The following is a 55,760-nucleotide window of genomic DNA, read 5'->3' on the forward strand; positions in this document are numbered from 1 at the left end:
GGTGGCGTTCGCGCGGATGCGGGCGATCTGGCGGTCGGTGGCCCGGCGGGTCTCGCGCAGGGAGCCGAGGGTGTCGGAGCCCCGCCCCCTTCCGTGTCCCGCCACGGGCCCGTCGTCCCCCTACAGGCGCGCCAGCGTGTTCTCCAGGAGACGGACCACCGACGTGTCCGCCACGCCCGCCACCTCCTCGTACGCGAACCAGCGCAGGTCCAGGGACTCCTCGCTGATCTGCTCCACCGCACCGGCCGGAGCCAGCGCCGCGTACTGCACGTCCAGGTGCCAGTGACAGGGCGCCGGGATCGGATGCCGGTCGAGCCGCACCGGACCGCCCGGCAGCAGGGTCAGCCCCGTGACCCCCGACTCCTCCGTCGCCTCCCGCAGCGCGGCCGCCTCGACCGTCGCGTCGCCCGGCTCGCAGTGACCGCCCATCTGCAGCCACATGCCCAGCTTCTTGTGCAGCGTCAGCAGCACCCGCCCGCGCGCGGGGTCGACCACCAGCGCGCTGGAGGTCAGATGCCCGGCCCCGCAGGGCTTGTACATGCCGTCCGGATGCGCCGCCAGGTGATCCAGGTACAGGTCACGCAGTTCCGCCTGGTCCCCGTACTCCTTGAGCACGAGGACCGCGTCGTCGTACAGGGTCACTTGGCGCCGTCGTCCTTGCCGTCGTTCTCGTCCTCGCCCTTGCCCTTGCCCTCGGAGCGGCCCTCGGCCGCCTCGCCGAGCATCTTGTCCAGCTCGGAGAAGTCGAGGTGCTCGCGGTGCACGAAGCCGTCCGGGTCGTCCAGGTCGGTCGCCGTCGGCAGCATGTCCGGGTGCTCCCACAGACCGTCCCGGCCGTCGACCCCGCGCGCGTCCGTGAGCGAGGCCCACAGGCGCGCCGCGTCCCGCAGCCGCCGCGGACGCAGCTCCAGGCCGATCAGCGTCGCGAAGGTCTGCTCGGCGGGACCGCCCGAGGCCCGGCGCCTGCGCAGCGTCTCGCGCAGCGCGTCCGCCGAGGTCAGACGGGACTTGGCGGCCTCGTGGACCACCGCGTCCACCCACCCCTCGACGAGCGCCAGCGCCGTCTCCAGACGGGCCAGGGCCGCCTTCTGCTCCGGAGTGTCCTCCGGCTGGAACATGCCCTGCTGGAGCGCCTCCTGCAGCTGCTCGGGGTGCGTGGGGTCGAGCTGGCCCACCGCCTCCTCCAGCTTCGAGGTGTCGACCTTGATGCCCCGCGCGTACCCCTCGACCGCGCCGAACAGGTGCGCGCGCAGCCACGGCACGTGCGCGAAGAGCCGCTGGTGGGCGGCCTCGCGCAGGGCCAGGTAGAGCCGCACCTCGTCGGAGGGCACGCCCAGGTCCTTGCCGAAGGCCTCGATGTTCAGCGGCAGCAGCGCGGCCCGCCCGGCGGGGCCGAGCGGCAGACCGACGTCGGTCGAGCCGACGACCTCGCCGGCGAGCGCGCCGACGGCCTGCCCGATCTGCTGGCCGAACATGGCGCCGCCCATGGAGCGCATCATGCCGATCAGCGGGCCGGCCATGGCCTGCATCTCCTCCGGCAGGACGTCGCCCATCGCGGCGCCGACCCGCTCGGCGACCGGGTCCACGAGCTGCTGCCACGCCGGGAGCGTCGCCTCGACCCACTCCGCGCGGCTCCACGCCACCGCCGTGCTCGCACCCGAGGGCAGCGAGGTCACGCCGTCCAGCCACAGGTCGGCCAGGCGCACGGCCTCCTGGACGGCGGCCTTCTCGGCCGGGCCCACGCTGGCGTCCTTCGTGCCGTCGGCGGTGCCCTGGGCCACCACCTGGCGCGCGATCTGCTTGGCCATGTCCCAATTCACGGGACCGCCCTCGTAGCTCAGCATCTGCCCGAGCTGCTGGAAGGCCGCACCGAGGTCGTTGGGGTTCAGCGAGCCGAACATCGCCGCGAACGGGTTGTCCGCGCCGCCGGGGCCGCCCATGCCGGGGATCCCGCCGAAGCCGAACGGGTTCGCCCCGAAGGGGTTGCCGCCCTGGCCACCGGACCCCTGGCCACCTCCGGCGGGGTCCTTCTTCTTGCCCTCGTCGCCGTTCTCCGGCTCCTCCGGCGGAAGGCCGAATCCGAATGGGGTGTCACTCACAGGTTTCCTCGGCTCGTAGGGCCGCCGGCCTCCTGCCGACGGCGACTGCCCGACCAGGGCCTGATCCGACAGGCCCCGCACACCACCAGCGTAGACATCCGGGCCGGAAATGGGCTCGGTGCTCCGCCGGGCCGTGCCCTGCGGCAGGATGGACGCCACCTGGTCCGTACGCGTCATCCGTGTACGTACTGAAGACAACCGCTGGAGACGCCCGGTGAGTTCCCCAGATCCACAGGTTCGCGGAGCGCGAAACCACTCAACCCGGTCCGCCGCGCGCGGCCCCGTCGTCGCGGTCACCGGCGCCGCTTCCGGCGTCGGTGACCTGCTGACCAGGCGCCTCGCCGCGTCCGACGAGATCAAGAAGGTCGTCGCCATCGACGAGCGCCGGGGCGAGGTCCCCGAGGCGCAGTGGCACATCCTCGACGTGCGCGATCCGGCCATCGCAGAGAAGCTGCGCGGCGCGGACGTCGTCGTGCACCTCGCCGTCGATCTCGACCTGGAGACCGACCCCGCCGCCCGGACGGCCTACAACGTGCGCGGCACGCAGACCGTGCTGACCGCGGCGGCCGCCGCCGGTGTGCACCGGGTGGTGCTCTGCACCTCCGCGATGGTCTACGGAGCCCTGCCCGACAACGACATCCCGCTCTCCGAGGACGCCGAGCTCCGGGCCACGGCCGAGGCCACCGGCGTGGGCGACATGCTGGAGATCGAGCGCCTCGGCCGCCGCGCCCCCCGCGCGCACCCCGGCCTCCAGGTGACCGTCGTCCGCCCGGCCGTCCTCGTCGGCGGTACGGACACGGCGCTGACCCGCTACTTCGAGTCGCCCCGGCTGCTCGTCGTCGCCGGTTCCCGGCCCACCTGGCAGTTCTGCCACGTCGACGACCTGGTGAGCGCCCTGGAGTACGCGGCCCTGGAGAAGGTCGAGGGGGAGTTCGCCGTCGGCTGCGAGGGGTGGCTGGAGCAGGAGGAGGTCGAGGAGCTCTCCGGCATCCGGCGCATGGAGCTGCCCTCCGCCGTCGCCCTCGGAGCCGCCGCCCGCCTCCACCGGATCGGGCTGACCCCGTCCCCGGCCGGCGACCTCGCGTACACCATGCACCCGTGGGTGGTGAGTGTCGGACGCCTGCACGACGCCGGCTGGCGGCCGAAGTGGACGAACGAGGAGGTCCTCACGGCGCTCCTGGAGGAGGTCGAGGGCCGTCACACGGTCGCCGGCCGCCGTCTGGGCCGCAAGGACGCCACCGCGGCCGGCGCGGCCGGTGCGACGGTGGCGCTGCTCGGTACGGCGGCGCTCGTCCGGCAGATGCGGAAGCGGCGCGGGATCTGACCCGGGCGGTCGCGGGGGTTCCCGGGGCCCCGCCGGGCGGCGGTCTGTAGGACCCTCCTACGGGCGGTTCCGACCGCCGGTCGAAACCGCTATTCCGGGATGCCGCGCGCGTGCGGCACGATGGGTCCATGGCACCGACGTTTGACCACCCGGGCGAGCAGGCCGCCGCCGACCCGATCAAGCTCCTCGCGATCCGGGAGACCCCGCTCTCCGTCGACGAGGTCTTCCGGGCGGTCGGCGACGACGCCTCCGGCGGTACGACGCTCTTCGTCGGCACCGTGCGCGACCACGACGGCGGCGCGGACGTCGAGGGCCTCGGCTACTCCTGCCACCCCAGCGCCGGCGCGGAGCTGCGGAGGGTCGCGGAGAAGGTCGTCGCCAACCACCCGGTCCGCGCGCTGGCCGCCGTGCACCGCGTGGGCGACCTGCGGGTGGGCGACATCGCGGTCGTCGTGGCGGTCTCCTGCGCGCACCGCGCGGAGGCCTTCGAGGCCTGCCGCAAGCTGATCGACGACCTCAAGCACGAGGTCCCCATCTGGAAGCACCAGACCTTCTCGGACGGCACCGAGGAGTGGGTAGGGGCCTGCTGAGCCCTCGCCCCCTGCTGGGGGTCCCCCCGGCCGGAGGCCGGGGGAGGGCAGGGGCCTGCTGAGCCCCCGCCGGGCGTCCCCCCGGCCGGTGGCCGGGGGTGTCCGGCGCGCAAGTCGGCGCGCCGACGCCGTGTAGCCGAACGCCCGATTTGCGTAACCGCCCCCCAAGCGCGAGCGTTGATCCCACAGATGACAGAGTCTGCTGATCAACTCACTGGGGATGGGAGGTCGGGATGGCAGCGCTGGCCTGGTTGCTGATTCCGCTTTTCGCAGTCGTCGGCGCGGCGATATGGGGAAGCTGGGCTTCGAGGAACAAGACCATAGGTGACGTGGCCGAACTCGCCGGCTACGCCCGTTTCCGGGACGCGATGGAACGCTCCCACCCCACGGCCCCCGATTCCGCCCGTCCGGAGCGCGAACCGGCCGCCGCCGGTGGTGTCACCACCTCGCCGTCGAGCTGACGCGGCCCGCCCCGTACGGCCCCGCCCCACAGGTGCACCCACAGACGAGTCCCGTACTGTCGTTCCATGCCACGCCGCACCGCGACGATGCTCGCCTCCACCCTGGTCCTGATCTGTCTGCTCATCGCGGGCGTCCTGATCCCGGTGCCGTACGCGGAGATGAGCCCCGGCCCCACGGTCAACACCCTAGGCGAGGCCCGTGGAGAGCCCGTCCTGCACATCGAGGGACGCAAGACCTACCCGACCGACGGGCACCTCAACATGACGACGGTCCGCGTCACGAGCGCGGACTACAAGATGAACGCCGTCGAGGCCGTGTACGGCTGGCTGGCCCACGACAACGTGGTGGTGCCGCACGACACGCTCTACCCGGACGGCAAGACCGAGGAGCAGTCGAGCCAGGAGAACGCCGAGGAGTTCAGCCAGTCCCAGGAGAGCGCCAAGGTGGCCGCCCTGGAGGAGCTGAACATCCCGGTCGTCTCCCGGGTCGTCGTCGGCACGGTGATCAAGGGCTCCCCCTCCGAGGGCAGGCTGCACGCCGGTGACGTGATCAAGGCCGTCGACGGCGTGCCGATCACCGCGCAGGCCGAGGTGGCCAAGCAGGTCGTGAAGCGCAAGCCCGGCCAGGACGTCGAGTTCACGATCGTCCCCGCCAAGGAGGCGGCCGCCGCCGAGAAGGCGCGCAGGGAGCCGACCGTCACCAAGAAGGTGGTCATCACGACCACCACCTCCGAGGAGGGCGACCGGGCCGTCGTCGGCATCCAGGCCGGCACCGACCACGTCTTCCCGTTCACGATCGACATCAACCTGGCCGACGTCGGCGGCCCCAGCGCCGGTCTCATGTTCGCCCTCGGCATCGTCGACAAGCTCACCCCGGAGAGCCTCACCGGCGGCAGGTTCGTCGCCGGTACCGGCACCATCGACGACGAGGGCAAGGTCGGCCCGATCGGCGGCATCGAGATGAAGCTGGTCGGCGCGCGCAACGCCGGCGCCCAGTACTTCCTCACCCCGGCCGACAACTGCGAGACCGCCGCCGCGGACACGCCCGACGGGCTCACCCTCATCAAGGTGGACACCATCGACGACGCGACGAAGTCCCTGGAGAAGCTCCGCAAGGGCGACACGAAGTCCCTCCCGAGCTGCTCGAAGAGCTGACGCCCGACGCCGCCCGCAGGGGCGGCGGCGCGGAGACGCCGAAGGGGCGCCCGGTCGACCTGACCGCGCGCCCCTTTTCCGTACCCGGGTCCCGGTGTCCGGGGCCCGGGGAGACTTCCGTACCGCCGGGGCTCAGACCTCGAAGGTCGCCGCCAGTGCCTCGGCGAGGCCCGGCACCAGGTCGGGGCCGGTCAGGACCTCGGTGGCGGTGTCCTTCTCGCGCAGCCGGATCGCCGCCTCGCGGGCACCGCCCCGCAGCACCGCCACGGTCATCCGCACCTCCTGCCGGTCCGGGTGGGCGGCCACCCACTTGGCGAGCTGCTTCTCGTTCAGGCCCTGCGGGACCTGGGCCTCCGCCGACGGGGGCAGCATCAGCCGCTCCACCGTCATGGCGCAGCCGGCCACGGCGTCGGGCCAGGCGACGGTGCCGAGGAACTCGTCGAGGGGCTTCCCGCGCGGCAGCTTCTCCTGCTCGATCGGGGTGTAGGCGGTGGCGTCGTCACCCAGGCCCAGCTGGGAGGCGAGCGCGGGTTCCTTGGCGCGCAGCCGTGCGGTGTCGACCAGGGCGAAGAGGCGGGCCGGCTGGTCCCAGCCGAGGCCCGCCGCGTACTCGTCGATCTCGAGCACGGTGCGGGTGAGGGGGCTCGCGGCCATCGCCGGGCCGGAGGGGGAAACGTTGGACATGACCAACATCCTGCCTCCTCTTCCCCTGAACACGGGAACTAGGTAAAGCCTCAGTAAGTTGCATCAGTGGGCTCTACGATCGCGGGGCCTGCTTTCAGACGCATCAACATCGAGGGGCGCACGTTGGCTTTCCAGATGCCGGACCGCGGCGGTAGCCCGTCCGGGCCAAGGATGAGAGTCGGCCGGCCGTCCCGGCGGGCCCGAACCCTGCTCATGACACTCGGGGTGCTGGCCGTGCTGGCCATGGCGTTCGTGATGTTCGCCGGGTTCTGGACGGACTGGCTCTGGTACCGCTCGGTCAAGTACTCGTCCGTGTTCACGACGACGCTGTGGACCAAGGTCGGGCTCTTCGCGGTCTTCGGCCTGCTGATGGGGCTCGCCGTGGGCCTGAACATCTGGCTGGCGTACCGGCTGCGGCCGCCGCTCAGCGCGATGTCGCTGGAGCAGCAGAGCCTCGACCGGTACCGGATGGGCCTGGCCCCGTTCAAGAAGTGGGTGCTGCTCGCGGTCACCGCCCTGGTGGCGCTGATCGCCGGCGCCTCCGCCTCCGGCCAGTGGCGGACCTGGCTGATGTGGGTCAACGGCGTGAAGTTCGGCCAGAAGGACCCGCAGTTCGGGCTCGACGTGTCGTTCTACGCCTTCGACCTGCCCTGGTACCGCTTCCTGCTCGCCTTCGGCTTCGCCGCCGCCATCCTGTCGCTGATCGCCGCCGCGCTCACGCACTACCTGTACGGCGGACTGCGGATCACCAGCCCGGGCGCGCGTGCCACCGCCGCGGCCACCGGTCACCTCTCGGTGCTCCTCGGTGTCTTCGTGTCGCTGAAGGCCGTGGCGTACTGGCTCGACCGGTACGGCCTGGCCGTGAAGTCCAGCGACTTCAAGGCCACCGGCAACTGGACGGGTCTGCGGTACGTCGACGCCAACGCGTACCTTCCGGCGAAGACCATCCTGTTCTGCATCGCCGCGATCTGCGCCGTGCTGTTCTTCGCCACGCTCTGGCGCCGCACCTGGCAGCTGCCGGTGATCGGCTTCGGTCTGATGGTGCTCTCCGCGATCCTGATCGGCGGCCTGTACCCGGCCATCGTGCAGAAGTTCCAGGTCCAGCCGAACGAGCAGGCCAAGGAAGCGCCGTACATCCAGAAGAACATCGACGCGACCCGCAAGGCGTACGCGATCGACGGGACGAAGCCGGAGAACTACTCGGGCAAGTCGACGGTGAAGGCCAAGGACAAGCTGCGCACGGACGCCGACTCGGCGGCCAGCTACCGCGTCCTCGACCCGAACATCGTCTCGCCGACGTTCCAGCAGCTGGAGCAGAAGCGGAAGTACTACCAGTTCCCGACGACCCTGGACGTGGACCGCTACGCGGGCAAGGACACCGTCGTCGGTCTGCGTGAGCTCAACATCAAGGGCATCCCGAAGCGCAACTGGATCAACGACCACTTCACGTACACCCACGGCTACGGCGCGATCATGGCCTCGGGTACGCAGACGGACGCCAACGGCTCCCCGATCTTCACCGAGGCCGGCCTGCCGACCACGGGGACGCTCGGCCCGTACCAGCAGCGGATCTACTACGGCGAGAAGACCGACCAGTACTCGATCGTGGGCGGCCCGCAGAAGGAGCTGGACTACGAGGAGAACGGCGAGAAGACCACCAGCTACCAGGGCAAGAGCGGGGTCAACCTCTCCAACACGTTCAACCGCGCCGCGTACGCGGTGGCCTTCAGCGAGCCGCAGATCCTCTACTCGGGGGCCATCGGCGAAGGCTCGCGGATCCTCTACAACCGCACGCCCAAGGAGCGCGTCGAGGCGGTCGCCCCCTGGCTGACCATCGACGGCGACGCCTACCCGGCGGTCGTGAACGGCAAGATCCAGTGGATCATCGACGCCTACACGACCACCAACGGCTACCCGTACGCCTCGCGCACCACGCTCGGCGACACCACGGCCGACTCGCTGACCGTCGGCAACCAGCAGCGCGCGGTCGTCGCCCAGCAGAACCAGGTCAACTACATCCGCAACTCGGTGAAGGCCACCGTCGACGCCTACGACGGCACGGTGACCCTCTACCAGTGGGACACCCAGGACCCGGTCCTGAAGACCTGGATGAAGGCCTTCCCGGGCACGGTCAAGGCGAAGACCGACATCAACGCCGACCTGATGCAGCACCTGCGCTACCCGCAGGACATGTTCAAGGTCCAGCGCGAGCTGCTGACCCGCTACCACGTCACCGACCCCGCGCAGTTCTACAGCGGCTCGGACGCCTGGCAGGTGCCGGACGACCCGACCAACAAGGACGGCAACGCGGTCCCGCCGTACTACCTGAGCATGAAGATGCCCGGGGACACGGCGCAGCGCTTCTCGCTGACGACGACGTTCACGCCGAGCGGGCGGCCCAACCTGGGCGGCTTCATGGCGGTCGACGCCGACGCCACCAGCAAGGAGTACGGCCGGCTGAGACTGCTCCGGGTCACCGAGGACGTGCCCGGTCCGGCCCAGGTGCAGAGCAAGCTGAACGGTCTGCCCTCCGTGGCCACCTTCGTCCGGGACATGAAGGGCGCCGACTCCGACATCCAGTACGGCAACCTGCTGACCGTCCCGCTCGACGGCGGCTTCCTGTACGTGGAGCCGGTGTACGCCCAGGGACGCAACGCGCTCTACCCGCTCCTGAAGAAGGTCGCGGTGTCGTACGTGGACGCGGACCAGCCGGACGGTGACACAACCAAGGACACCACGGTGTTCGAGGACAACCTCACCAAGGCGCTCAACGCGGTCTTCGGGGTGGAGGCGCCCACCACACCGCCGCCCACCTCGCCGACGACCCCGCCGGGCACCACCAACCCGCCGCCGGCCACCAACGACGCCGCGCTGAAGCAGGCGATCGCCGACGCGCAGAAGGCGTACGACGAGGGCGAGGCGGCCCTGGCGAAGGGCGACTGGACCGCGTACGGCAAGGCGCAGGAGGACCTGCAGGCGGCCCTCCAGCGGGCGGCCGAGGCCGGAGCGAAGCTCAAGACGACGGGATCAAGCGGCTGACCTGAGGTTTTCCACCCCGCGACCGTGGTACTGTTGGTTCACCGACGCGGGGTGGAGCAGCTCGGTAGCTCGCTGGGCTCATAACCCAGAGGTCGCAGGTTCAAATCCTGTCCCCGCTACTCAGAGGACGAGGGCCCGGATCCATAAGGATCCGGGCCCTCGTCGTGTGTCGGCGTGCGAGGGGGGTCCGAAGCACGGTAGGGAAGGGGCGAGTTGGCGTGAGTCGTGTTTGACTTGTCTCTCTGTGGGCATGTCGACAAAACGCTGAGTGACCTCACTGGCTGCGGTATACCAGGTGTGCTCGGGTTGCGGGTGGTGCGACGATGGTATTTATGGGGGACAGGGCAACTCTGTTGGAGACAGGGCGGTTTGTGCAGCGGCACGCCAGGAACGCCGCAGACGAGATCATCGAGGCAGCGGGGGCCGTCGATGCGGCCGTCGACACCACCGCCGAGACCGATGCCGACACCGAGAACGAGACCGAGACCGAGGCCCGCCACCGGCGCGCCGCCGAGCGCGGTGACCTCGCCTCGATGAGCGCCCTCGGCGCCCTCCTCCTGCGCCGCGGCGACCTCGACGGAGCCGAGCCCTACCTGCGCGGCGCGACCGCCGAGGGCGACCGGGCCGCGGCCAACAACCTCGGGGTCCTGCTGCACCAGCGCGGCTACGCCGAAGAGGCCGCCGGCTGGTGGCGGGTCGCCGCCGTCGCCGGCTCCGCGCCCGCCGCCCACGCCCTCGGCCGCCACCACCGCGAGCGCGGCGACGAGCCCGCCGCCGAGTACTGGCTGCGCCAGGCCGCCGAGCAGGGCCACGCCCTCGGCGCGTACGCCCTCGCCGACCTCCTGGAGCACCGCAGCGACGTCGGCGCCGAGCGCTGGCTCCGCGCCGCCGCCGAGCAGGGCCACCGCGAGGCCGCCTACCGGCTCGCCGTCGCCCTGGAGCGCCGCGCCACCGAGACGACCCGGGGCCCGCACGACACCGGCACCCGGCTGCCCGTGCCCGGCGCCGGCGCGGTCCTGCCCACCGGCGCGCCCGCGACCGGCGCGGGGGCCGCCGCGGGGCGCGCCGCAGGCGAGCCCGGGGGAGAGCCGACCGAGGCCGAGCAGTGGTTCCGGCAGGCCGCCGCGCGCGGCCACCGGCGGGCCGCGCTCCACCTCGGCGCGATCCTGGAGCACCGCGGCGAGCTCAAGGAGGCCGGCCGCTGGTACCTCAGCTCCGCCAAGGAGGGCGAGGCCAAGGCCGCCTGCGCGCTCGGCTTCCTGCTCCGCGACGCGGGCGACGAGGAGAGCGCCGCCGTGTGGTGGCTGCGCGCCGCCCAGGACGGCGACGGCAACGCCGCCAACGCGCTCGGAGCGCTGCACGCGGCCCGGGGCGAGCAGCAGACCGCCGAGCGCTGGTACCGGGCCGCCATGGACGCGGGCGACGTCAACGGCGCCTACAACCTCGGGCTGCTCTGCGCCGCCCAGGACCGCATCCCGCAGGCCGAGCAGTGGTACCGCAGGGCCGCCTACGCGGGCCACCGCGAGGCCGCCAACGCGCTCGCCGTGCTGCTCCTCCAGGCCGGCGACGCCAACGGCGCCGAGCCCTGGTTCTCCAAGGCCGCCGAGGCCGGCAGCGTGGACGCCGCCTTCAACCTGGGCATCCTCCACGCCGGCCGCGACGACGACCGCACGGCCCTCGTCTGGTACGAGCGGGCCGCGGCGGCCGGACACACCGAGGCCGCCCTCCAGGTCGGCATCGCGGCGCTCCGGGACGGCGACGAGCGGACCGCCGAGCGGCACCTGCGCTGCGCGGCGGGCGGCGGCAGCGCGGAGGCCGCCTTCCGGCTGGCCTCGGTGCTCGACGCGCGCCGGCCCGACCCCGGCCCCGCCGTCCTCGGCGCGCCCCGGGAGGAGAAGACGGAGTGCGAGGAGTGGTACGAGCGGGCCGCCCAGCAGGGGCACCGGCGCGCCCAGGTGCGGGTCGGCATGCTCGCCGCCGGGCGCGGCGACCTGGCCGAGGCCGACCGCTGGTACCGCGAGGCGGCGGAGGCGGGCAGCCGCAACGGCGCCTTCAACCTCGGGCTGCTCCTCGCCCGTGAGGGCAGCGAGCGCGAGGCGGCCCTCTGGTGGACCCGGGCGGCCCGGGCCGGGCACGGCCGCGCCGCCCTGCGGCTCGCGCTGCTCGCGGCGCGCCGCGGGGAGCTCACCGAGGGGCGCCACTGGTGCGCCCGCGCGGTGGAGCTGGGCCCGGCGGAGGTCGCCGAGCGGGCGGCCCGGCTGAGCGAGGCGCTGCACCAGGAGCTCACCGCCTAACTGATTTGCGCTGGTCGCGGGCGGTCCCGTAGAGTCGGGTCTACCGACGCGGGGTGGAGCAGCTCGGTAGCTCGCTGGGCTCATAACCCAGAGGTCGCAGGTTCAAATCCTGTCCCCGCTACTCAGTAGCAACGAAGGCCCGGATCCGATCACATCGGATCCGGGCCTTCGTCGTGTGGGCGTTCGCCGGAGGGACGGCGGACACGCGGAAGGCCCCCGCCACGGCGGGGGCCTTCCGCGTGTCCGGTCAGGCGGTGGTGGCGCAGCTCGGGCAGATGCCGCGGTAGGTGACCTCGACGTTGGAGATCGTGAAGCCGAAGCGCTCGGTGTCCGGCAGGTCGGCCAGCGGGTCGCCGCCCGGGTGGACGTCACGGATCGCGCCGCAGCGGCCGCAGACCAGGTGCTGGTGCGGCCGGTGGGCGTTGGGGTCGTACCGCTTGGCGCGTCCGTCGGTCGCGACCTCGAGGACCTCGCCGAGGGTGACCATCTCGCCCAGCGTGTTGTAGACGGTCGCGCGGGAGATCTCGGGCAGGCGCGTCACCGCGCGCGCGTGGACCTCGTCGGCGGTCAGGTGTACGTGGTCCCCGTCGAGGACCTCGGCCACGACACGCCGCTGCGCGGTCATTCGCCAGCCGCGTCCGCGCAGTCGTTCCAACAGGTCACTCATGGGGGTCAGCGTAACAGTCGCGGGGCCCGGTTCCGAATAGGTGTGACTTTAGAGCTCTGCTTGACTTGGACAATGTCTATTGTAGGATTTCGTCAGGCATCGGCCGGGAGTCTGTACGCGGGCCGGCCGAAGGACAGGACACGCAGGACATGACGCAGGAGGCGCTCGTGACGCAGGGACCGCTCACCACGGCGACCGGGGCTCCGGTCGCCGACAACCAGAACAGCGAGACCGCGGGCGCCGGCGGGCCGGTCCTCCTCCAGGACCAGCTGCTCCTGGAGAAGCTCGCCCACTTCAACCGCGAGCGCATCCCGGAGCGCGTGGTCCACGCGCGCGGAGCCGGCGCGTACGGCACCTTCACGCTCACCCGTGACGTCTCGCGGTGGACGCGCGCCGCGTTCCTCTCCGAGGTCGGCAAGGAGACCGAGACCTTCCTGCGCCTCTCCACCGTCGCGGGGAACCTCGGCGCGGCCGACGCGGTGCGCGACCCGCGCGGCTGGGCGCTGAAGTTCTACACCGAGGAGGGCAACTACGACCTCGTCGGCAACAACACCCCGGTGTTCTTCATCAGGGACGCCATCAAGTTCCCCGACTTCATCCACACCCAGAAGCGCGACCCGTACTCGGGCTCGCAGGAGGCGGACAACGTCTGGGACTTCTGGGGCCTCTCCCCGGAATCGACCCACCAGGTCACCTGGCTTTTCGGCGACCGCGGCATCCCCGCCTCGTACCGCCACATGAACGGCTACGGCTCGCACACGTTCCAGTGGAACAACGAGGCCGGCGAGGTCTTCTGGGTCAAGTACCACTTCAAGACCGACCAGGGCATCAAGAACCTCACCCAGGACGAGGCCAACCGCCTCGCCGGCGAGGACCCGGACTCGCACCAGCGCGACCTGCGCGAGGCCATCGAGCGCGGCGACTTCCCGACCTGGACCGTGCAGGTCCAGATCATGCCCGCGGCCGACGCGGCGACGTACCGCTTCAACCCGTTCGACCTCACCAAGGTGTGGCCGCACGAGGACTACCCGCCGATCGAGATCGGCAGGCTGGAGCTCAACCGCAACCCGGAGAACATCTTCGCCGAGGTCGAGCAGTCGGTCTTCAGCCCGGCGCACTTCGTGCCCGGCATCGGTCCGTCCCCGGACAAGATGCTCCAGGGCCGGCTCTTCGCCTACGGCGACGCCCACCGCTACCGCGTCGGCGTCAACGCCGACCACCTGCCGGTGAACCGCCCGCACGCCACCGAGGCGCGCACCCACTCCCGTGACGGCCTCCTCTACGACGGCCGCCACAAGGGCGCGAAGAACTACGAGCCGAACAGCTTCGGCGGCCCGTTCCAGACGGACCGTCCGCTGTGGGGGTCGACCCCGGTCACCGGCGGCACCGGCCACCACACCGCCCCGGTCCACTCCGAGGACGACGACTTCGCGCAGGCGGGCACCCTGTACCGCCTGATGTCCGAGGCCGAGAAGGGCCGGCTCGTCGGGAACCTGGCGGGCTTCATCGCCAAGGTCTCGCGCGACGACATCGCCGAGCGGGCGATCGACAACTTCCGCACCGCGGACGCTGACTTCGGCAAGCGGCTGGAGGCCGCGGTCCAGGCCCTGCGCGGCTGAGGGCGCTTGCCGTCGGGAGGGCGGGCCGGACCCCGGGAGGGGTCCGGCCCGCTTTCGCGTGCCGGGGCGGCTCAGCCCGCCACGCTGTGCACCGGGATCCAGCAGCGGATGATGTCGCGCACGGAGACGATGCCGACGGGACCCCGGTCGTCGAGGACCACGAGATGGCGGAAGCCGCCCCGGGTCATCGCCTCGGCCGCCTCCGCCAGGGTCCAGGCGGGCGCGGCGAAGACGACGTCGCGGGTGGTGTGGGAGCCGGCCGTCTCCAGGTCGGGGTCCTGGTCCCGGGCGAGGGAGTTGAGGACGTCGCGCTCGGTGAGGATGCCGAGGCCGCCGGCGTCGGTGTCGAGGACGACGGCCGCGCCGACGCGGCGCGCCGCCATCAGCCGGGCCGCCTGTCGGAGGGTGTGTGCGGGGCCGATGGTGAGGACCACGGTGCTCATGGCGTCACGGACGAGCATGGGCGGAGCCACCTCCTTGGTGAATCGTTCCCGCCTTCGACGAGAAGGGATTCACAAGTTCACAAGTGGGGGGACCCTCAGAGTGACACCGGGGGAGGAGGCCGACAAGGGGGCGCGCGAGGCGCCCACGGGGAGCGACGAGGGCGCTCGGACCGGGGCGTCGTCACCTCACCGGCGGGACGCTCAGGCCCGCGCCGGCTCCTGGTTGAGGTAGCTCAGCAGCTCGCCGTGGAGCAGACCGTTCGACGCCGCCGCGTTCCCGCTGTGCGGACCGTGCCGACCGTCCAGGCCCGTGTACGTCCCGCCCGCCTCCTGGACCACGACCGCCACGGCGGCCATGTCCCACAGGGACAGCTCGGGCTCCGCGCAGATGTCCACGGAACCCTCGGCGACCATCATGTACGGCCAGAAGTCGCCGTACGCCCGGGTCCGCCAGCACGCGCGCGTGAGGTCCAGGAAACCGTCGAGACGGCCCTGCTCCTCCCAGCCGCTCAGCGAGGAGTACGCGAAGGAGGCGTCCTCCAGGGTGGCCACCTTCGAGACCCCGATCCGGGTCGCCGAGGCCAGACTCCGGCCGGTGTACGCACCGAGGCCCTTCGCCGCCCACCAGCGCCGGCCGAGCGCCGGGGCCGACACCACGCCCACCACCGGCTGGAAGCCGGTCTTCCCGGCCTCCATCAGTGCGATCAGGGTCGCCCAGACGGGCACCCCGCGCACGTAGTTCTTCGTGCCGTCGATCGGGTCGATCACCCAGCGGCGCGGGCCCGAGCCCTCCACGCCGTACTCCTCGCCCAGGATCGCGTCGCGCGGCCTGGCGCGCTGGAGCTGCCCGCGGATCAGCTCCTCGGCCGCCTTGTCGGCCTCGCTCACCGGGGTCATGTCCGGCTTCGTCTCGACCTTGAGGTCGAGCGCCTGGAATCGGTCCATGGTGGCCGCGTCGGCGGCATCGGCGAGGACGTGGGCGAGACGCAGATCATCGTGGTAATCGGCCATGGTCGGCACTCTATCCCCGCGCGATCACCGCACGGAGAACCGTCCACCGGAGCGGGCCGACCCGCCGGGAGCCTTGACAGTGCGTGGTCGTCTGCCGACGCTGGGGCACACGACCCGTCGTCCGTCGACGCCGGACCCGCGGTCCGTCGTCTTCCGGCGCCGGGCCCGCGGTCCGTCGTCCGTCGGCGCCGGGCACACCGCCGCACACAGGAACGTCCGGTCCGGGAGGCGCCGTGCCGACTGCCCGCGAGGCCCTGCTCGACGCCGCGTTCGGCGCGCTCCAGCACCGGCCGTGGTCCACCGTGCGGATGGCCGACCTCGCCGCCGCCGCCCGGGTCTCCCGGCAGACCCTCTACAACGAGTTCGGCAGCAAGGAGGGGCTCGCCCGCGCCCTGGTGCGACAGGAGGCCGACACCTATCTCCAGGGCGTCCGGCGGCTGCTCGCCGCCCCGGCCCCGCCCGAGCGGAACCTGCTTGTCGTCGCCGAGTGGATCGTGACCCGGGCCGCCTCCCGGCCCGTGCTGCGGGCCCTGCTCACCGGCGCCTGGGACGAGCGGCTGCCGGCGCCCCGGCCGGCCAGGGCCGGCGCCCGTCCGGCGGCCGTCCCCGCCCAGCGCCGCGCCGACGCGGGGCCGCCCGCGCCCGGCGAACTGGTGGCGGCGACCGCGGCCTGCGCGGGGGAGTGGGCGGCGGTCTGCGAACTCGCGGTCCGGCTCGCCCTCAGCCATGTCGTCGCGCCCGTCGTCCCCTCGGTGGAGTGGCCGGGGGACGGTCAGTGGGCGGAGCCCGACAGCTGGAGCCCGATCACCCCGGCGATGACCAGGCTGATCGAGACGATCTTGAGCGTGGAGACGACGTCACCGAGGAAGACCATCCCGTAGATGGCCGTGCCGGCCGCCCCGATCCCGGTCCACACCGCGTACGCCGGACCCACGTCGAGCTTCCGCAGGGCCAGCGTGAGGAGGCCGAAGCTGCCCAGGGCGAAGGCCGCGAACGCGACCGTCGGCCACAGCCGGGTGAAACCGTGCGAGAGCTTCAGACAGACCGCGAAGCCCGTCTCCAGGAAACCCGCGACCACCACCAGCAGCCACGCCATCGTCAGTGCCTCCCACGCTTCGGTGACTGCTTCGTCGCACTTGGTGCGATTATGCACTTACCGATCGTGGGCGCCCGTAAACGCGGACGGCTCAGTCGCCCTCGCGTCGCTCCCGCGTCGAGAGCAGCCGGCGCAGGGAGACGAGCCGCGCCGGATCGGCGTGCCCGTCCGCCACCCACGCGTCGAGCGCGCAGTCCGGCTCGTCGTGGCTGCACGCGCGCGGGCAGTTCTCCGTCCCCGGCACGAGGTCGGGGAAGGCGAGGATCACCCGGGACGGATCGACGTGGTGCAGGCCGAAGGAGCGCACGCCCGGGGTGTCGATGACCCAGCCGCCCTCCTTGTCGTTCAGCGGCAGGGCGAGCGCCGAGGTGGTGGTGTGCCGGCCGCGGCCGGTGACCGCGTTGACCACGCCCGTGGTCCGCCGCCGGTCCGCCGGGACCAGGGCGTTGACCAGCGTCGTCTTGCCGACACCGGAGTGCCCCACGAACGCGGTGGTCCGGCCCTTGAGGTGCTCGTGGACCCGCTCGGCCGCCACCCCGTCCACGAACTCGTCGCGCGTGGTCACCACGTACGGCACACCGAGCGCGCCGTACATGTCCAGGAGCGCGTCCGGCGGCGCCAGGTCCGACTTGGTGAGGACGAGCAGCGGGGTGAGGCCGCCGTCGTACGCCGCGACCAGACACCGGTCGATCAGGCGGGGACGCGGCTCGGGGTCGGCGAGGGCGGTGACGATCGCCAGCTGGTCGGCGTTGGCGACGACCACCCGCTCGTACGGGTCGTCGTCGTCGGCCGTGCGGCGGAGCACCGAGCTGCGCGCGCCGATCCGGACGATCCGGGCCAGCGTGTCCTTCTCGCCCGACAGATCGCCGACGATCGAGACCCGGTCGCCGACCACGGCGGCCTTGCGGCCCAGCTCGCGCGCCTTCATCGCGGTCACGAACCGGTCGTCGACCAGACAGGTCAGCCGGCCCCGGTCGACGGTGAGGACCATGCCCTCGACGGCGTCCTCGTGCTTCGGGCGGATCGTCGTACGGGGACGGGTGCCCTTGCGGTTGGGCCGCTGGCGGATGTCGTCCTCGTCGGTGTTCTTGTTGTAGCGCCGCATGGGTCAGGCACCGAGCATTTCGGTCCACATCCTCGGGAAGTCCGGCAAGGTCTTCGCCGTCGTCGCCACGTCCTCGATCTCCACGCCCTCGACCGCGAGGCCGATGATCGCGCCCGCCGTCGCCATGCGGTGGTCGTGGTACGTGTGGAAGACGCCGCCGTGCAGCGGGCGCGGGCGGATGCGCAGACCGTCCTCGGTCTCGGTCACGTCTCCGCCCAGCTCGTTGATCTCCTTGGTGAGCGCCGCGAGCCGGTCCGTCTCGTGCAGCCGCAGATGGGCGACGCCGCGCAGGGTGGACGGGGAGTCGGCGAGCGCGGCGACCGCGGCGATGCCGGGGGTCAGCTCGCCGACCTCGCCGAGGTCCACGTCGATGCCGTGGATCCGGCCCGTGCCGGTGAAGGTCAGACCCGCCTCGGTCAGCTCGCAGACTCCACCCATCTCGGTGAAGATCTCCCGCAGCGCGTCACCGGGCTGGGTGGTCCGCGCGGGCCAGTCCGGGACCGTCACACGGCCGCCGGTCACCAGGGCGGCCGCCAGGAACGGCTGCGCGTTCGACAGGTCGGGCTCGACGACCAGGTCCCGGCCGCGCAGCGCGGACGGGGCGACCCGCCACACGTTCGGCGCGCCGCCGTGCTCCGGCTCGTCGACCTGGGCGCCGACCGCGCGCAGCATGTCGACCGTCATCCGGATGTGCGGCAGCGAGGGCAGCCGCGTGCCCACGTGCCGTACCTCGACGCCCTGGTTGAAGCGGGGCGCGGAGAGCAGCAGGGCGCTGACGAACTGGGAGGACGAGGAGGCGTCGATCTCGACCGTCCCGCCTTCCAGGCCGCCGCCGCCGTGCACGGTCATCGGGAGCGCGCCCCGGCCGTCGTCGTCGATGCGGGCGCCGAGCGCGCGCAGCGCGTCGATCACGCCGTGCAGCGGGCGCTCGTGGGAGCGGGGGTCGCCGTCGAAGCGGACCGGGCCGTCGGCGAGCGCCGCGACCGGGGGCAGGAAGCGCATGACCGTACCGGCGTTGCCGACGTCGACGGTCGCGGGGCCGCCCAGCGGGGAGGGGATGATCCGCCAGGCCTCGCCGGAGCCGTCGGGGCTCCCCGCGGCGGAGGAGCTGGACGACACGGTCTCCTCGATGCGGACGCCGAGGGTACGGAGCGCCTCGGCCATCAGGAGGGTGTCGCGGGAGCGCAGCGGGCGGCGGAGCCAGCCGGGTTCCGAGGCGAGCGCGGCCAGGACCAGGGCGCGGTTGGTGACCGACTTCGATCCGGGCACGGTGACGGTCGCGTCGACGGCACCGCGGGCGTACGGGGCGGGCCAGAGATCGGTGGACGGATCGGTGTGCGCGGAAGCAGCTGCGGTCATGGACTCACTGTACGGGGGAGTCAGTAGCCCAGGAGCCAGCGCCCGCCGCCGATCAGGGCACAGATCGAGACCGCGTGGAAGAAGGACAGCCACACTCCGGCGGGCACGTGGGTGAGCCGCGCGAGCTGGTCCGCGTCCGAGTCGGGGGCACCGCCGTGGCGCCGCTTCGCCTGGAGCTCGAAGGCCGGCCGGACGCCGCCGACGAGCAGGAACCAGACCGCCGCGTACGCGAAGGCGCCCTGGACCTCGGGGTCGGCCAGCAGGGAGACGAGGAGGAAGGCGGCGCTCGTCAGGAGGACGGTGAGGATGCCGTACGCGTTGCGGACCATCACGAGCAGCGCGAGGAGCAGGGCGGTGGCGATCCACAGGAGCAGGGTGACGTGGCGGGTGCCGAGGAGGGCGGCGCCGCCGAGGCCGAGCAGCGGGGCGGCGGGGTAGCCGGCGGCCAGCGTGAGGACCACGCCGACGCCGGTCGGACGGCCCCGGCTCACGGTCAGTCCGCTGGTGTCCGAGTGCAGCCGGATCGCTTCGAGCCGCCGGCCGGTGGCGAGGGCGAGGAGTCCGTGACCGCCCTCGTGGGCGATGGTGATCGCGTTGCGGGCCGGCAGCCAGAGGGTGCGCAGGACGACCAGGGCCAGCGCGCACGCTGCGGTGGCGTAGACGATCCACTCGTCGGGGGCGGGCTGGGTGCCGAGGATCTCTGTCATTTCTCGGACGGCTCCTCGGTCGGGTTCGGGATCGTGGCAGTGTGGCACGCATGTGCGGACGGTATGCGGCGAGTCGGCGGCCCGAGGACCTCGTCGACCTCTTCGGGATCGAGATGAGAGAGCCGGAGGAGACTCTGGCCCCGGACTGGAACGTGGCCCCCACCAAAGAGGTCTGGGCCGTTCTGGAGCGTCCTCTGAAAGACGCAGAGTCCCGGCGTCCGGTTCGCCAGCTGCGCGCACTGAAATGGGGCCTCGTGCCGTCCTGGGCGAAGTCGCCGGAGGGTGCCGCCCGGATGATCAACGCGCGCGCGGAGACCGTGGACGAGAAGCCCTCCTTCAAACGGGCCTTCGAGGCCCGCCGGTGCATCCTGCCCGCCGACGGCTACTACGAGTGGGTGACCGGGGCCGGGGAGCGGGACCTGGAGGTCGAGGGGAAGCGGAAGCGGGCCCGCAAGCAGCCGTACTTCGTGACCCCGGCGGACGGCTCGGTCTTCGCGATGGCCGGGCTCTACGAGTTCTGGCGCGACCCGACGCTTCCCGGCGACCATCCCTCCGCGTGGTGGGTGACCTGCTCGGTGATCACCACCGAGGCGGAGGCCGGGCCGCTCGCCGCGGCCCCGGCCGAGGGCCCGGGCTCGCTCGCCGAGATCCACCCCCGGATGCCGCTGATGCTGACGGAGGACCGCTGGGACGCCTGGCTCGACCCGGCGCGCACCGGCCCGGAGGAGCTGCGCGGGCTGCTCGCCGCGCCACCGGAGGGGCTGATGCGGGCCTACCCGGTGGCGACCGCGGTCAGCAACGTCCGGAACAACGGCCCGGAACTTCTGACGGAACTGGAGGGCCCGGAGGAGGGCACGCTCTTCTGAGTGGCGGTCTCCCCCCGGCCGGACGGCAGGATGGGGGCGTGACCGACGTGACACAGATCGAGACCGTTCCCACCGACGCCGGTGAGGCCCGCGTCACCTGGTACGAGGGGACGGAGCCGTGCGCCGTGCTCGCCCTCGGCCACGGTGCCGGCGGTGGCATCGAGGCCCGCGACCTCCGGGCCCTGGCCGCCGCGCTGCCCGCCCGGGGCGTGACCGTCGCCCTCGTCGAGCAGCCCTGGCGGGTCGCGGGGAAGAAGGTCGCGCCCGCGCCGAAGACCCTCGACACCGGCTGGCGCGGACTCTGGCCGGCCCTCGCCCGGCCCGGCCTCCCGGTGGTCGCGGGCGGGCGCAGCGCCGGCGCCCGCGTCGCCTGCCGCACCGGCCGTGACCTGGGCGCACACGCCGTCCTCGCGCTGAGCTTCCCGCTCCACCCGCCGGGCAGGCCGGAGAGGTCCCGCGCCGACGAACTCCTCGGCACCGGGCTGCCGACCCTCGTCGTGCAGGGCGGCAACGACCCGTTCGGACGCCCCGGGGAGTTCCCGGACGGCCCGTACGACCTCGTCGAGATCCCGTTCGGGGACCACGGATTCGCCCTCCCGGAGCGGGCGCCGCTCGGCCAGGAGGAGGCCGTGGAACGGCTTGTCGAGGGGGTCGCCGGATGGATCTCCGGGCTGTTCCCGGAACGGGAATGCTGAGCCGGGGGCCACTGTTGTTCCGTGCGTCGGTGAGAGAGCAAGGAAGAGGGAGTCCGTCGCATGGGTTCGACCATCTGCCCCAAGCGTGCGCAGGCCGCTGACCTCGACTGGACAGTCCTGCCCGCGCCCAAGGGCGCCCCGATTCGGGCGGCGGTCGGAGGGGTTCCTCGTCTATCCTCCGAAACGAGCGGGTCCGCCCTCGGGCTCGCCGCGGCGCTGGAGGAGGTGGGTCCGGTCACTGGGACCGACACAGGGACCGACGACGGCCCCGAGGAGACGACCGAGGAGCGCAACGCGCGCTTCGAGCGGGACGCCCTCGGCTACCTCGACCAGATGTACTCGGCCGCGCTGCGCATGACGCGCAACCCCGCGGACGCGGAGGACCTGGTGCAGGAGACCTACGCCAAGGCGTACGGATCCTTCCACCAGTTCCGTGAGGGTACGAACCTCAAGGCCTGGCTGTACCGCATCCTCACGAACACCTTCATCAACTCGTACCGCAAGAAGCAGCGTGAGCCCCAGCGCAGCGCCGCCGAGGAGATCGAGGACTGGCAGCTCGCCCGCGCCGAGTCGCACATGTCGACCGGCCTGCGTTCCGCCGAGTCGCAGGCCCTCGACCACCTGCCCGACTCCGACGTGAAGGCAGCCCTCCAGGCGATTCCGGAGGAGTTCCGCATCGCCGTCTATCTCGCGGATGTCGAGGGCTTTGCGTACAAGGAGATCGCGGACATCATGGGGACACCCATCGGTACGGTGATGTCCCGACTGCACCGGGGACGCCGCCAGCTGCGCGGCATGCTCGAGGACTACGCTCGCGACCGCGGGCTGGTACCCGCGGGCGCCGGAGAGTCGTCGAACGATCTGAAAGGCTCGGGCTCATGAGCTGCGGAGAGCCGCACGAGACGGATTGCTCAGAGGTCCTGGATCATCTCTACGAGTTCCTCGACAAAGAGATGCCCGACAGCGACTGCACCAAGTTCGAGGTGCACTTCGAGGAGTGCTCCCCGTGCCTGGAGAAGTACGGTCTGGAGCAGGCGGTGAAGAAGCTCGTCAAGCGCTGCTGCGGCAGTGACGACGTCCCCACCGACCTGCGGTCCAAGGTCATGGGCCGGATCGACCTGATCCGCTCCGGACAGCTGGTGCCCGAGCAGGAGATCGCGCCGATCGTGCCGACGACCCCGGCCACCCAGGAGTAACACCCCACAGCGGGAACGGAGGCCGTCGCGGCGAGACCGCGGTGGCCTCCTTCGTATATCAGCTTGTATCACCCGATGGTGCGAATCAGCGCCACCGCGCCGCCCCCGGCCGCCCCACTCGCTAGCGTGACGGGGGTGATGGGCGTGAAGGTCATTCCGCGAGCGGCCCGCGTGTACGTCGGCTGCGCCGTGCTCGGAGCCGGGGCGTCCGCCCTGCCCGCCCTGCGCCCCGGCGCGGCCACCCCCTGGGGCACCGTCGCGCTCCTCGCCGCCCTGTACGCACTCTGCGAACTGCCCGCCCGCTGCCCCCTCCTGGGCCGGGCGCTCGGCGGCCACGTCCCCAGGGGCACCGGCTCCTTCTTCCCCGTCCTCCTCGCCGCCGCCCTCCTCCTGCCACCCGCGGCGGCCGCGCTCACCGCGCTGCCCGGCAGCCTCCTCGCCCGCGTCGAGGAACCCCCGGCCGCGCCCCGCCGCGCCTGGCGGGCCGCCGCCACGGCCCTCGCCGTCTGGGCCGCCGCCCACGCCGCCGACGCCCTGAGCTGCTCCGGCGCCCTCGGGCGAGGCCCCGACGCCCCCGACTTCCCGTACGCCCTGCTGCCCGCGGGCGCCGCCGCGCTCACCTTCTGCCTGGCCCTGACCGCCCTCGACGGCGGCATCCGGGCGACGGCCGACGGAGTGCCGCTCCGGGCCGCCTGGCGCGGCCTCCTCGGCCGGGCGCTCGCCCCGCACGCCGTGCACGGGCTCGCCGGGCTCATGATGGCCGTGCTCTGGCGCAGCACGTACGGGCCGGTCGCGGCGCTCTTCGTGCTCCTCCCGATGTACATCTCCTGCTGGATCTTCGCCCAGTACCACCGCGAGCGGGCCGCCCACCAGGCCACCATCCGCGCCCTCGTCCAGGCCGTCGACATCAAGGACCGCTACACCCGGGGCCACAGCGAACGCGTCGGGCACGCCTCCGTCCTGATCGCCCGTGAACTCGGCATGGCCGGGGAACGGCTCGACGTCGTCCGGTTCGCCGGCATCCTCCACGACGTCGGCAAGCTGGGCGTCCCCACCCGGGTCCTCCGCAAGGACGGGCCGCTCACCCCGGAGGAGCGCCGGATCATCGAACTGCACCCGGAGTACGGACACGAGATGGTCCGGGGCATCGGCTTCCTCGGCGAGGCGCGGGCCGCGATCCTCCACCACCACGAACGCATGGACGGCGGCGGCTACCCGTACGGGCTGCGCGGCGAGGAGATCCCCGAGTTCGCCCGGGTGGTGGCCGTCGCCGACGCCTTCGACGCCATGACCTCCACCCGCTCCTACAGCCGGGCCCGGCCGGTGCCGGCCGCCGTCACCGAACTGGAGCGGTGCGCCGGCAGCCACTTCGACCCCCGGATGGTCGCCGCCCTCGTCCGGGCCCTCGACCGGCACGGCTGGCAGCCCGCCGCCACCGCCGACGAGACCTCCCCGCACCCCGAGCAGGTGCCTTCGCCGCGCGAGCGGGACACCTCGTCGCCCGCCCGGTCCAAGGAGCGCGCATGAGAAGACCGGCGCGCCCCCGGCCCGGGGCCGTCACCGTCGGCGCCGTGTACGGAGCCGCGCTGCTGCTGAGCCTCGCCGGCCTCGGCACCACCCTCTGGTACGGCATCGAGCAGCCCGGCAACGCCCTCGCCTTCGGCGCCCTCGTCGCCCTCGGCGAACTCGCCCGCTGGGGCGCCCCACGAGACATGGGGGCACCTCCCGTGCTCGAAGAGCCACGGGGGAGCGAACCCGCGCCGCTCGCCGCCGCCGGGGCCCTCGCCTACGCCCTGCTCGGGGCGAGCGCCGGGACCGCCACCACCCACGGCGTCCTCCAGATCGTCGCCGTCGTCGTCGCCGCGGGCCTCGCCGGGATCGTCCCCCACCTCGCCCGCGGCCTGGACCCCGGCCTCGACCACCTCGCCCGCCGCGTCCTCACCGTCGGCTTCGCCGCACTCTGCTTCCAGCCCCTCTCCACCGCGGGGGCCGTCGTCGCCCACCTCGGCGAGGGCCCGCCGTACGCCCTCTTCCTCGTCGTCCTCCTCGTCCTGACCGCCCTGTGCGACGCCGTGCTCGCCGCGCTCGTGCTCCGCGCCCGCACCGGATTCCCGTACGGCCCCCTCCTCCGCGACGAACTGCGCGCCCTCCTCGGCATCGGCTCCGCCGTCTGCGCCACCGGCGCCGTCATGGCGCTCGGCGTGGCCGCCGCCGGCCTGTGGGCGCTGCCCGTCCTCGCCGTGCCGCTGCTGCTCACCCAGGTCTCCTTCCGGCGGTACGCGGCCGTGCGCACGGTCAACCGGCAGACCATCGCGTCCCTCGCCCGGGCCACCGAGATCGCCGGCTGCACCCCGCCCGGGCACGCCCGCCGGGTCGCCGCCCTCAGCGCCGCCGTCGGGCGCGAGCTGGGCCTCTCCGGTGCCCAGCTGACCGTCCTCGAACACGCGGCGCTCATGCACGACATCGGACAGCTCTCCCTCGTCGACCCGGTGGCGGGCGGCGCCACCGCCCTCCTCCCGGCCGAGGAGCAGCGCCGGATCGCCCTCCTGGGCGGCGAGGTCGTCCGCAGGACCGGTGTCCCCGAGGCCGTCGCCGTCGTCGTGGAACGCCAGGCCGACCCGTACCGCGAGCAGCCGCCGGCCGCCCGGATCGTCCGGGCCGTGAACGCCTACGACGACCTCGCGGGCGGCGACGGCGCGGGAGCCGCCCTCGCCGCCCTGGAGCGGCTCCGGCTCGGCACCGCCCGCGACTATCACCCGGATGTCGTCGAATGCCTGGCCAGGGTCCTGGCGCGGGGCGGAGCAGCTGGGGTGACCTCTGCCGTCCCTGGGTAACCCATGGGTAATGAGCGCGCGTCCGACCGGGCATGGTTGGATGCGAACAAGAGGGTGAAGCGACCGGCAGGCGGGAATCGTGAAGATCTTCGGGAAGGTACGGCATCGGCCCTCCGCCTCGTGGCGGCAGGCCACCGACCGCGCGTTCACGCTGATCGGCGACGGCCGGTACGAGGACGCGGGCGCGTTGCTGACGCGTGCGGCGGATCTGGAGCCCTGGCTCTCGGAGTCCTGGTTCAACCTGGCGCTGCTGCACAAGTTCCGGCACGACTGGGAGCAGGCGCGGGCCGCCGGGCTCCGCGCGGTCGCGCTGCTCGACAAGGAGACCGGCGCCCCCGACTGGTGGAACGTCGGGATCGCCGCCACCGCGCTGCAGGACTGGCCGCTGGCCCGCCGCGCCTGGCAGGCCTACGGACTGAAGGTGCCGGGCGCCGCCGCCGGTACCGGCGAGCCCGCCGGCATGGAGCTGGGCAGCGCAGCCGTCCGGCTCTCGCCCGAGGGCGAGGCCGAGGTCGTCTGGGGCCGCCGGCTCGACCCGGCCAGGATCGAGGTCCTCTCCATCCCGCTGCCGTCCTCCGGGCGCCGCTGGGGCGAGGTCGTCCTCCACGACGGCGTGCCGAACGGCGAGCGCACCACCACCGCGGGCCCCTCCTACCCGGTCTTCGACGAGATCGAGCTGTGGGCGCCCTCTCCCGTTCCCACCTGGGTGGTCCTCCTGGAGGCGGCCACCGAGGCCGACCGGGACGCCCTGGAGCAGCTCGCCGCCGAGGCCGGTTTCGCCGCCGAGGACTGGTCGTCCTCCGTGCGGCTGCTCTGTCGCGCCTGCTCCGAGTCGACCATGCCGAGCGCCGAGGGCGAGGGCGAGCACTCCGACCCGCACGACCACAGCGAGCCCGGGCACCCCGGGCCGCTCGGCCACCGTTCGCCGGGCGAGCTGTGGGTCCCGGAGCGGGAGTGCGGCCTCGCGGCCCCGGCGGGCCTGGTGCGCGGACTCCTCGACGGCTGGGTGGCGGACAGCCCCGACAGCCGCGAGTGGCGGGATCTCGAAGAGGTCTGCTGAGCGGGCGCCGGTGGGCCCGTAGGCTGTCCTTCGACGGAATCGGGTTTTCAGGAAGGCGCGGCCGGACATGGCGCAGCAGGAGACGGACGAGCAGACGCAGGTCAACGACGGCTTCGTCGTGGACACGGAGGAGTGCGAGGAGCGCGAGCTCGCCCACCGTGAGCGCGGTACTGCCCGCCCGATCACGGTGGTCGGCAACCCGGTGCTCCACAAGGAGTGCAAGGACGTCACCGAGTTCGACGACTCGCTCGCGGCGCTCATCGACGACATGTTCGCCAGCCAGAAGGCCGCCGAGGGCGTGGGCCTGGCCGCGAACCAGATCGGTGTGGACCTCAAGGTCTTCGTCTACGACTGCCCCGACGACGAGGGCGTCCGGCACACCGGTGTCGTGATCAACCCGGTCCTCCAGGAGCTCCCGGCCGAGCTGCGCGTCCTGGACGAGTCCAACGAGGGCTGCCTGTCGGTGCCGACGGCCTACGCCGAGCTGGCCCGCCCCGACTACGCGGAGGTCCACGGCCGGGACGCCCAGGGCAACCCGATCAAGGTGCGCGGCACCGGCTACTTCGCCCGCTGCCTCCAGCACGAGACGGACCACCTGTACGGCTACCTGTACATCGACCGGCTCTCCAAGCGGGACCGCAAGGACGCCCTGCGCCAGATGGAAGAGGGCACCCCGCGCTACGAGACGGTGCCGAACGCCTGATCCGGTCCGCGCGTGACGACGAAGGGCCCCGCACTCCTCGGAGTGCGGGGCCCTTCGTCGTACGGCTGGGTCCTAGAAGTCCTCGTCCAGGTCCACCGAGCCCTCGACCGCCACCTGGTAGGCGGACGGGCGGCGCTCGAAGAAGTTCGTGAGCTCCTGGACGCCCTGGAGCTCCATGAAGGCGAACGGGTTCTCGGAGCCGTACACCGGGGCGAAGCCGAGGCGCTGGAGGCGCTGGTCGGCGACGCACTGGAGGTACTCGCGCATCGACTCGGTGTTCATGCCGGGCAGGCCGTCGCCGCACAGGTCGCGGCCGAACTGGAGCTCCGCCTCGACGGCCTCCTTCAGCATGTCGGTGACCTGCTGCTGGAGCGCGTCGTCGAAGAGCTCCGGCTCCTCCTTGCGGACGGTGTCCACGACCTCGAAGGCGAAGTTCATGTGCATCGTCTCGTCGCGGAACACCCAGTTGGTGCCGGTGGCGAGGCCGTGCAGCAGACCGCGGGACCGGAACCAGTACACGTACGCGAAGGCGCCGTAGAAGAACAGGCCCTCGATGCACGCGGCGAAGCAGATCAGGTTCAGCAGGAAGCGGCGCCGGTCGGCCTGGGTCTCCAGGCGGTCGATCTTCTCGACCGAGTCCATCCAGCGGAAGCAGAACTGCGCCTTCTCGCGGATGGAGGGGATCTCCTCGACCGCGTCGAACGCGGCGGCGCGGTCGTCCGGGTCGGGCAGGTAGGTGTCGAGCAGCGTCAGATAGAACTGGACGTGCACGGCCTCCTCGAACAGCTGCCGCGACAGGTAGAGGCGCGCCTCGGGGGAGTTGATGTGCTTGTAGAGCGTCAGCACCAGGTTGTTCGACACGATCGAGTCGCCGGTCGCGAAGAACGCGACCAGACGGCCGATCATGTGCTGCTCACCGGGGGTGAGCTTGGCGAGGTCGGCGACGTCCGAGTGGAGGTCGACCTCCTCGACGGTCCAGGTGTTCTTGATGGCGTCCCGGTAGCGCTCGTAGAAGTCCGGGTACCGCATCGGACGCAGGGTCAGCTCGAAGCCCGGGTCGAGGAGGTTCTTCTGTTCGGTGGAGCTCATTACTGGCAGGCCTCGCAGGACTCGGGGTTTTCCAGGGAGCAGGCGACCGCGTCGGGGTCGGCGGCCTGCTGGACGGGGATGGTGGCGGCCGCCGTCGACGCCTGGGCGGCGCGGGCGATCCGGGTCGCCGGGCGGGAGCGCAGGTAGTACGTCGTCTTCAGACCCTGCTTCCAGGCGTACGCGTACATCGACGACAGCTTGCCGATCGTCGGCGTCTCCAGGAACAGGTTCAGCGACTGCGACTGGTCCAGGAACGGCGTCCGGGCGGCGGCCATGTCGATCAGACCGCGCTGCGGGATCTCCCACGCCGTGCGGTACAGCTCGCGCACCTCGGCCGGGACCCAGGTGAAGCCGGCCACCGAGCCGTTGGCGTCGCGCAGCGCCTCACGGGTCTGCGCGTCCCACACGCCGAGCCTCTTCAGCTCGTCGACCAGGTACGAGTTGACCTGGAGGAACTCGCCGGAGAGCGTCTCGCGCTTGAAGAGGTTGGAGACCTGCGGCTCGATGCACTCGTACACGCCGGCGATCGAGGCGATCGTCGCGGTCGGCGCGATGGCGAGGAGCAGCGAGTTGCGCATGCCGACGGCGGCGATCCGCTCGCGCAGCGCGGCCCAGCGCTCCGGCCAGTTGAGCTCGACGTCGTAGTGGTCCGGGTGCAGGACACCGCGGGCGGCGCGGGTCTTGTCCCAGGCGGGGACCGGCCCGTTGCGCTCGGCGAGGTCGGCGGAGGCCTCGTACGCGGCGAGCATGATGCGCTCGGCGATCCGGGTGGAGAGCGCGCGCGCCTCGGGGGAGTCGAACGGCAGCTTCAGCTGGAAGAAGACGTCCTGGAGGCCCATCGCGCCCAGGCCCACCGGCCGCCAGCGGGCGTTGGAGTTGCCCGCCTGCTCGGTCGGGTAGAAGTTGATGTCGACGACGCGGTCGAGGAAGGTGACGGCCGTGCGCACGGTGGCGTCGAGCCGCTCCCAGTCGATGTCCGAACCGACCACGAAGGCGCCGAGGTTGACCGAGCCCAGGTTGCAGACCGCGGTCTCGCCGTCGTCGGTGACCTCCAGGATCTCGGTGCAGAGGTTCGAGGAGTGGACGGTGTGGCCGGGCTCGGCGGTCTGGTTGGCCGTCCGGTTCGAGGCGTCCTTGAAGGTCATCCAGCCGTTGCCGGTCTGGGCCAGGGTCCGCATCATCCGGCCGTACAGGTCGCGGGCCGGCATCGTCTTGCGGGCCAGGCCCGCCTCCTCGGCCTTGCGGTAGGCGGCGTCGAACTCGTCGCCCCACAGGTCGACCAGCTCGGGCACGTCCGCCGGGGAGAACAGCGACCAGTCGGCGTCCGCGTTGACGCGGCGCATGAACTCGTCCGGGATCCAGTGCGCCAGGTTCAGGTTGTGCGTACGGCGCTGGTCCTCGCCGGTGTTGTCGCGGAGCTCCAGGAACTCCTCGATGTCCGCGTGCCAGGTCTCCAGGTAGACGGCGGCGGCGCCCTTGCGGCGGCCGCCCTGGTTGACCGCGGCGACGGAGGCGTCGAGGGTCTTCAGGAACGGAACGATGCCGTTGGAGTGGCCGTTGGTGCCGCGGATCAGCGAACCGCGGGCGCGGATGCGGGAGTACGAGAGGCCGATGCCGCCCGCGTGCTTCGAGAGCCGCGCCACCTGGTGGTAGCGGTCGTAGATGGAGTCCAGCTCGTCCAGCGGGGAGTCCAGGAGGTAGCAGGAGGACATCTGCGGGTGGCGGGTGCCGGAGTTGAACAGCGTGGGGGAGGACGGCAGGTAGTCGAGCCGGCTCATCAGGCCGTACAGCGCGGCGACCTCGTCGAGCGCGCGGACGCTGTCGTCCTCGGCGAGCCCGCAGGCCACGCGCAGCATGAAGTGCTGCGGGGTCTCGACCACCTTGCGGGTGATCGGGTGGCGCAGCAGGTAGCGCGAGTAGAGGGTGCGCAGGCCGAAGTAGCCGAAGCGGTCGTCGCCGGCCGCGTCGATCGTCGCGTCGAGGCGGTCCGCGTGCCGCGTCACGAACGCGGCGGTGCGGTCGGCGATCAGGCCCTCGTGGTGGCCGACGGCGACGGAGGCGGAGAAGGAGAACGAGCCCTGGCTCGCGGCCTCGTCGGCGATGGTGATCGTCAGGAGCCGGGCGGCGAGCCGGGAGTACGCCGGGTCGTCGGCGATCAGGCCGGCGGCCGCCTCGGTGGCCAGCTCGCGCAGTTCCGCCTCGTCCGACGAGGCGCTGCGGCCGCGGAGCGCGGCGGCGGCGACCTTGCCGGGGTCGGTGTCGGGGAGATCGGCGGTGAGGTCGGTCAGGGTCCGCAGCAGCACGGTCCCGGGGCCGTCGCTCTCGACCGCGGAAGCCTCGGCCGAAGCCGGATCGGCGGGCGCGATGGTCACGTGGGGGCTCTCCCTCGCTCGGCTCGGGGCCGCGGCGGGGGGAGGCGGGCACGCGGGGGTCCGGACGCCGGACGCGCTGTGTCCACCGGCCCACTCCGCGGGGCCCGGAAGTCATTGGCACCCGAAACGGACGGACCGGGTGCGCTGCCGGCAGGTCTTCGGACTCACCCCGTACGAAACCGCACGAAGCACACCGTTGCGGGACAGTTCCGGATTCGCGCCGGATTCCCCTGCGTCGACAGCGAGGTCGAGCATACATGTGGGGGGCGTCGCTTGCGGAACCCCCCACATGTTGTGTCGCGCCGTGGACTCAGAACTCCAGGGCGTAGGTGCGCAGAGAGTGATCGGGGATCGGTTCCCAGTCCCGGTGCGGGGTGCGGACGAAGCCCAGGCGTTCGTATATCCGGTGCGCCGAGACCATCGAGGCGTCCGTGGAGAGCACCAGGCGGGCACAGCCGGGGAGGGCCCGGGCGCGCTCGACGCAGGCCCTCACGAGGGCCTCTCCGACGCCTCGGCCGCGCGCCTCGCGGGCGACGACGAGCATGCGGAACTCGGCCTCGCCGGTGACGGCGATGTCCGCCCACGGGGTGTCGCCCGTGGCGAAGGTCACGCCGCCGAGGAGCAGCCCGTCACCGTCCTCGGCGACGAGCACCTCGCTCTCGCGGGCGCGCCGGGCGGTGTCGCGCAGCACGTTCAGGTACGAGTCCTCGGCCCCGTGCTTCAACAGCCCGTCGTTCAGATAGGTCCCCGCGGTGAGCTCGCCGAGCGCCTCGTACTCCTCGGGCCGTACCGCCCTGATGGTGAAGTCCATGAGGGCAGTGTGCCTGGGGACGGCGAAGGCCGCCCCGCCTCCGGGAGGAGACGGGGCGGCCTTTCGCGGGTCCGGCGGCCGTCTCCGGCCGTCGGGTCAGTGGGTCTCGGCGCCGACCTTCGGGACCTTCGTGCTGACCCCGGCGTCGCCGGCGTCGGCCGTGTAGTCCTCCGGGGAGGTCTCGTCGACGCCGTCGGGGGCGTTGACGGCCTTGAGGACGAAGGTCAGGACGACCGTGACGACCAGGTTGAGGACGAAGGCGGTGAGGCCGATGTAGCCGATCTCGCCGATGCCCGGGATCTCGGCGGAGGAGCCGCCGAAGTGCTTCTGGGTCGGGCTGGCCACCCCGTACGCGGCGACCGTGCCGTAGAGCATGCCGACGGCCCAGCCGGCGAGCAGCGCCCAGCGGTGGAACCAGCGGGTGAAGAGACCGCCGACGAGCGCCGGGAAGGTCTGCAGGATCCAGATGCCACCGAGCAGCTGGAAGTTGATCGCGACCGTCTTGTCCATGGTGAGGACGAAGGCGAGCGCGCCGACCTTCACCAGGAGCGAGACCAGCTTGGAGACCTTGGTCTCCTGGGCCGGGGTCGCGTCCGGTTTGATGAAGTCCTTGTAGATGTTGCGGGTGAAGAGGTTGGCCGCGGCGATCGACATGATCGCGGCGGGGACGAGCGCGCCGATGCCGATCGCGGCGAAGGCCACGCCCGCGAACCAGTCGGGGAACATCGTCTCGAAGAGCTGCGGGATGGCGAGCTGGCCGTTCTTCACCTGGATGCCGGCGGCGATCGCCATGAAGCCGAGCAGCGCGAGCAGGCCCAGCATCAGCGAGTACAGCGGCAGGATCGTGGTGTTGCGGCGGATGACCTCACGGCTCCGGGACGACAGCGTCGCCGTGATGGAGTGCGGGTACATGAAGAGCGCGAGCGCCGAGCCGAGCGCCAGCGTCGCGTACGTCCACTGGCCGGCCTCGCCGGGGACGAGCGCGCCGCGCGGCTTGTCGGTCGCCGGGTTGGTCTGCGCGTACGCCTCGCCCGCCTTGGCGAAGATCTCGTCGAAGCCGCCCAGCTTGATCGGGATGTAGATGATCGCCACCGCGATGACGATGTAGATCAGGGTGTCCTTGACGAAGGCGATGAGCGCCGGGGCGCGCAGACCCGAGGAGTAGGTGTACGCCGCGAGGACACCGAAGGCGATGAGCAGCGGCAGGTCCTTGATGAACCAGTGGGTGGTCTCGCCGCCGCCGACGCCCATCACGTCCAGGACGGCCTGGATGCCGACGAGCTGGAGCGCGATGTACGGCATGGTGGCGAGGATGCCGGTGACCGCCACCGCGAGGGAGAGGCCCTTGGAACCGAACCGGCCGCGCACGAAGTCCGAGGTGGTGACGTATCCGTGCTTGTGGGAGACCGACCAGAGGCGCGGCAGGAAGGTGAAGATCAGCGGGTACACGAGGATCGTGTACGGCACGGCGAAGAAGCCGGCCGCGCCCGCCGCGTAGATGGCCGCCGGGACGGCGACGAAGGTGTACGCGGTGTAGAGGTCGCCGCCGAGCAGGAACCAGGTCACCCAGGTGCCGAACGACCGGCCGCCCAGGCCCCATTCGTCCAGGCTGTTCTCGTTCTCGGCCCTGCGCCAGCGCGAGGCGAGGAATCCCATGACCGTGACGGCCAGGAAGAAGAAGATGAACACGGCGAGTGCGACGCCGTTCACGCCGTCCTTCATCGCGCGTCACCTCCCTTGCGGCCGCGCTGGTCCAGCTGCCACAGCTTGTACGCGACCATGGTGAGCACGGTCGAGATCAGCACCCAGAGCATCTGGTACCAGTAGAAGAACGGGATGCCCGCGAAGAGCGGTTCGGTCTTCGCGTACGAGCTCACCCAGAGCATCGCCACGAAGGGCGCGAACAGACAGAGCGCGATCACCACCCTCAGGGGTGTGATGGTGGGTTGTTTCCCTTGTGCCGCTTCTGACATGGCGATTCCGTCCCCTTACTGATCACCTCGGTAATGGTGGGGAAATCTAGGGGACGCATGGGCTCCACGGAACCCCCGTCCGTATAACGGATGGGACTCCGCCCCAGGTGCGACGGTCCGGGGACGGCGCGGTGGTCGGACGATGGCCGGGCGGTGGTCGCGCGATGGTCGGGACCGCCCGTGGAGGGTCGATGGAGGGGTGGTGGAGCGGTGGTGGAGAGGGTGGTGCGCGAGGGCGGGCGCCGCTCAGAGCCAGCCCTCCTTGGCGGCCCGCACCCCCGCCTCGAAACGGCTGCGCGCGCCGAGCCGGTTCATCAGCTCCGAGCTCATCCGGCGCACGGTCCGCAGGGAGACGCCGAGCCGCCGGGCGGCGATGTCGTCCGTGCACCCGATGCCGAGCAGCATGAGCAACTCCCGCTCCTGCGGGGAGAGGGCGTGCTCGTCCCGGCGCGGGGCCTCGCCGAAGGGGGTGCCGCCGTCCCACAGCCGGTCGAAGAGCACCACGAGCGCGTGCACCAGGCCGGGGCTGCGCACCTCCAGGGCGCCCGCGCGGCCGTCCTCCGGGTCGACCGGGACCAGCGCGGCCTCGCGGTCGACGATCACCATGAGCATCGGGACCACGGGCACCGTCCGGGCCTGGCCGCCCAGATCGCAGTACCAGCGCACGTACTCGACGGTCGGCGGGTCGTTGCGGAAGCTCTCCTGGTAGATGGACCGGATCCGTACCCCGCGCTCCAGGGCGAGCTGGTCGAGCGGCTGGCTCGCGTCCATCGTGTCGGGGAGCTGCGCCCCGCCCGGGAGCAGCGAGAGGCACTCCGTGCGGGCGTTCGCGGCGAGGTCCTCCAGGCGTTCGCGGACGTTCTCCAGGCCCACGACCCGGTGCACGACGTCGTGCCGCGCCGATCCGTCGGTCCGGTCGGCGTACGTGGCGAGGATGTCGGCCACCGCCCGCTCGGCGCGCTCGACCTCGCGCCGCCGCCGGCTCAACTCGGCCTCGGCCCGGGAGAGGAGGAAGGAGAAGCCCACCTGGGGATCGAACGGGAGGACCTCCCCCGATCCGTCCTCCATGGAGACGAGCCGGGCCTCCGTGAGTCTGCCCAGTGCCTCGCGGACCTGCTCCTCCGACCAGTCGAGGCGGCGGGCCATGTCCGCCACCCCGTAGTCGGGCCGTTCGAGCATGAGCCGGTACACGGTCTCCGCGGACTGCTCTATTCCCAGCGCATCCAGCAAGACGACTTCCCCCCGAATAGTCCCGTCGTGCCGTTCACTTTGCGTGCCTGACCGTGCGGCCCCTGCGATGGTAGGCCGCGGTCGGCCCGTAGGACTAGACCAATTGAACGGACAGGGGAATCCTCGGAGTTCGGCCACCGCTTGTCCGGCGAAACCCCTGTGCGGCGGGAGGTCTTGATCCAAGATGGTCTAGTCCAACCGTCTTCGAGAAGGACTGTATCCATGGCGATCCCGCAGCGCACCCTGGCACTCGGCGCCCTGCCGTTCGGCACGACGGTCGACGAGGCCACCTCGTTCGCCGTGCTCGACCGCTTCACCGAACTCGGCGGCACCGTGATCGACACCGCCAACAACTACGCGTACTGGGTCGAGGGAGGAACCGGCGACGAGAGCGAGGCGACCCTCGGCCGCTGGCTCGCCGCCCGCGGCAACCGCGACGGCCTCGTCCTCTCCACCAAGTGCGGGGCACGGCCCACCACCCCCGGGGCCGCCGAGGTCGAAGGACTCTCCGAGAAGGCGATCAGGAGCGCCCTCGACGACAGCCTGCGCCGCCTCGGCGTGGACCGGGTCGATGTCTTCTGGGCCCACGTGGAGGACCGCGCGGTCCCGCTCGCCGAGACCGTCGCTGCCCTCGCCGACCTCGTCGACGAGGGCAGGGCGGGCGAACTCGGCGTCAGCAACCACGCCGTCTGGCGGGTCGAGCGCGCCCGCGCCCTCGCCGGCGACCGCCCGCGCTACACCCACCTCCAGTACCGCCACTCCTACCTCCAGCCCCGCTTCGACAAGGGCCTCCCCTCCACGGCGCACGTCCACGTCACCAGGGAGCTCCTCGACTACACGCGCAGCGAGGGCGATCTGACGATCTGGGCCTACAGCGCGCTGCTCTCCGGCGGCTACACCCGCCCCGAGGTCGGGATCCCCGACGCCTACGACCACCCCGGCACCGCCCCGCGCCTCGCCGCCCTCCGCGAGGTCGCCGGCGAACTCGGCGCGACGGTCAACCAGGTGGTGCTCGCCTGGCTCCTCGACGGCGAACCGTCGATCCTGCCCGTCGTCGGCGCGAGCCGCGTCGAGCAGGTGGAGGAGGTCATGGGCGCGCTCGACCTCACCCTCGACCCCGACCAGCGGCGACGGCTGGACGAGGCCGGTTCCTGACGGAGCACGCCGCGGCGGAGACCAGGGCGTAGCGGTGCACGCGCAGGGCCTCGTCCGTGAACGTCCAGTCCAGCCGCCACAGCGGGAGCCCCCCGACGCCCCAGGTGCCCGGCAGGAACGACGACGAGGCCGGCAGCGCGTCGCGGAACGCCTCCCGCAGCCCCGCCAGATCGCCCATGGCCGGGGTCGTGTTGAAGTCCCCCGAGATCAGCAGCGGGTGGGGGTTCGCGCGGGCGTCCCCGAGCAGCGCCGCGTAGTGCTCCTTGCGCACGGGGTCGGTCGCGCGGACCACCCCGTAGAAGCCGGGGCTCAGCCAGCTGCGCTCGATGTCCAGCTGCACCGGGACGTGCACGTTGTAGAAGGACACCACCGTGCCGGCCACGTCCACGTCGGTCCGCAGCACCTTGTTCCACTCGAACCGCTCCCGCCAGGACGCGGACGCGCCCGGCGCCCGGCCGGGGCCGACCGGGGGAGCGGCGACCACCGGATACCGCGAGAGGGTGACCAGCTCCCCCCGCGCCACCAGGTGGTAGCCGGGGAACTCCGCCCGCAGCCGGGCGAGCCGGTCGATCTCCTTGTGCTTCCCGTCCTCCCAGCCCAGATGCTCCTGGAGCAGGTAGACATCGGCGTCCTTGGACCGCAGGTAGCGGTGGAAGGCGTCCGGGTCGTCGGTCGTGTCCCAGTAGAGGGTGTTCCACGAGAACACCCTGAGCGCCTGCCCGGGAGCCGCGCCGGGACCCGCCCCGGGGACCAGCGCCCCCCAGTGGAGCCCCGCCCTCCCCACCCCCGCCACCAGCAGCACCGCCAGGGCCGGGAGCAGCCACCGCCGGGTCCGCCCGCGGGTCACCGCGCACGCCAGGGCGAAGAGCAGGACGGGCACCGCGACGAAGGCCGGCGGCGGAGCCAGGTCCGGCAGCAGCCACAGCCACCACCGCCCGCTCAGCAGCTGCCCGAGGGCGACGAGCAGCGCCCAGGCCGCCGTCACCCCGACCAGGAGCCGGGTGGCGGTGCGGTGCGCGCGTGTCCCGGCGGCGGCGCCGGAGATCGGGGGAAGGTTCACGACCGGGAACGCTAGCAGCGCCCAACTCCCTTTTGTTTCAGCAACGTTGACCGTCTCGGACTGCGAGAAGCCGCGATACGCGATCGATATCCGGTCAATACGCGGACCCAGTGTGCTCTTCCCATGACGCAAACCGTGTCGGTCGTCATACCGGCCTACAACTCCGCACGCACCCTCGACGCCTGCCTCAGATCCGTCCTCGCGCAGACCCACCCCGTCCACGAGGTCATCGTCGTCGACGACGGCAGCACCGACCGGACCGCCGAGATCGCCCGGACCCACCCGGTCGTCCTGCTCGGCGGCGAGGGCAACCGCGGTGTCTCCGCCGCCCGGAACGCGGGAATCGCCGCCGCCACCGGCGACGTCCTGTTCTTCCTCGACTCCGACGAGGCGCTCACCCCGGACTCGGTGGCCAACGCGCTGGAGATCCTGCGCGACGACCCCTCCTGCGGCTGTGTGCACGGTGTCATCGCGCCCGAACCGCTCTTCGACGACGGGCCCGTCGAGTGGTACAAGACGCTGCACGCCTACTGGTGGCGCGCCCGGGGCGCCGGGGTCGTGGAGACCGCGTTCTTCGCCCAGGCGGCGGTGCCGCGGGAGGTCTTCGACCGGCTCGGCGGCTTCGACGAGCGGCTGCGCGACTCGGAGGACCTGGAGTTCAGCGACCGACTGGCCCCGCACTACCGGATCATCCTCACGGAACGGGTGATGGCGCGCCACGACGAGGAGCACCGGCTCGGCCCGCTCCTGTCGGAGACGTACCGCCGGGCCCTGCTGCTCGTGCCCGCCCTCCTCTCGGCCCGCGCCGGCGGGCGGAGCAACCTGACGGCCAACACCCCCGCGTCCGTCCTCGCCGCCGCCCTCTGCCTCGGCTCCGTGCCGCTGCCGTTCCTCGCGCTCCTCCTCTCCGCGCCCTCCCCGGTCGTGCCGCTCCTCGCGGCCCTGCCGGCTGCCGGACTGCTCGCCTTCTGCCTGGCCAACCTCGGGCTGCTCGGCTTCGCGGCCCGGCGCAGGGGCGCCTCCTTCGTCCCCTTCTTCACCGGCGTGCACCTCGCCAACCACGCCGCTCTGCTCGCCGGCGCCGCGCGGGGAGCCCTCGGCGCGCTCACCTCGGCCCGGCCCTCGGCCGGTGACCGGCGGACCCCCGAACGGGCGGCGGCGCGATGACGGTGTGGCTGCGCAGACTTCTCACCCCGGTCGTCGTGGCGGCCGCCCTGATCGGGGTCTACCTCCTCCTGCGGGGCGAGGGCCCCAAGGTGGTGGAGGCGTTCGCCCGCGCCGACGCCGTCCCCCTGATCGCCGCCTCGGTGGTCGCCAACGTCGTCGGCCTGGTCCTCGCCGTGCACGCCTGGCGGGTGCTCATCCCCGGCAACCACCCCATCCGGGGCCTGCGCGCGGCGAAGATCTACTTCCTCGGCCAGCTCAGCAAGTACGTGCCCGGCCGGGTCTGGGGGGTCATCACCCACGTGGCGCACGGCCGGGAGGCCGGTGTCCCCGGCGCCCAGATGACCTCCGCCTATGTGCTGAGCCTCGCCCTGACCCTGCTCACCGGCGCCGCCGTCGGCCTGGTCGCGGCCCCCGCCGCGCTCCCCGGGTACTGGGTGTGGCTGTGCCCGCCCGCGCTCCTCTTCCTCGCCGGCGTCGTGCGGCCCGCGCTGATCACCCGGCCCGTCACGGCCCTCGCACGGCTGGTGAAGCGGCCGGTCGTGCCCCCGCCGGACCACGCGGTCCGCAGGGCGGTCCTGCTCGCCGTCGCCTCCTGGACGGCCTCCGGACTCCACCTGTGGTTCCTGCTCCTGGCGGTCGGAGCACCTCCCCTGGCCGGGTTCGGCGCGGCGGTCGGCGGCTTCGCCCTGGCCACCGTGATCAGCAGCCTGGCGCTGATCGTCCCCGACGGCTGGGGCGTGCGCGAGCTGACCCTCACCGCCGCCCTCTCCACCGTCCTGCCCGGCGGCCTGGCCGCCGCCGCCGCCATCGCGAGCCGCCTGGTGTGCGTCGTCGCCGAGCTCGCCAGTTCGGCCGTCGTCCTCGCCTGGTCCCGGGCCAGGTCGGCCCGGGAGTCCCGTACGACCGCCGGCCCGAAAACGTCCCCACCCACCTCGGCCACCCCCACGGCCCCGACCGCCGCATCCGCCTCGGCCACCCCCACGGCCCCGACCGCCGCATCCGCCTCGGCCACCCCCACGGCCCCGACCGCCCCGACGCACGAGGCCGCCCCCACGGCCCCCACGCACGAGGCCGCCCCCACGCCCCCCACGCACGAGGCCGCCCCCACGAGCATCACGGACGCCCGCCGCGCCCCGGCCCCCGCCCCCGATCCCCTCTCCTTCCCCGCCCTCCTCGTCGCCCCGATCACCCAGACCACCGCCCCGATGGGAGACCAAGCCCGTGTACACCCTTGACGACGCCGAGAAGTTCCAGGTCGACGAGGTCCACGACCTCTACCGCCGCTACGTGAACAAGAGCCAGGTCTCCCTCATGACCTCGTTCGGCTTCGGCCGCGAGCTCGTCCGCAGCGCCGAGGGCGCCTACCTCACGCTGGAGAACGGCCGGCGGATCCTCGACCTGACCGGCGGCGTCGGCGTCCTCAACCACGGCCACAACCACCCCCGCATCCTCGCCGCCCGCGAGCGCTTCGCCCGGGACAAGCGGATGGAGGTCCACAAGACCTACTTCTCGCCCTACCTCGCCGCCCTCGGCCACAACCTGGCCGAGGTCCTGCCCGGCGACCTGAACATGGCGTTCCTGCCGAACTCGGGCGCCGAGGCCGTCGAGGGCGCGGTGAAGCTCGCGTACAAGTTCCACAACGGCAAGCGGAACACGGTGCTGCGCGCGGACTGCGCCTTCCACGGCAAGCTCCTCGGCTCGGGCGGTCTGACCGGCCAGGCCCAGTTCGGCTTCCCCACCATCCCCGGCGTGGACACCTTCCGGTACGGGGACCTCGACTCCGTCCGCAGGGTCGTCGCCGCCCACCGGGGCGACGTCTACGCCCTCCTCATCGAGCCCTTCAGCGCCTCCACCATCCAGGAGTGCTCGGAGGAGTTCCTGCGCGGACTGCGCGAGATCTGCGACCGCGAGAAGATCGTGCTGATCTTCGACGAGATCTACACCGGCTGGGGCAAGACCGGCAGCCTCTTCCACTTCATGCGCTACCCGGGCCTGATCCCCGACGTGCTCACCACCTCCAAGTCCTTCGGCGGCGGCAAGTCGTCCATCTCCGCCTTCGTCGCCCGCGAGCCGATCTTCCGCAAGGCGTACGACAACCTCGGCGACTCGCTGATCAACTCCACCTCCACCACCTACTACGGCTTCGGCGAGGAGTGCGCCACCGCCCTCGAAGCCGTCAACATCGTGGTGGAGGACGACTACCCGGCCCGCGCCCGCGCCCTCGGAGCCGTACTCGAACCCGGCCTCGAACGGCTCGCCAAGCAGTACCCCGACGAGATCGGCCGCGTCGCGGGCGCCGGCGCCCTGTGGGGCGTCTTCATCGAGGGCGGCCCCCGCATCCTCGACCTGGTCGCCAAGCTCGCGCCCGGCGGCATGGCCCGCGACCCGCGCTTCAAGACCAAGCTCGTGACCTGCGCCGTGATCAACGCGCTCTACCAGGACCACGGCATCTTCACGTACTACACGCTCAACGGCGCCAACCCCCTGATCATCGGCCCCTCCCTGGTCACCGAACCCGAGGAGGCCGAGCGCGTGATCGACGCCCTCGACGACGTCCTCGGCCGCGGTCTGACCGGTCTCGTGGCCCGTTTCATCAAGCAGAAGGTGAGCTCCCAGTGGTGATCACGATCACCGGCGCGGCCGGCATGCTCGGTTCCCGCCTGGCCGAACGGCTCCTCTCCGAGGGCCACGAAGTACGCGGCGTCGACCTCAGGCCCGGCCCCGGGGTCGTGCTGACCGGCGACATCCGCGACCGCGAACTCATGGACCAGGCCCTCGAAGGCGCCGACGTCCTCGTCCACGCGGCCGCCGCCCTGCCCAGCTACCCCGACGAGCAGATCCGCTCCATCATCATCGGCGGGACCCGGAACGTCTTCGCGGCGGCCAAGGCCGCCGGCACCCCCCGCGTCGTGCACATCTCCTCGACCGCCGTCTACGGCCTGCCGACGATCGTGCCCACGCCCGAGGAGTACCCCCGCGAGCCGGTCGACACCTACAGCCGGGCCAAGGCCTCGGCCGAGGAGATCGCCGAGAAGTACCGGGCCGAGGGCATGTGCGTCCCCATCCTCCGGCCCAAGACCTTCGTCGGACCCGGCCGCATGGGCCTGTTCTCGATGCTCTTCGAATGGGCCGAGGAAGGACGGAACTTCCCCGTCCTCGGCAAGGGGAACGTCAAGATCCAGATGTTCGCCGTCGACGACCTCGTCGACGCCGTCGTCACCGTCCTCACCGCGCCCGAGGACGTCGCCAACGACACCTACAACCTCGCGGCGGCCGAGTTCGGCACCATCCGCGAGGACTTCCAGGCGGTCCTCGACGCCGCCGGCCACGGCAAGCGGGTCATCGGACTGCCCGCCCGCCCCGCCCTGGGCCTGCTCAACGTCCTCCAGCGGGCCAAGCTCTCGCCGGTCTACGGCCGCCTGCTGCACAAGCTGATGGACGACTCCTACGTGAGCATCGACAAGGCCAAGGCCAAGCTCGGCTTCACCCCGCGCCTGTCGAACGCCGACGCCGTCCTGCGCACCTACGAATGGTGGCGCACGGCCCGTCACACCGCCCCGAAGGCGGGTGCCACCGGCCGTACGAGCCGTGACCCGTGGAGCCAGGGCCTGCTGTCCACCGCGAAGATCTTCTTCTGAGAGGCCGTGCCATGACCCAGACCCAGACCCAGCTCACGGGGCACCCCCCTGCCCCGGCGCCGGTACGGCGGGGACGGCTGCCCGCGCCGATCGCCCTGCTCAGACCCGGCCAGTGGCCCAAGAACCTGCTCGTCGTGCCGCTGGCGCTGCTCGGCGGCCACGTGGACACCACGACCCTGGTCCGGGTCGGCGTGGCCCTCGGCGCCTTCATCCTCGCCTCGTCCCTCGTCTACGTCCTCAACGACATCGCCGACGTCGAGCGGGACAAGCGGCACCCGGTCAAGCGCCACCGGCCGCTGGCCTCGGGGCGGATGAGCAAGACCTCCGCCGTCTCCACGGCCCTCGTGCTCGCCGCCCTGCTCGTCCCCGCCCTGCTCGCCCTCGGGGCCGGGTCCGCCCTGATCGTCCTGCTCTACCTCGCCGTGAACGGCGCGTACAGCTGGAAGCTCAAGCACCTCCCGCTGCTCGACGTCTTCGTCGTCGCCACCGGCTTCGTGCTCCGCCTCCTCGGCGGGTACGAGGCCGCCCACCGCCCGGTCGAGATGTGGCTGGTCCTCACCGTGCTCGCGTCCTGCCTGGTCCTGATCCTCGGCAAGCGGCGGCACGAGCTGAGCGTCTCCGGCACCGGTCACCGGCCGGCGCTCGTCGGCTACTCGGCCCACTTCCTCGACCTGGTCCTGGTGCTGTGCTCGGCCCTGACCCTGTTCGGCTATCTGCTCTACCTGCGCACCGAGTCGGGCTTCGGGGAGTACGCCCTGCTCACCGTGGTGTGCGCGCTCTTCGCCCTCTTCCGCTACCTCCAGATCGTGATCGTGGACGGCGGCGGGGGAGAGCCCGTCAAGACGCTGATGCGCGACCGGGTGATGCTCGTCAACTCCGCCGTCTGGGGCGCGCTCCTCGTCCCGCACCTCGCCACCTGACCGCCCTCCTCCGCGCCCTTCACCCCTTCCACCTCCTTCACCACCGAGGAATCCCATGTCCGCACCCCTCGTGTCGGTCGTCGTCCCGATGTACAACGACCGGCCCACCATCGACCTCTGCCTGCGCTCCATAGCCGAGCAGACCTACCCCCACATCGAAGTGATCGTCGTCGACGACGCCAGCACCGACGGCTGCGCGGACATCGCCGCCACCCACCCCGTCCAACTGGTCCGCGTCCGGGAGAACGGCGGACCCGGCTCCTCCCGCAACGAGGGCGTCCGCCGCTCCCGGGGCGAGATCGTCTTCTTCCTCGACGCCGACCTGACCATGCACCCCGAGGCGGTCGCCCAGTCCGTCGCGCTCTTCGACGAGAACCCCACGTACGGCGCGGTGTTCGGGATACCCGACAAGGAGCCGCTGTTCGAGGAGGGCGCGGTCGGCCAGTACCGCATCCTCCAGTACCACTACTGGCGCAAGAGCGCCGAAGGCCTGGTCAGCGGCGGCTTCTACGCCCTGGGCGCGGTCCGCAGGGTCGCGTTCATGGAGGCCGGCTGGTTCAACACGGCGCTGCGGCAGACCGAGGAGATCGACCACGCGGAGCGGCTGGCCGCCCGGTGGCCCATGCTGCTCACCTCCCGGATCAGGGGCCGGCTCTCCGACGAGAACCGGATGCGGCCCCTGCTGCGCAAGGCGTTCGTCCGCAGCCGTCTCCGGGTGCCGTTCTACTTCGACCGGGGCCGTGCCATGCAGGGCATGGAGACCGGGGGCCGGGCCGTCGCCTCCGGGCTCGGCGGCCTCGCCGTCGCGGCGCTGCCGTTCGGCCTGGTCCACCCGGCCGCGTTCGCGGTCTCGCTGGCCGCGCTCACCGGGTCGGTCCTCGCGGACCTGGGGCAGTACCGCTTCGTGCTCAAGGAGCGGGGACTCCTCTTCGGGGCCTTCTTCACCGGCGCCCAGGCGCTGGTGAACACCGCCGTCATGACCGGTCTCGCGGCCGGGCTCGCGCAGTACGCGGCGAGCGGCCGCTTCCGGCGGATGTACGAGCCGCAGGGGAGCCTCACATGACCACGGCGCGGACCCCGGGCACGGCACGGACGGCGAGCGGGGCCGGGACGGAGAGGGGGGAGGAGACGGCGGGCACGGCCGGGGCCATGAGCGGGGCCGGGGCCGACGGGGCCGCGGGTGCGGCAGGGGCCGACGGGGCCGCTCGCTCCCCGGCGGGGGAGGGGGAGCCCGGCCGCGGCCGTCGGATCGCCCGCGCCGTCCGCCTCTGGTACGGCCGGACCGTCCTCGGCCTCGCCGCCCTCTGGCTGCTGTTCGCCGCGGTCCGGTGGCTGGTCAGCGGCCGGTGGCACTGGTCCCTCATCCTGGACGTCGTGCCGCCCCTCTTCCTGACCGGCATCCCGCTGGTCCTCCTCGTGGCCGGCGCCGCCGCCTGCGGACGCCGCCGACCGCTCGCCGCCGGCGTCTCGGGACTGGCCCTCGTGCTCGCCCTCACCACCGGCTCCGGCTTCAACTGGCCCGCGCTCTGGCGCGATCCGGGCCCCGTGCCGCCGGAGGCCCTCCGGGTGGTCTCGCTCAACACCCAGTACTGGGCGATGGCGACCAGCACCGACCGGCTGTTCGCCCTGCTCCACGCCCGCGACGCCGACGTCTACCTCCTCCAGGAGCACGTGGGCTGGACCCCCGGCCTGGGAGAGGACGGCTACTGGCGGCTCGACGACGACGCCGAGCTGCGCCGCCAGTTCCCCGGCTACCACATCGCCCGTCGCAGCGAACTGCTCACGATCTCCCGCTTCCCGATCCTGTCCCAGACGACCGTGGGGCCCCGGCCCCGGAGCACGGACGGCGGGAAGCCCGCGTTCGGGCAGGAGTTCGCGCGGGAGAAGGTGCTCCGGACCGACCTCGACGTGCGCGGCCGGGTGCTGAGCACGTACAACGTGCACATCACCGTGCCGCTGGCGCTCGACAACCTCAACCTCTTCTCGGACTTCGAGCACGACCCGTACCTGCGCCGCAAGCACGCCTGGCGGCAGGAGGAGTTCCGCGGCCTGGAGCGGGACGTGGCCGCCAACCGGAACCCCGTGCTCATCGCCGGCGACTTCAACGCCACCGACTCCATGCGCTCCCTCGACGGGGTGCGCGAGGTGGCCGAGGACGCCACCCCGGCCAACCCCGACTTCCTTCCGCTGAGCTGGAAGTTCGCGGCCCTGGGAGAGTTCGGCGACAACGTCTTCAACCAGAACCTGCCGTTCTTCCGGATGGACTGGGCCTTCACCAAGAACCTCAGCCGCGTGCACCGCTACCGGTTCCTGCCGACCGACGGGGTCTCCGAGCACCGGCTCCAGGAACTGCGGATCACCGTGTGAGCGAGGGCGCCGCGGCCGTTCAGGCGGAGACGCACTCGCCGAGCAGGATCGACCGCTCCATGCCGCTGAGCCCCGGACCGGGCTCGATCCCCAGCTCCTCGACCAGGGTCAGCCGCACGCGCCGGTACGCGGCCAGCGCCTCGGCCGTCCGGCCGGCGCGGTGCAGGGCCAGCATCAGCTGGGCGTGCAGCTGCTCCCGGAAGGGGTACATGGCCGTCAGGGCCATCAGCTCGCCGATGACGTCCCCGTGCCGGCCGAGCGCGAGTTCGAGGCCGAGCCGCTCCTCGGTCGCCCGGATCCGCAGCTCCTCCAGGCGCCGGATCCCGGGATCCAGGGCCCGGCTCGTCTGTCCGGCGAGCGCGGGACCGTTCCACAGGGCGAGCGCGTTGCGCAGTTCCAGGACGGCCTCGGCCCGGCGACCGCCCTCGGCGAGGCCGCGGGCGCGCTCCACCCCGCTCTCGAACACGGTGGAGTCCAGGTCATGGCGTCCGAGGCGCAGCCGGTAGCCGTACGAGTGGGTCTCGATCAGCCCGGGGGCGCCGGCGCCGGCGAAGGCGCGGCGCAGCGTGGAGACACAGATGCGGATCTGGGTGCGGGCGCTGGCTGGGGGGTGGGGGCCCCAGACGGCTTCGACGAGGCCTTCGACGGAGACGGCCCAGTCGACCTCCAGCGCGAGGGCGGCCAGGACGGTCTGGGTCCGTCTGCCGCCCAGGGGCACCGGGCGGTCGTCGACGGTGGCGCGGAGAGGGCCCAGGATATGGACGAACACGGCTGAATTCCCCGTTCGGGAGGGTTCACAGGAGTCTGCAGTCGGCGATGCCGTAGCCGCCGAGCTCGGGAGAGCGCCCCAGCATGCGCAGGCAGATGCCGAGCGCGCGTCCGACGGCCTCGAGTTCGTCGGGGCAGTCGAGGCAGAGCGCGATCCGGACGGAGTGGTCCGCGACCAGCGCACGAGCGGTCTCGACGGGGTCCGTCGGCTCGACGGCCCGGTACAGGGCGGCCAGTACGCCGCTGGGGGTGGGGCGCTCGGTGTCCACCGCGGCGGACGCGGACATCGAGATGCCGATGAGGAAGATGGCGGGTCCTGCGGGAGAGAGGGGCGGGCTCGTGGGACGCGGGGGGCGGCGGTCAGCCCCACGAGAAGCCGTCGGAGGAGGCGGCGGACGGCGAGGGCGCCACCGTGGGCGCGGCGGTCGGTCCGGCGTTCGGGTCGGCCTCGGGGCCGGTGACCGGGTCGGCGGCGAGGACCCGCGCCGGCGCCGTACCCGGTCCGGCCGTGGCACCGGCGGAGGGTCCGGCGGTGGCGAGGATCGCGCCGAGGACGGCGAGCGGGGCGGCGGCGAGGACGAGACGGCGGGCGGAAGAGCGCATGGCGGAGACACCTCTGACGAGTTCGGGATTCGGTGGTTTGTGTCGATTGCCCTTGGGTGGGGCCCTTTCGACACGTTCAAGAATGCTCGAACGAGAGGGGGGTGTCAGCGGTTCACCACTGGCAGCAACCGCCCGGTCGTTTGGCGCCACCCCGTGGGGCACCGCCGGAGACTGCGCTCACCAGCGCGTTCAGGGGTGGTGTCACGTTGCTGCCGTGCACAAGGTGCCGAGGCGCCCGGACGGGGAACCGGCGAAGAGCGGGCCGGGAAACGTGCAAACGGGGGAGCGGCGACGGGGCGCGGCGGAGAGAAGAGGAGCGACGGCGGGGCGCGGTCGCGGGAAGGGGAGCGGGGTCGCGGGCGCGGTCGCGGTCGCGAAAGAGGGGGACGCCGCGGCCGCGGCGTCCCCCTCTTTCAGTGGTTCCGGTGTGCGGACCCGTCCGCTCAGCCGTTGGGGCGCTTGAGGCGCGCCACGAACTTGTACCGGTCGCCTCGGTAGACCGACCGTACCCACTCGACCGGCTCGCCCTGGGCGTCCAGCGAGTGCCGGGAGAGCATCAGCATCGGCAGGCCCACGTCCGTGCCGAGCAGTCCGGCCTCGCGCGGGGTGGCGAGGGAGGTCTCGATGGTCTCCTCGGCCTCGGCGAGGTGCACGTCGTACACCTCGGCGAGGGCGGTGTACAACGAGGTGTACTTCACGAGCGAGCGGCGCAGCGCGGGGAAGCGCTTCGCCGACAGGTGGGTCGTCTCGATCGCCATCGGCTCGCCGCTGGCGAGCCGCAGCCGCTCGATGCGGAGCACCCGTCCGCCGGCCGAGATGTCCAGCAGGCCGGCGAGGGTGTCGTCGGCGGTGACGTACCCGATGTCGAGGAGCTGTGAGGTGGGTTCGAGGCCCTGGGCGCGCATGTCCTCCGTGTAGGAGGTGAGTTGCAGGGCCTGGGAGACCTTGGGCTTGGCCACGAAGGTGCCCTTGCCCTGGATGCGCTCCAGGCGGCCCTCGACGACCAGCTCCTGGAGGGCCTGGCGCACGGTGGTGCGCGAGGTGTCGAACTCGGCGGCGAGTGTGCGCTCGGGCGGGACCGGTGTGCCGGGCGGCAGGGTCTCCGTCATGTCGAGCAAATGCCGCTTCAGTCGGTAGTACTTGGGCACGCGCGCGGTACGGGTGGGTGCCCCACCTTCCGTCTCCGCGCTGCCCGCGTCCGTGGCCATGGCCTGCCTTCCCGACTCCTGTGCTGCTGCCGTCACCGGCTCCTCCGTCTGTCGCGGCTCACATGGTGGCACGGACCGGTCACGGGTCGTCGCCCTCCCTCAGGTGTCGGTCCGATAACGGACGCGACTGCCCTTCTTATACACCCTTGACACCCCTAAAGGTCTAGGCCAAGCTCCGGGTACTGGTCTAAACCATTAAAGACCAGGTCCCAGCCCCACGAGCACTACCTGACGTATGTCTTCGCGCGGTGGGCAGGGGTTGCAGGCATCCCTGAGGAGGGTGGCGTGAAGCGCAAGCTCATCGCGGCGATCGGCGTCGCGGGCATGATGGTCTCTATCGCTGCATGTGGTTCCGACAGCGACGGCGACAAGGGCGGCAAGACCGAGGCCGGGGGCAACAAGAACCTGACCGTCTGGGTCATGGACGGTTCGGCGCCCCAGGCGTGGATCGACGGCGTCAACAAGGAGTTCGAGGCCAAGCACCCGGGCGTCAAGGTCAAGGTCGAGACGCAGGCCTGGGGCGGCATCCAGGAGAAGGTCACCACCGCCCTCTCCGAGGACACCCCGCCGGACGTCATCGAACTCGGCAACACCCAGACCACGGGTTACGCCGCCTCCGGTGGTCTCGCCGACCTGACGGCCGACAAGGCCAAGCTCGGCTACGACAACTGGAACAAGGGCATCCTTCCCTCGGCCGAGCTGGACGGCAAGCTGTTCGCCGCCCCGTGGTGGGCCGCCAACCGCGTCGTCGTCTACGACAAGGCCGCCTTCAAGAAGGCCGGCGTCACCCCGCCGAAGACCCGCGCCGAGTGGGTCGAGGGTCTGAAGAAGCTCAAGGCCTCGGACCCGAAGAGCCAGCCGATCTACCTGCCCGGCCAGAGCTGGTACGTCCTCGCGGGCTTCGTCTGGGACGAGGGCGGCGACCTCGCCGTCAAGGACGGCGACAAGTGGAAGGGCGCCCTCGGCACCCCGCAGGCCGCGGCCGCCATCAACTTCTACAAGGAGCTGCAGTCCTTCTCGACCGCTCCCAAGGACAAGGACGAGGCGACCCCGCAGCAGTCCGTCGACGTCGTCCCCAAGGGTGGCGTGGCGTCCTGGATCGGTCTCGGCTGGGAGGCCGGCGGCGCGATCGCGGAGATCGAGAAGGCCGGCAAGAAGGCCGACTTCGGCTACTTCCCGATCCCGGGCAAGACCGCCGACAAGCCGGGCTCCGTCTTCTTCGGTGGCTCGAACCTCGCCATCTCCGAGCGCTCCAAGAACAAGGACCTCGCCAAGGAGTGGCTGGCCCTCGCGTCCGGTAAGGCGCAGATGGCCGAGTACGGCAAGGCCACCCTCGGCGGCATCATCCCGAACGACCCGGCCGCGCAGTTCAAGCCGGAGGCCGGCTCCTTCGCCGAGGCCATGGTCAAGGCCGCCGACACCGGCAAGATCACGCCGGTGACCGAGGGCTGGGCCAACGTCGAGACCGACCCGAACCCGATCAAGGACTACATGACCAAGGTCCTGAAGGGCGAGGACCCGCAGAAGGCGGGCGAGGCGGCCGACAAGGTCATCAACGAGCGCATCAACCAGTAGTGAGACCGAGCCCGGAGGCGTGGCCGGACCCCACCGGCCACGCCCCCGGGACATCGCAGTGATCAGCGGCCCGCTCCCCCGGGCCGCGCCCCGGTGGGCGCGGGAGCCCCAGAACCGCGAGGAATAAGACCATGACCGTGGACTCCCAGGGGACGGCGGCCGCCGCTCCTCAGGACGCGCCCGGGAGGGCGGCAGGGAAGTCTCAGACTCCGCCACCCCCTTCCGGCCCGAAGGAAGTCCTTCAGCCCTCGCGTGGGAGACGCTCCCTGCCCAGCGGGCTGCTGCCGTACCTGCTCATCACGCCCGCCCTGCTCTCCATGGCGGTGCTGCTGCTCTACCCGCTGTTCCGCAACGTGGTCCTCTCCTTCCAGGGGGTCAACAAGCGGGAGATGATCCGGCGCGAGACGCCCTGGATCGGCTTCGAGAACTACACGAGCCTGCTGAGCGACCCCGACTTCTGGACCGTCGTCGTCCGCTCCCTCGTCTTCACCGCGGTCAACGTGGCGCTGATCATGCTGATCGGCACCCTGCTCGGCCTGCTGCTCAACCGCCTCGGCAAGAAGATGCGGCTCGTGCTCTCCCTGGCGCTGATGTTCGCCTGGGCCATGCCGATCATCGCCTCCATCACCGTCTTCCGGTGGCTCTTCGACGAGCAGTACGGCGTCGCCAACTGGGTGATGCGCACGCTCGGCTTCTCCGGCTACGAGCAGCACAACTGGTTCGAGACCGGCTTCGACGCCCTCGTCATCATCATGGTGCTCCTCGTCTGGGGCTCGATCCCCTTCGTCGCGCTCAACATGTACGCGGCCCTCACCACCGTCGGGACCGAGCTGTACGAGGCCGCCAAGATGGACGGCGCGAGCGGCTGGCGCACCTTCTGGTCCGTGGTCTTCCCGAGCCTGAAGCCCTTCTTCCTGATCACGACGTTCCTGGAGATCATCTGGATCTTCAAGGCGTTCGCCCAGGTCTACGCGATGAACGCCGGCGGACCCGACCGCGGCTCCGAGACGCTCCCCGTCTACGCCTACATCGAGGGCCTCGGCCAGCAGCACTACGGCCTCGCGGCAGCCATCTCGATCCTCACGATCGTCATGCTGATCGTGGCCATGTCCTTCTACTTCCGCCTGATCCTGAAGCAGGAGGATGAGCAGTGAGCACCACCACGCAGACCACGCAGACCCCCCAGAAGCTGCGGACCCGCAAGCCGCTCCGGGTGGGCACGGTGGCGAAGAACGTCACGGCCCTCGTCCTCGCCGCGATCTTCGTCTTCCCCGTCTACTGGATGTTCTCGTCCTCGCTGAAGCCGCAGCGCGAGATCCTCACCAAGGACCCCGTCTTCGTCTTCACCCCGACGTTCGAGAACTACACGACGGCGACCGGCGTCGACCTCTTCTGGACGTACGTCACGAACAGCCTCATCGTCACCGTCGGCGCGGTGCTCCTCGCCCTCGTCGTCGCCCTGGCCGCCAGCTTCGCGATCGCCCGGATGAAGTTCAAGGGCCGCAAGGGCATCGTCCTCATCGTGATGATGGCTCAGATGGCCCCCTGGGAGGTCATGGTCATCGCGATGTACATGATCGCCCGCGACGGCGACATGCTGAACAGCATCCCGCTGCTCACGATGATCTACTTCGTGATGGTCCTCCCCTTCACCATCTGGACCCTGCGCGGCTTCATCGCCGCCGTCCCGGTCGAGCTGGAGGAGGCCGCCCAGATCGACGGCTGCACCCGCGGCCAGGCCTTCCGCAAGGTGATCTTCCCGCTGCTCGCCCCCGGCCTGATGTCGACCTCGCTCTTCGGCTTCATCACCGCCTGGAACGAGTTCGCGATGGTCCTCGTCCTGAACAAGGACAAGGAAGCGCAGACGCTGACCCTCTGGCTGACGCAGTTCCAGACCGCGTTCGGCAACGACTGGGGCGCCACCATGGCCGCCTCCACGCTCTTCGCTCTCCCCGTGCTCATCGTCTTCCTCTTCCTCCAGCGCAAGGCCGTCGGCGGCATGACCGCCGGCGCGGTGAAGGGATAAGGGCTCCCCATGACCACACTCCTCCACGGCTCGGACACCCTGACCCGTGACGCGCTCACGGTGCTCCAGCCCGGCTTCGTAGGCACCACCGCGCCCGACTGGCTGCTCCGCCGCATCGGCGAGGGCCTGTCGTCGGTCGGCCTGTTCGGCCGGAACATCGTCAGCCCCGAGCAGCTCACCGCGCTCACCGCGCAGCTGAGGGCCGAGCGGGACGACGTCCTCGTCGCCATCGACGAGGAGGGCGGGGACGTCACCCGCCTCGAGGTCAAGCAGGGTTCGTCCTTCCCCGGCAACTACGCGCTGGGCAGCGTCGACGACGTCGAGCTCACCCGGGCCGTGGCCCGCGAGCTCGGCCGCCGGCTCGCCCGCTGCGGGGTCGACCTCAACTGGGCGCCCTCCGCCGACGTCAACTCCAACGCCGAGAACCCGGTCATCGGCGTCCGGTCCTTCGGGCCGGACCCGGACCTGGTCGCCCGCCACACCGTGGCGTACGTCGACGGCCTCCAGGGCGTCGGGGTCGCGGCCTGCACCAAGCACTTCCCCGGACACGGCGACACGAACGTGGACTCCCACGACGCGCTGCCCCGGATCGATGTGGACCTCGCCACACTGCACGCCCGTGAGCTGGTGCCTTTCCGCGCGGCCGTCGCCGCGGGTACCAAAGCTGTCATGAGCGCGCATATCCTTCTCTCCGCGCTCGACCCCCACCACCCGGCCACCCTGAGCCCGCAGATCCTCACCGGTCTGCTCCGCCAGGAGCTGGGCTTCGAGGGGCTGATCGTCACCGACGGCATGGAGATGCAGGCCGTCGCGGCGACGTACGGCATCGAGCGCGGATCGGTCCTCGCGATCGCCGCGGGCGCCGACGCCATCTGCGTCGGCGGCGGGCTGTGCGACGAGGACACCGTGCTGCAGCTGCGCGACGCGCTGGTGAACGCGGTACGGACCGGTGAACTGCCCGAGGAGCGGCTGGCCGACGCCGCGGCGCGGGTGCGCGCCCTGGCGTCCTGGACCCAGGCGCACCGGGCCAGGGGGGCTGAATCGGTGTCGGGCGCGGCAGTGCAGGAGGGGACCGCGCCCGGCGCCGACATCGGACTGGTGGCGGCCCGCCGGGCGCTCAAGGTGACCCGGGGCGAGCACCCCCACACCCCGATGACCACCGCTCCCTACGTGGCCTCCTTCACCCCCGTCGCCAACTTCGCGGTCGGTGACGAGACCCCCTGGGGCATCGCCGCCGAACTGGAGCGCCTGCTCCCCGGCACGGAGACCGGCTCCTACGCCTACTCCTCGGTGGACGCCGTCCTCGACGCCGCCGGCGAGCGGCGGGTCGTGGCGGTCGTACGCGACGCCCACCGCCACCCGTGGATGACCGAGGCCCTGGACGCCCTGATCAAGGCCCGCCCCGACACCGTCGTGGTCGAGATGGGCCTCAACGAGGCGGAGCCCCGCGGGGCCCTGCACATCGCCACGCACGGCGCGGCCCGGGTCTGCGGCCGCGCCGCCGCCGAGGCCGTCGTCGGAACCGGCGCCTGACCGGGCCCTCGACACCCGTCGTACGCGAAGGGGCCCGGCACCTGAACAGGTGCCGGGCCCCTTCGCCGTACGCGGCTGCGACCGGGGGTTCCGGGCGGTTCAGATGCCCTGCCAGGAGGGCTTGTTGGCGAAGGTGTGGCGGAAGTAGTCCGCGAGCTTCAGCTTGGACGCCGCGGCCTCGTCCACCACGACCGTGGCGTGCGGGTGGAGCTGGAGCGCGGAGGCCGGCACGAGCGCCGCCACCGGGCCCTCGACGGTCTGCGCCACGGCCTCGGCCTTGCCCTCGCCGGTGGCCAGCAGCACCAGGTGACGGGCCTCCAGGATGGTGCCGATGCCCTGGGTGATGACGTGGTGCGGCACCTGCTCGATGTCGTCGTCGAAGAAGCGGGCGTTGTCCACACGGGTCTGCTCGGTGAGCGTCTTGATCCGGGTGCGGGAGGCGAGCGAGGAGCACGGCTCGTTGAAGCCGATGTGCCCGTCGGTGCCGATGCCGAGGATCTGCAGGTCCACGCCACCGGCCTCGGTCAGCGCCCTGTCGTACGCCTCACAGGCCGCCAGGACGTCCTCGGCGGAGCCGTCGGGCCCCATGAAGGCCTCCGGGGAGAGCCCGAGCGGCTCGACGACCTGGCGGAGCACGGTGGAGCGGTACGACTCGGGGTGGCCCGAGGGCAGGCCCACGTACTCGTCCAGCTGGGCGATCCGGGCCCGCGAGGCGTCGACGGAACCGGCCGTGACCTGGGCGGTCAGGGCGTCGTAGATGGGCAGCGGAGTCGAGCCCGTGGCCACGCCGAGCAGCGCGTCGGGCTTGCGGCGCAGGAGGTCGGCGATGCCGTCCGCGATGAGCTCGCCGCCCGCCTTGGCGTCCTTGACGATGACAACTTCCACGCTGTGCCTGCCGATCTGGTGAGGGGCTGCTGAGGGACCGTGTGGTATAGACCAATCTAAGGGCAAATCTAGCAGAGGAGGGGCCTTCCCCTCATGCCGTTCCGCCCCCCGGACGCCCCCGCCGCCTCCATCGTCGGCCGCCCCGGTCCCCCCAGCCACTCGAACCCCTGCCCCACCTTCCGACCCGCGGCCACAGCCCCCTCCGGCCCGCCCCGCCACGGGCCCCGCACCCTTCGCCCCCGCGCCCCGAGCCCTCTCCGGCCCGCCCGGCTCAGGCCAGGGAGCCGCCCGTGGCGTCGATCCAGTGGCCCGTCACCCAGCGCGCGTCGTCGGAGGCGAGGAAGGCCGCCACATCCGCTATGTCCGACGGGGTGCCGACCCCGCCCAGCGCCGACATCGCCGCCGCCCCCGCCCGGGCCTCGTCGTTCCCCCGCAGCCAGGCCGCGTTGATGTCGGTGTCCACGATCCCCGGCGCCAGCGCGTTGACCGTGATCCGGCGCGGGCCGAGGACCTTCGACAGGTCCCGGGTGAAGACGTCGAGCGCGGCCTTCGACATCGAGTACGCGATCAGCTCCGGCATGAGCGCCGCCTTGGTGAGGCCCGTCGAGACGTTGATGACGCGTCCGCCGTCCCGCAGTCGCTCCACCCCCAGCTGCGCCACGAAGAACGGCGCCCTGGTGTTGATCGCGAAGACCCGGTCGTACTCCTCCTCCGTGAGGGTCGCGAAGGGCTGTGAGGCCGCGATCCCCGCGTTGTTCACCAGGATGTCCAGGCCCCCGTCGCCCCCGACGGCCGTGTCGAACGCCTCCCACAGGGCGGCGGCGTCCCCCGGCACCCCCAGCTCCTGGCCGAGCGCGAACGCCTCGCCGCCGGCCGCCTCGATCGCCGCGACCGTCTCCTTCGCCGCGGTCTCGTTGCTTCCGTAGTGCACCGCGACCCGCGCCCCCTCGCGGGCGAGCCGCTCGGCGATCCCGCGCCCGATGCCCCGGCTGCCGCCCGTCACCAGAGCCGTCTTCCCGACCAGCTTCCCGGTCGACCGCACGGCCGCCCGCGCGTCTGCCCTCTCCGCCGAGTCCCCTGCCGTGTCCCCTGCCGTGTTCTCCGCGGTCCTGCCTTCGAGCACGCCCATGACGACGCCCCCCTCATTTCTGTAGCGATCGTTATGAAAAGACCGTACCCCACTTTCCGTAGCGGACGCTATAGAATTCACTCCATGGTGACGACACCGCGCGGCCGCCCTCGCTCCTTCGACCGGCTCACGGCCCTGGAGAAGGCGACGATGGCCTTCTGGGAGCACGGCTACGAGACGACCTCCGTCTCCGATCTGACCCGCGCCATGGGCATCAGCGCCCCCAGCCTCTACGCCGCCTTCGGCGACAAGAAGACGCTGTTCGAGGAGGTCGTCGAGGCGTACGCCACCTCGTACGGCGCGTACGGCGGCCGGGCCTTCGAGGAGGAACCGACCGCCCGCCGGGCCATCGGCCGCCTCCTCGGCGAGGCCGCCTGGCTCTTCACGGAGCCGGGCCACCCCCGGGGCTGCCTGATGATCTCCGCCGCGATCAACTGCTCGACCCCGGAGGTCGAGGAGTCCCTGAGGGTGCGCAGGAACTCCAATCTGGCGTCGATGGAGGCCCGGATCCGCCGGGGTGCCGAGTCCGGCGAGCTGCCGTCCGACACCGACGCCCGGGCGCTCGCCCGCTTCAGCGGCGCCGTCCTCCAGGGCATGTCCCAGCAGGCCCGCGACGGGGCGACGGAGGAGGAGCTGGCGGCCGTGGCCGAGCTGGCGATGCGGGCCTGGCCGACGGGGGAGTGACACGCGGCGGGCCCGGAAACACCCGCGGGCCGCGGCGCCCGGCGGGACCCTCAGCCCGCCCGGCACCGCAGCCCGGAGTTGCGCCGGCCGGGGGTGTGCGGTCCCTCGGCCGTTGTGGGAGGTCTCGACGCAGTCAGGGCAGAGAGCGCCGGGTACCTCGTTCCATCCTCCTGTGCGGGGAGGATGGAGGCTCTGTTGCGTTCATTGTGGACTAGACCATTCTTGTCTGTCCATCCACAGGAACGCGGTGGTTCATGGCCCATCCTCCAGTACGAACGCCCGGAGATCCAGGTTCACCGCCCGTTTGTTCCGCGGGTACGCTCGCACCGTGCCCTCCATGAACGACCTCGTGCGCCAGCACACCGCCCTGAGCGACTCGGACCTCGAGTGGCTCCACCTGCTGGTGTCGGAGTGGCAGCTGCTCTCCGACCTCTCCTTCGCCGACCTCGTCCTCTGGGTTCCGACCCTCGACGGTACGCGGTACGTCTCCGTGGCGCAGATGCGGCCGAACACCGGCCCCACCTCCTACCAGGACGACATGATCGGCCACCTGGTGCCGC

General features: G+C 72.0%; 53 protein-coding genes, 2 tRNA genes and 1 riboswitch (1 of these 56 running past the window's edge). Of the genes, 32 read left to right on the forward strand and 23 right to left on the reverse strand.

The genetic code is table 11. The features are described from left to right. Positions 1–120: 120 nt before the first annotated feature. Together ABT129_RS01810 and ABT129_RS01815 are read right to left on the reverse strand one after the other, a co-directional pair. Positions 121–642 carry an NUDIX hydrolase gene (locus ABT129_RS01810; protein WP_351895307.1) on the reverse strand — a complete coding sequence of 174 codons (522 nt, stop codon included), beginning with the start codon at positions 640–642 and terminating at the stop codon, positions 121–123. Next, positions 639–2,099, reverse strand: coding sequence for a zinc-dependent metalloprotease (locus tag ABT129_RS01815; protein WP_351895309.1), 1,461 nt, complete (start codon positions 2,097–2,099; stop codon positions 639–641). The genes ABT129_RS01810 and ABT129_RS01815 overlap by 4 nt, the downstream gene beginning before the upstream one ends. A gap of 214 nt (positions 2,100–2,313) precedes the next feature. Between ABT129_RS01815 and ABT129_RS01820 the strand changes: the two genes are divergently transcribed. The 4 genes from ABT129_RS01820 (at position 2,314) to ABT129_RS01835 (ending at position 5,629) form a co-directional block, all read left to right on the forward strand. After that, on the forward strand, positions 2,314–3,423 hold the full coding sequence (locus ABT129_RS01820) for an SDR family oxidoreductase (protein ID WP_351895312.1): 1,110 nt from the start codon (positions 2,314–2,316) through the stop codon (positions 3,421–3,423). A gap of 128 nt (positions 3,424–3,551) precedes the next feature. Further along, positions 3,552–4,013: a molybdenum cofactor biosynthesis protein MoaE gene (locus ABT129_RS01825; RefSeq protein ID WP_351895313.1), complete on the forward strand. Its 462-nt coding sequence runs from the start codon at positions 3,552–3,554 to the stop codon at positions 4,011–4,013. Positions 4,014–4,342: 329 nt separating this feature from the next. After that, positions 4,343–4,474, forward strand: a complete 132-nt coding sequence (locus tag ABT129_RS01830) for a hypothetical protein (RefSeq protein ID WP_351895931.1) — start codon at positions 4,343–4,345, stop codon at positions 4,472–4,474. Between the two features lie 66 nt (positions 4,475–4,540). Continuing rightward, positions 4,541–5,629, forward strand: coding sequence for a YlbL family protein (locus tag ABT129_RS01835; protein ID WP_351895315.1), 1,089 nt, complete (start codon positions 4,541–4,543; stop codon positions 5,627–5,629). 132 nt (positions 5,630–5,761) lie between these two features. On the opposite strand, the gene ABT129_RS01840 is transcribed toward ABT129_RS01835, so the two are convergent. After that, entirely contained in the window at positions 5,762–6,313 is a 552-nt protein-coding gene (locus ABT129_RS01840; RefSeq protein WP_351895318.1) for a PPA1309 family protein, read from the reverse strand. Positions 6,314–6,448: 135 nt separating this feature from the next. On the opposite strand from ABT129_RS01840, the gene ABT129_RS01845 reads away from it, so the two are divergent. From ABT129_RS01845 to ABT129_RS01860, 4 genes are all read left to right on the forward strand, one after another. Then, complete coding sequence (locus ABT129_RS01845) at positions 6,449–9,352, forward strand: UPF0182 family membrane protein (RefSeq protein WP_351895900.1); 2,904 nt, start codon at positions 6,449–6,451, stop codon at positions 9,350–9,352. Positions 9,353–9,397: 45 nt separating this feature from the next. After that, positions 9,398–9,471, forward strand: a tRNA-Met gene (locus ABT129_RS01850). A 204-nt stretch (positions 9,472–9,675) separates the two neighbouring features. Then, positions 9,676–11,646 (forward strand): tetratricopeptide repeat protein, encoded by a 1,971-nt coding sequence (locus tag ABT129_RS01855; RefSeq protein WP_351895320.1) that lies wholly within the window; start codon positions 9,676–9,678, stop codon positions 11,644–11,646. A 47-nt stretch (positions 11,647–11,693) separates the two neighbouring features. Next, positions 11,694–11,767, forward strand: a tRNA-Met gene (locus ABT129_RS01860). Positions 11,768–11,893: 126 nt separating this feature from the next. On the opposite strand, the gene ABT129_RS01865 is transcribed toward ABT129_RS01860, so the two are convergent. Further along, positions 11,894–12,313, reverse strand: coding sequence for a Fur family transcriptional regulator (locus ABT129_RS01865; protein WP_056558019.1), 420 nt, complete (start codon positions 12,311–12,313; stop codon positions 11,894–11,896). Positions 12,314–12,462: 149 nt separating this feature from the next. Here ABT129_RS01865 and ABT129_RS01870 point away from each other — a divergent pair, with 149 nt between their 5' ends. Then, positions 12,463–13,932, forward strand: a complete 1,470-nt coding sequence (locus tag ABT129_RS01870; protein WP_351895322.1) for a catalase — start codon at positions 12,463–12,465, stop codon at positions 13,930–13,932. A gap of 71 nt (positions 13,933–14,003) precedes the next feature. Here the strand turns inward: ABT129_RS01870 and ABT129_RS01875 are convergent, their stop codons facing one another. After that, the gene (locus ABT129_RS01875) at positions 14,004–14,393 is read right to left on the reverse strand and encodes a CBS domain-containing protein (RefSeq protein ID WP_351895325.1); all 390 of its coding nucleotides are present in this window, start codon (positions 14,391–14,393) and stop codon (positions 14,004–14,006) included. Positions 14,394–14,576: 183 nt separating this feature from the next. Further along, positions 14,577–15,386: a histidinol-phosphatase gene (gene hisN / locus ABT129_RS01880; RefSeq protein ID WP_351895327.1), complete on the reverse strand. Its 810-nt coding sequence runs from the start codon at positions 15,384–15,386 to the stop codon at positions 14,577–14,579. Positions 15,387–15,619: 233 nt separating this feature from the next. Between hisN and ABT129_RS01885 the strand changes: the two genes are divergently transcribed. Further along, on the forward strand, positions 15,620–16,267 hold the full coding sequence (locus tag ABT129_RS01885; RefSeq protein ID WP_351895329.1) for a TetR/AcrR family transcriptional regulator: 648 nt from the start codon (positions 15,620–15,622) through the stop codon (positions 16,265–16,267). Here the strand turns inward: ABT129_RS01885 and ABT129_RS01890 are convergent. The 4 genes from ABT129_RS01890 to ABT129_RS01905 form a co-directional block, all read right to left on the reverse strand. Next, a complete protein-coding gene (locus ABT129_RS01890; protein WP_189835288.1) occupies positions 16,159–16,482 on the reverse strand; it encodes a DMT family transporter in 324 nt (107 codons plus the stop codon). The two genes, ABT129_RS01885 and ABT129_RS01890, sit on opposite strands and share 109 nt — an antisense overlap. Positions 16,483–16,573: 91 nt before the next feature. Then, positions 16,574–17,587, reverse strand: coding sequence for a ribosome small subunit-dependent GTPase A (gene rsgA / locus ABT129_RS01895; RefSeq protein ID WP_351895332.1), 1,014 nt, complete (start codon positions 17,585–17,587; stop codon positions 16,574–16,576). Positions 17,588–17,590: 3 nt separating this feature from the next. Continuing rightward, positions 17,591–18,946, reverse strand: coding sequence for a 3-phosphoshikimate 1-carboxyvinyltransferase (gene aroA, locus ABT129_RS01900; protein ID WP_351895334.1), 1,356 nt, complete (start codon positions 18,944–18,946; stop codon positions 17,591–17,593). Positions 18,947–18,966: 20 nt separating this feature from the next. Continuing rightward, complete coding sequence (locus tag ABT129_RS01905; protein WP_351895337.1) at positions 18,967–19,653, reverse strand: M50 family metallopeptidase; 687 nt, start codon at positions 19,651–19,653, stop codon at positions 18,967–18,969. A gap of 50 nt (positions 19,654–19,703) precedes the next feature. Between ABT129_RS01905 and ABT129_RS01910 the strand changes: the two genes are divergently transcribed. The 8 genes from ABT129_RS01910 to def all read left to right on the forward strand — a co-directional run bounded on the left by ABT129_RS01910 (position 19,704) and on the right by def (position 27,007). Beyond that, on the forward strand, positions 19,704–20,519 hold the full coding sequence (locus tag ABT129_RS01910) for an SOS response-associated peptidase (protein ID WP_351895339.1): 816 nt from the start codon (positions 19,704–19,706) through the stop codon (positions 20,517–20,519). Positions 20,520–20,566: 47 nt separating this feature from the next. After that, the gene (locus ABT129_RS01915) at positions 20,567–21,214 is read left to right on the forward strand and encodes an alpha/beta hydrolase family protein (RefSeq protein WP_351895903.1); all 648 of its coding nucleotides are present in this window, start codon (positions 20,567–20,569) and stop codon (positions 21,212–21,214) included. A 225-nt stretch (positions 21,215–21,439) separates the two neighbouring features. Further along, on the forward strand, positions 21,440–22,096 hold the full coding sequence (locus ABT129_RS01920; protein WP_319311341.1) for a sigma-70 family RNA polymerase sigma factor: 657 nt from the start codon (positions 21,440–21,442) through the stop codon (positions 22,094–22,096). Then, complete coding sequence (gene rsrA, locus ABT129_RS01925) at positions 22,093–22,410, forward strand: mycothiol system anti-sigma-R factor (RefSeq protein WP_351895340.1); 318 nt, start codon at positions 22,093–22,095, stop codon at positions 22,408–22,410. Before ABT129_RS01920 ends, rsrA begins: the two co-directional genes overlap by 4 nt. Before the next feature lie 144 nt (positions 22,411–22,554). Then, entirely contained in the window at positions 22,555–23,937 is a 1,383-nt protein-coding gene (locus ABT129_RS01930) for an HD-GYP domain-containing protein (RefSeq protein ID WP_351895906.1), read from the forward strand. Then, complete coding sequence (locus ABT129_RS01935; protein ID WP_351895343.1) at positions 23,934–25,244, forward strand: HD domain-containing protein; 1,311 nt, start codon at positions 23,934–23,936, stop codon at positions 25,242–25,244. The genes ABT129_RS01930 and ABT129_RS01935 overlap by 4 nt, the downstream gene beginning before the upstream one ends. Before the next feature lie 79 nt (positions 25,245–25,323). Further along, positions 25,324–26,304 (forward strand): tetratricopeptide repeat protein, encoded by a 981-nt coding sequence (locus tag ABT129_RS01940; protein ID WP_030548424.1) that lies wholly within the window; start codon positions 25,324–25,326, stop codon positions 26,302–26,304. Between the two features lie 67 nt (positions 26,305–26,371). Further along, positions 26,372–27,007, forward strand: coding sequence for a peptide deformylase (def, locus tag ABT129_RS01945; RefSeq protein ID WP_351895345.1), 636 nt, complete (start codon positions 26,372–26,374; stop codon positions 27,005–27,007). Positions 27,008–27,079: 72 nt separating this feature from the next. On the opposite strand, the gene ABT129_RS01950 is transcribed toward def, so the two are convergent. The 6 genes from ABT129_RS01950 to ABT129_RS01975 all read right to left on the reverse strand — a co-directional run bounded on the left by ABT129_RS01950 (position 27,080) and on the right by ABT129_RS01975 (position 34,482). Beyond that, on the reverse strand, positions 27,080–28,096 hold the full coding sequence (locus ABT129_RS01950) for a ribonucleotide-diphosphate reductase subunit beta (protein WP_351895348.1): 1,017 nt from the start codon (positions 28,094–28,096) through the stop codon (positions 27,080–27,082). Then, positions 28,096–30,468 carry a ribonucleoside-diphosphate reductase subunit alpha gene (locus tag ABT129_RS01955; RefSeq protein ID WP_351895350.1) on the reverse strand — a complete coding sequence of 791 codons (2,373 nt, stop codon included), beginning with the start codon at positions 30,466–30,468 and terminating at the stop codon, positions 28,096–28,098. The genes ABT129_RS01950 and ABT129_RS01955 overlap by 1 nt, the downstream gene beginning before the upstream one ends. Before the next feature lie 132 nt (positions 30,469–30,600). Next, positions 30,601–30,723: riboswitch (cobalamin riboswitch) on the reverse strand. 55 nt (positions 30,724–30,778) lie between these two features. Beyond that, on the reverse strand, positions 30,779–31,279 hold the full coding sequence (locus tag ABT129_RS01960) for a GNAT family N-acetyltransferase (protein ID WP_351895353.1): 501 nt from the start codon (positions 31,277–31,279) through the stop codon (positions 30,779–30,781). Positions 31,280–31,375: 96 nt separating this feature from the next. Continuing rightward, on the reverse strand, positions 31,376–33,001 hold the full coding sequence (mctP, locus tag ABT129_RS01965; RefSeq protein WP_351895355.1) for a monocarboxylate uptake permease MctP: 1,626 nt from the start codon (positions 32,999–33,001) through the stop codon (positions 31,376–31,378). After that, the gene (locus ABT129_RS01970; RefSeq protein ID WP_351895358.1) at positions 32,998–33,252 is read right to left on the reverse strand and encodes a DUF3311 domain-containing protein; all 255 of its coding nucleotides are present in this window, start codon (positions 33,250–33,252) and stop codon (positions 32,998–33,000) included. The genes mctP and ABT129_RS01970 overlap by 4 nt, the downstream gene beginning before the upstream one ends. A 246-nt stretch (positions 33,253–33,498) precedes the next feature. Next, positions 33,499–34,482 carry a LuxR C-terminal-related transcriptional regulator gene (locus tag ABT129_RS01975; RefSeq protein WP_351895360.1) on the reverse strand — a complete coding sequence of 328 codons (984 nt, stop codon included), beginning with the start codon at positions 34,480–34,482 and terminating at the stop codon, positions 33,499–33,501. 222 nt (positions 34,483–34,704) lie between these two features. On the opposite strand from ABT129_RS01975, the gene ABT129_RS01980 reads away from it, so the two are divergent. Further along, positions 34,705–35,637 carry an aldo/keto reductase gene (locus ABT129_RS01980; RefSeq protein ID WP_351895363.1) on the forward strand — a complete coding sequence of 311 codons (933 nt, stop codon included), beginning with the start codon at positions 34,705–34,707 and terminating at the stop codon, positions 35,635–35,637. On the opposite strand, the gene ABT129_RS01985 is transcribed toward ABT129_RS01980, so the two are convergent. After that, entirely contained in the window at positions 35,588–36,697 is a 1,110-nt protein-coding gene (locus tag ABT129_RS01985; protein ID WP_351895365.1) for an endonuclease/exonuclease/phosphatase family protein, read from the reverse strand. The two genes, ABT129_RS01980 and ABT129_RS01985, sit on opposite strands and share 50 nt — an antisense overlap. Positions 36,698–36,820: 123 nt before the next feature. On the opposite strand from ABT129_RS01985, the gene ABT129_RS01990 reads away from it, so the two are divergent. The 7 genes from ABT129_RS01990 to ABT129_RS02020 are packed head-to-tail and all read left to right on the forward strand — an operon-like array spanning position 36,821 to position 44,789. Then, positions 36,821–37,864: a glycosyltransferase family 2 protein gene (locus ABT129_RS01990; RefSeq protein WP_351895367.1), complete on the forward strand. Its 1,044-nt coding sequence runs from the start codon at positions 36,821–36,823 to the stop codon at positions 37,862–37,864. Beyond that, positions 37,861–39,099 (forward strand): lysylphosphatidylglycerol synthase domain-containing protein, encoded by a 1,239-nt coding sequence (locus ABT129_RS01995; protein ID WP_351895369.1) that lies wholly within the window; start codon positions 37,861–37,863, stop codon positions 39,097–39,099. The genes ABT129_RS01990 and ABT129_RS01995 overlap by 4 nt, the downstream gene beginning before the upstream one ends. Further along, complete coding sequence (locus ABT129_RS02000; RefSeq protein WP_351895371.1) at positions 39,086–40,486, forward strand: aspartate aminotransferase family protein; 1,401 nt, start codon at positions 39,086–39,088, stop codon at positions 40,484–40,486. The genes ABT129_RS01995 and ABT129_RS02000 overlap by 14 nt, the downstream gene beginning before the upstream one ends. Then, complete coding sequence (locus ABT129_RS02005) at positions 40,480–41,502, forward strand: NAD-dependent epimerase/dehydratase family protein (RefSeq protein WP_351895373.1); 1,023 nt, start codon at positions 40,480–40,482, stop codon at positions 41,500–41,502. Before ABT129_RS02000 ends, ABT129_RS02005 begins: the two co-directional genes overlap by 7 nt. Positions 41,503–41,513: 11 nt before the next feature. Further along, entirely contained in the window at positions 41,514–42,422 is a 909-nt protein-coding gene (locus ABT129_RS02010) for a UbiA prenyltransferase family protein (RefSeq protein WP_351895376.1), read from the forward strand. 55 nt (positions 42,423–42,477) lie between these two features. Then, a complete protein-coding gene (locus tag ABT129_RS02015; RefSeq protein WP_351895378.1) occupies positions 42,478–43,485 on the forward strand; it encodes a glycosyltransferase family 2 protein in 1,008 nt (335 codons plus the stop codon). Continuing rightward, positions 43,482–44,789: an endonuclease/exonuclease/phosphatase family protein gene (locus ABT129_RS02020; protein ID WP_351895380.1), complete on the forward strand. Its 1,308-nt coding sequence runs from the start codon at positions 43,482–43,484 to the stop codon at positions 44,787–44,789. Before ABT129_RS02015 ends, ABT129_RS02020 begins: the two co-directional genes overlap by 4 nt. Positions 44,790–44,808: 19 nt before the next feature. Here the strand turns inward: ABT129_RS02020 and ABT129_RS02025 are convergent, their stop codons facing one another. The 4 genes from ABT129_RS02025 to ABT129_RS02040 form a co-directional block, all read right to left on the reverse strand. After that, complete coding sequence (locus tag ABT129_RS02025) at positions 44,809–45,558, reverse strand: AfsR/SARP family transcriptional regulator (protein ID WP_351895383.1); 750 nt, start codon at positions 45,556–45,558, stop codon at positions 44,809–44,811. 25 nt (positions 45,559–45,583) lie between these two features. After that, positions 45,584–45,844, reverse strand: coding sequence for a hypothetical protein (locus ABT129_RS02030; protein WP_351895385.1), 261 nt, complete (start codon positions 45,842–45,844; stop codon positions 45,584–45,586). Between the two features lie 73 nt (positions 45,845–45,917). After that, positions 45,918–46,160 carry a hypothetical protein gene (locus tag ABT129_RS02035; protein ID WP_351895387.1) on the reverse strand — a complete coding sequence of 81 codons (243 nt, stop codon included), beginning with the start codon at positions 46,158–46,160 and terminating at the stop codon, positions 45,918–45,920. 443 nt (positions 46,161–46,603) lie between these two features. Then, on the reverse strand, positions 46,604–47,368 hold the full coding sequence (locus ABT129_RS02040; protein ID WP_351895908.1) for a GntR family transcriptional regulator: 765 nt from the start codon (positions 47,366–47,368) through the stop codon (positions 46,604–46,606). Between the two features lie 285 nt (positions 47,369–47,653). Here ABT129_RS02040 and ABT129_RS02045 point away from each other — a divergent pair, with 285 nt between their 5' ends. The 4 genes from ABT129_RS02045 to ABT129_RS02060 all read left to right on the forward strand — a co-directional run bounded on the left by ABT129_RS02045 (position 47,654) and on the right by ABT129_RS02060 (position 52,502). Continuing rightward, positions 47,654–48,943, forward strand: a complete 1,290-nt coding sequence (locus ABT129_RS02045; protein WP_351895390.1) for an extracellular solute-binding protein — start codon at positions 47,654–47,656, stop codon at positions 48,941–48,943. A gap of 131 nt (positions 48,944–49,074) precedes the next feature. Then, positions 49,075–50,097: a carbohydrate ABC transporter permease gene (locus ABT129_RS02050; RefSeq protein WP_351895392.1), complete on the forward strand. Its 1,023-nt coding sequence runs from the start codon at positions 49,075–49,077 to the stop codon at positions 50,095–50,097. 35 nt (positions 50,098–50,132) lie between these two features. Then, positions 50,133–50,969, forward strand: coding sequence for a carbohydrate ABC transporter permease (locus ABT129_RS02055; protein ID WP_351895910.1), 837 nt, complete (start codon positions 50,133–50,135; stop codon positions 50,967–50,969). Between the two features lie 9 nt (positions 50,970–50,978). Next, positions 50,979–52,502 carry a glycoside hydrolase family 3 protein gene (locus ABT129_RS02060; RefSeq protein ID WP_351895395.1) on the forward strand — a complete coding sequence of 508 codons (1,524 nt, stop codon included), beginning with the start codon at positions 50,979–50,981 and terminating at the stop codon, positions 52,500–52,502. A gap of 99 nt (positions 52,503–52,601) precedes the next feature. Here the strand turns inward: ABT129_RS02060 and nagB are convergent, their stop codons facing one another. Together nagB and ABT129_RS02070 are read right to left on the reverse strand one after the other, a co-directional pair. Beyond that, a complete protein-coding gene (gene nagB / locus ABT129_RS02065; RefSeq protein WP_351895397.1) occupies positions 52,602–53,387 on the reverse strand; it encodes a glucosamine-6-phosphate deaminase in 786 nt (261 codons plus the stop codon). 271 nt (positions 53,388–53,658) lie between these two features. Next, positions 53,659–54,516: an SDR family oxidoreductase gene (locus tag ABT129_RS02070; protein WP_351895398.1), complete on the reverse strand. Its 858-nt coding sequence runs from the start codon at positions 54,514–54,516 to the stop codon at positions 53,659–53,661. Positions 54,517–54,600: 84 nt separating this feature from the next. Here ABT129_RS02070 and ABT129_RS02075 point away from each other — a divergent pair, with 84 nt between their 5' ends. Together ABT129_RS02075 and ABT129_RS02080 are read left to right on the forward strand one after the other, a co-directional pair. Further along, a complete protein-coding gene (locus ABT129_RS02075) occupies positions 54,601–55,200 on the forward strand; it encodes a TetR/AcrR family transcriptional regulator (protein ID WP_351895401.1) in 600 nt (199 codons plus the stop codon). Positions 55,201–55,537: 337 nt separating this feature from the next. Continuing rightward, a protein-coding gene (locus tag ABT129_RS02080) for a sensor histidine kinase (protein WP_351895403.1) crosses the window boundary here: on the forward strand, positions 55,538–55,760 show its 5' end (the start). Its footprint extends 1,244 nt past the window's final position; only the first 223 of its 1,467 coding nucleotides appear in the window; its start codon is at positions 55,538–55,540; the stop codon falls past the right edge of the window.

The organism is Streptomyces sp. NPDC002057 (assembly GCF_040296665.1).
In the GTDB taxonomy this organism is placed as follows: domain Bacteria; phylum Actinomycetota; class Actinomycetes; order Streptomycetales; family Streptomycetaceae; genus Streptomyces.

What these genes read in the sequence shown, in the direction of transcription:
- ABT129_RS01910 (WP_351895339.1), top strand. Translation starts at nt 19,704, where the DNA reads ATGTGCGGACGGTATGCGGCGAGTCGGCGGCCCGAGGACCTCGTCGAC.
- ABT129_RS02035 (WP_351895387.1), bottom strand. Translation starts at nt 46,160, where the DNA reads ATGCGCTCTTCCGCCCGCCGTCTCGTCCTCGCCGCCGCCCCGCTCGCC.
- ABT129_RS01845 (WP_351895900.1), top strand. Translation starts at nt 6,449, where the DNA reads ATGCCGGACCGCGGCGGTAGCCCGTCCGGGCCAAGGATGAGAGTCGGC.
- ABT129_RS01865 (WP_056558019.1), bottom strand. Translation starts at nt 12,313, where the DNA reads ATGAGTGACCTGTTGGAACGACTGCGCGGACGCGGCTGGCGAATGACC.
- ABT129_RS02010 (WP_351895376.1), top strand. Translation starts at nt 41,514, where the DNA reads ATGACCCAGACCCAGACCCAGCTCACGGGGCACCCCCCTGCCCCGGCG.
- hisN (WP_351895327.1), bottom strand. Translation starts at nt 15,386, where the DNA reads ATGGCCGATTACCACGATGATCTGCGTCTCGCCCACGTCCTCGCCGAT.
- ABT129_RS02060 (WP_351895395.1), top strand. Translation starts at nt 50,979, where the DNA reads ATGACCACACTCCTCCACGGCTCGGACACCCTGACCCGTGACGCGCTC.
- ABT129_RS02020 (WP_351895380.1), top strand. Translation starts at nt 43,482, where the DNA reads ATGACCACGGCGCGGACCCCGGGCACGGCACGGACGGCGAGCGGGGCC.
- ABT129_RS01875 (WP_351895325.1), bottom strand. Translation starts at nt 14,393, where the DNA reads ATGCTCGTCCGTGACGCCATGAGCACCGTGGTCCTCACCATCGGCCCC.
- ABT129_RS01840 (WP_351895318.1), bottom strand. Translation starts at nt 6,313, where the DNA reads ATGTCCAACGTTTCCCCCTCCGGCCCGGCGATGGCCGCGAGCCCCCTC.
- ABT129_RS02050 (WP_351895392.1), top strand. Translation starts at nt 49,075, where the DNA reads ATGACCGTGGACTCCCAGGGGACGGCGGCCGCCGCTCCTCAGGACGCG.
- ABT129_RS01835 (WP_351895315.1), top strand. Translation starts at nt 4,541, where the DNA reads ATGCCACGCCGCACCGCGACGATGCTCGCCTCCACCCTGGTCCTGATC.
- rsrA (WP_351895340.1), top strand. Translation starts at nt 22,093, where the DNA reads ATGAGCTGCGGAGAGCCGCACGAGACGGATTGCTCAGAGGTCCTGGAT.
- ABT129_RS01950 (WP_351895348.1), bottom strand. Translation starts at nt 28,096, where the DNA reads ATGAGCTCCACCGAACAGAAGAACCTCCTCGACCCGGGCTTCGAGCTG.
- ABT129_RS01870 (WP_351895322.1), top strand. Translation starts at nt 12,463, where the DNA reads ATGACGCAGGAGGCGCTCGTGACGCAGGGACCGCTCACCACGGCGACC.
- aroA (WP_351895334.1), bottom strand. Translation starts at nt 18,946, where the DNA reads ATGACCGCAGCTGCTTCCGCGCACACCGATCCGTCCACCGATCTCTGG.
- mctP (WP_351895355.1), bottom strand. Translation starts at nt 33,001, where the DNA reads ATGAAGGACGGCGTGAACGGCGTCGCACTCGCCGTGTTCATCTTCTTC.
- rsgA (WP_351895332.1), bottom strand. Translation starts at nt 17,587, where the DNA reads ATGCGGCGCTACAACAAGAACACCGACGAGGACGACATCCGCCAGCGG.
- ABT129_RS01855 (WP_351895320.1), top strand. Translation starts at nt 9,676, where the DNA reads ATGGTATTTATGGGGGACAGGGCAACTCTGTTGGAGACAGGGCGGTTT.
- ABT129_RS01825 (WP_351895313.1), top strand. Translation starts at nt 3,552, where the DNA reads ATGGCACCGACGTTTGACCACCCGGGCGAGCAGGCCGCCGCCGACCCG.
- ABT129_RS01890 (WP_189835288.1), bottom strand. Translation starts at nt 16,482, where the DNA reads ATGGCGTGGCTGCTGGTGGTGGTCGCGGGTTTCCTGGAGACGGGCTTC.
- ABT129_RS01980 (WP_351895363.1), top strand. Translation starts at nt 34,705, where the DNA reads ATGGCGATCCCGCAGCGCACCCTGGCACTCGGCGCCCTGCCGTTCGGC.
- ABT129_RS01905 (WP_351895337.1), bottom strand. Translation starts at nt 19,653, where the DNA reads ATGACAGAGATCCTCGGCACCCAGCCCGCCCCCGACGAGTGGATCGTC.
- ABT129_RS02070 (WP_351895398.1), bottom strand. Translation starts at nt 54,516, where the DNA reads ATGGGCGTGCTCGAAGGCAGGACCGCGGAGAACACGGCAGGGGACACG.
- ABT129_RS01935 (WP_351895343.1), top strand. Translation starts at nt 23,934, where the DNA reads ATGAGAAGACCGGCGCGCCCCCGGCCCGGGGCCGTCACCGTCGGCGCC.
- ABT129_RS02015 (WP_351895378.1), top strand. Translation starts at nt 42,478, where the DNA reads ATGTCCGCACCCCTCGTGTCGGTCGTCGTCCCGATGTACAACGACCGG.
- ABT129_RS01995 (WP_351895369.1), top strand. Translation starts at nt 37,861, where the DNA reads ATGACGGTGTGGCTGCGCAGACTTCTCACCCCGGTCGTCGTGGCGGCC.
- ABT129_RS01990 (WP_351895367.1), top strand. Translation starts at nt 36,821, where the DNA reads ATGACGCAAACCGTGTCGGTCGTCATACCGGCCTACAACTCCGCACGC.
- ABT129_RS02075 (WP_351895401.1), top strand. Translation starts at nt 54,601, where the DNA reads ATGGTGACGACACCGCGCGGCCGCCCTCGCTCCTTCGACCGGCTCACG.
- ABT129_RS02040 (WP_351895908.1), bottom strand. Translation starts at nt 47,368, where the DNA reads ATGGCCACGGACGCGGGCAGCGCGGAGACGGAAGGTGGGGCACCCACC.
- def (WP_351895345.1), top strand. Translation starts at nt 26,372, where the DNA reads ATGGCGCAGCAGGAGACGGACGAGCAGACGCAGGTCAACGACGGCTTC.
- ABT129_RS01970 (WP_351895358.1), bottom strand. Translation starts at nt 33,252, where the DNA reads ATGTCAGAAGCGGCACAAGGGAAACAACCCACCATCACACCCCTGAGG.
- ABT129_RS02030 (WP_351895385.1), bottom strand. Translation starts at nt 45,844, where the DNA reads ATGTCCGCGTCCGCCGCGGTGGACACCGAGCGCCCCACCCCCAGCGGC.
- ABT129_RS01960 (WP_351895353.1), bottom strand. Translation starts at nt 31,279, where the DNA reads ATGGACTTCACCATCAGGGCGGTACGGCCCGAGGAGTACGAGGCGCTC.